Source organism: Candidatus Clostridium helianthi, assembly GCF_045310795.1.
Classification (GTDB): domain Bacteria; phylum Bacillota; class Clostridia; order Clostridiales; family Clostridiaceae; genus Clostridium; species Clostridium helianthi.
In genome coordinates this window covers 1-57,671 of the sequence record NZ_JBJIAB010000024.1, presented here as the reverse complement: position 1 = coordinate 57,671, position 57,671 = coordinate 1, and the positions used below count along the sequence as shown (strand labels likewise).

At 29.3% G+C, this 57,671-nt stretch carries 47 protein-coding genes and 2 other annotated features (1 of these 49 running past the window's edge); of the genes, 41 read left to right on the top strand and 6 right to left on the bottom strand.

Going from position 1 to position 57,671, the window contains the following annotated elements; genetic code table 11:
* The 21 genes from ACJDTP_RS17425 to ACJDTP_RS17325 all read left to right on the top strand — a co-directional run.
* Positions 1 to 199, top strand: the 3' portion of a protein-coding gene (locus tag ACJDTP_RS17425; RefSeq protein ID WP_406761970.1) for an acetyl-CoA hydrolase/transferase family protein. It extends 1,103 nt beyond the left edge of the window; 199 of the gene's 1,302 nt are visible here — the last part of the coding sequence; its start codon lies beyond the left edge, outside the window; the stop codon is at positions 197 to 199.
* 35 nt (positions 200 to 234) lie between these two features.
* Positions 235 to 1,038: an N-acyl homoserine lactonase family protein gene (locus ACJDTP_RS17420; RefSeq protein WP_406761947.1), complete on the top strand. Its 804-nt coding sequence runs from the start codon at positions 235 to 237 to the stop codon at positions 1,036 to 1,038.
* Between the two features lie 517 nt (positions 1,039 to 1,555).
* Positions 1,556 to 2,032, top strand: a complete 477-nt coding sequence (locus ACJDTP_RS17415) for a GNAT family N-acetyltransferase (protein WP_406761946.1) — start codon at positions 1,556 to 1,558, stop codon at positions 2,030 to 2,032.
* A 446-nt stretch (positions 2,033 to 2,478) separates the two neighbouring features.
* Positions 2,479 to 3,279, top strand: coding sequence for a histidinol-phosphatase HisJ (gene hisJ / locus ACJDTP_RS17410; protein WP_406761945.1), 801 nt, complete (start codon positions 2,479 to 2,481; stop codon positions 3,277 to 3,279).
* A gap of 41 nt (positions 3,280 to 3,320) precedes the next feature.
* Positions 3,321 to 3,926 carry a YdcF family protein gene (locus ACJDTP_RS17405; protein WP_406761944.1) on the top strand — a complete coding sequence of 202 codons (606 nt, stop codon included), beginning with the start codon at positions 3,321 to 3,323 and terminating at the stop codon, positions 3,924 to 3,926.
* Positions 3,927 to 4,367: 441 nt separating this feature from the next.
* On the top strand, positions 4,368 to 4,709 hold the full coding sequence (locus tag ACJDTP_RS17400) for an ArsR/SmtB family transcription factor (RefSeq protein ID WP_406761943.1): 342 nt from the start codon (positions 4,368 to 4,370) through the stop codon (positions 4,707 to 4,709).
* 76 nt (positions 4,710 to 4,785) lie between these two features.
* Positions 4,786 to 4,926 (top strand): hypothetical protein, encoded by a 141-nt coding sequence (locus ACJDTP_RS17395; RefSeq protein ID WP_406761942.1) that lies wholly within the window; start codon positions 4,786 to 4,788, stop codon positions 4,924 to 4,926.
* Positions 4,904 to 5,290 carry an arsenite efflux transporter metallochaperone ArsD gene (gene arsD / locus ACJDTP_RS17390; protein WP_078117290.1) on the top strand — a complete coding sequence of 129 codons (387 nt, stop codon included), beginning with the start codon at positions 4,904 to 4,906 and terminating at the stop codon, positions 5,288 to 5,290. The genes ACJDTP_RS17395 and arsD overlap by 23 nt, the downstream gene beginning before the upstream one ends.
* Positions 5,291 to 5,349: 59 nt before the next feature.
* A complete protein-coding gene (gene arsA / locus ACJDTP_RS17385) occupies positions 5,350 to 7,098 on the top strand; it encodes an arsenical pump-driving ATPase (protein WP_406761941.1) in 1,749 nt (582 codons plus the stop codon).
* 26 nt (positions 7,099 to 7,124) lie between these two features.
* The gene (locus ACJDTP_RS17380; RefSeq protein ID WP_168983522.1) at positions 7,125 to 7,538 is read left to right on the top strand and encodes an arsenate reductase ArsC; all 414 of its coding nucleotides are present in this window, start codon (positions 7,125 to 7,127) and stop codon (positions 7,536 to 7,538) included.
* A gap of 28 nt (positions 7,539 to 7,566) precedes the next feature.
* Positions 7,567 to 8,616, top strand: coding sequence for an ACR3 family arsenite efflux transporter (gene arsB / locus ACJDTP_RS17375; protein ID WP_173707585.1), 1,050 nt, complete (start codon positions 7,567 to 7,569; stop codon positions 8,614 to 8,616).
* Between the two features lie 283 nt (positions 8,617 to 8,899).
* Positions 8,900 to 10,363, top strand: coding sequence for a DUF7507 domain-containing protein (locus ACJDTP_RS17370; RefSeq protein WP_077842044.1), 1,464 nt, complete (start codon positions 8,900 to 8,902; stop codon positions 10,361 to 10,363).
* Between the two features lie 347 nt (positions 10,364 to 10,710).
* Positions 10,711 to 10,971: a DUF1883 domain-containing protein gene (locus tag ACJDTP_RS17365; protein WP_077841192.1), complete on the top strand. Its 261-nt coding sequence runs from the start codon at positions 10,711 to 10,713 to the stop codon at positions 10,969 to 10,971.
* Between the two features lie 520 nt (positions 10,972 to 11,491).
* Positions 11,492 to 13,000, top strand: coding sequence for an IMP dehydrogenase (locus ACJDTP_RS17360; protein WP_077842241.1), 1,509 nt, complete (start codon positions 11,492 to 11,494; stop codon positions 12,998 to 13,000).
* Between the two features lie 657 nt (positions 13,001 to 13,657).
* Positions 13,658 to 15,544: an endonuclease MutS2 gene (locus ACJDTP_RS17355; RefSeq protein WP_406761940.1), complete on the top strand. Its 1,887-nt coding sequence runs from the start codon at positions 13,658 to 13,660 to the stop codon at positions 15,542 to 15,544.
* Positions 15,545 to 16,355: 811 nt separating this feature from the next.
* The gene (locus tag ACJDTP_RS17350; protein ID WP_271814771.1) at positions 16,356 to 17,609 is read left to right on the top strand and encodes an HD domain-containing phosphohydrolase; all 1,254 of its coding nucleotides are present in this window, start codon (positions 16,356 to 16,358) and stop codon (positions 17,607 to 17,609) included.
* A 634-nt stretch (positions 17,610 to 18,243) separates the two neighbouring features.
* The gene (locus tag ACJDTP_RS17345; protein WP_077306447.1) at positions 18,244 to 18,948 is read left to right on the top strand and encodes a response regulator transcription factor; all 705 of its coding nucleotides are present in this window, start codon (positions 18,244 to 18,246) and stop codon (positions 18,946 to 18,948) included.
* Positions 18,923 to 21,079, top strand: coding sequence for a sensor histidine kinase (locus ACJDTP_RS17340; protein WP_406761939.1), 2,157 nt, complete (start codon positions 18,923 to 18,925; stop codon positions 21,077 to 21,079). The genes ACJDTP_RS17345 and ACJDTP_RS17340 overlap by 26 nt, the downstream gene beginning before the upstream one ends.
* Before the next feature lie 102 nt (positions 21,080 to 21,181).
* Positions 21,182 to 21,361: a hypothetical protein gene (locus ACJDTP_RS17335; protein WP_012058345.1), complete on the top strand. Its 180-nt coding sequence runs from the start codon at positions 21,182 to 21,184 to the stop codon at positions 21,359 to 21,361.
* A 180-nt stretch (positions 21,362 to 21,541) separates the two neighbouring features.
* Entirely contained in the window at positions 21,542 to 21,883 is a 342-nt protein-coding gene (locus tag ACJDTP_RS17330) for a hypothetical protein (RefSeq protein WP_039771948.1), read from the top strand.
* Positions 21,884 to 22,007: 124 nt separating this feature from the next.
* Positions 22,008 to 23,063, top strand: coding sequence for an alpha/beta fold hydrolase (locus tag ACJDTP_RS17325; protein WP_406761969.1), 1,056 nt, complete (start codon positions 22,008 to 22,010; stop codon positions 23,061 to 23,063).
* 63 nt (positions 23,064 to 23,126) lie between these two features.
* On the opposite strand, the gene ACJDTP_RS17320 is transcribed toward ACJDTP_RS17325, so the two are convergent.
* Positions 23,127 to 24,536, bottom strand: a complete 1,410-nt coding sequence (locus ACJDTP_RS17320) for a peptide MFS transporter (RefSeq protein WP_406761938.1) — start codon at positions 24,534 to 24,536, stop codon at positions 23,127 to 23,129.
* A gap of 371 nt (positions 24,537 to 24,907) precedes the next feature.
* Here ACJDTP_RS17320 and ACJDTP_RS17315 point away from each other — a divergent pair, with 371 nt between their 5' ends.
* The 9 genes from ACJDTP_RS17315 to ACJDTP_RS17275 all read left to right on the top strand — a co-directional run bounded on the left by ACJDTP_RS17315 (position 24,908) and on the right by ACJDTP_RS17275 (position 36,678).
* Positions 24,908 to 25,810: a M15 family metallopeptidase gene (locus ACJDTP_RS17315; RefSeq protein WP_341479759.1), complete on the top strand. Its 903-nt coding sequence runs from the start codon at positions 24,908 to 24,910 to the stop codon at positions 25,808 to 25,810.
* A gap of 33 nt (positions 25,811 to 25,843) precedes the next feature.
* Complete coding sequence (locus ACJDTP_RS17310; RefSeq protein WP_406761937.1) at positions 25,844 to 26,956, top strand: amidase domain-containing protein; 1,113 nt, start codon at positions 25,844 to 25,846, stop codon at positions 26,954 to 26,956.
* A 424-nt stretch (positions 26,957 to 27,380) separates the two neighbouring features.
* Positions 27,381 to 27,935: a GNAT family N-acetyltransferase gene (locus ACJDTP_RS17305; RefSeq protein ID WP_173710619.1), complete on the top strand. Its 555-nt coding sequence runs from the start codon at positions 27,381 to 27,383 to the stop codon at positions 27,933 to 27,935.
* A gap of 201 nt (positions 27,936 to 28,136) precedes the next feature.
* Positions 28,137 to 28,392, top strand: a binding site (T-box leader).
* Positions 28,393 to 28,704: 312 nt separating this feature from the next.
* Positions 28,705 to 29,994: an aspartate--tRNA(Asn) ligase gene (gene aspS / locus ACJDTP_RS17300; protein ID WP_171771290.1), complete on the top strand. Its 1,290-nt coding sequence runs from the start codon at positions 28,705 to 28,707 to the stop codon at positions 29,992 to 29,994.
* Positions 29,995 to 30,360: 366 nt separating this feature from the next.
* Positions 30,361 to 30,645: an Asp-tRNA(Asn)/Glu-tRNA(Gln) amidotransferase subunit GatC gene (gatC, locus tag ACJDTP_RS17295; protein WP_271813160.1), complete on the top strand. Its 285-nt coding sequence runs from the start codon at positions 30,361 to 30,363 to the stop codon at positions 30,643 to 30,645.
* Between the two features lie 15 nt (positions 30,646 to 30,660).
* Positions 30,661 to 32,100, top strand: coding sequence for an Asp-tRNA(Asn)/Glu-tRNA(Gln) amidotransferase subunit GatA (gatA, locus tag ACJDTP_RS17290; RefSeq protein WP_406761936.1), 1,440 nt, complete (start codon positions 30,661 to 30,663; stop codon positions 32,098 to 32,100).
* Between the two features lie 13 nt (positions 32,101 to 32,113).
* Entirely contained in the window at positions 32,114 to 33,553 is a 1,440-nt protein-coding gene (gene gatB / locus ACJDTP_RS17285) for an Asp-tRNA(Asn)/Glu-tRNA(Gln) amidotransferase subunit GatB (protein WP_077842232.1), read from the top strand.
* Positions 33,554 to 33,746: 193 nt separating this feature from the next.
* Complete coding sequence (locus ACJDTP_RS17280) at positions 33,747 to 35,618, top strand: hypothetical protein (RefSeq protein ID WP_406761935.1); 1,872 nt, start codon at positions 33,747 to 33,749, stop codon at positions 35,616 to 35,618.
* A 394-nt stretch (positions 35,619 to 36,012) separates the two neighbouring features.
* The gene (locus tag ACJDTP_RS17275) at positions 36,013 to 36,678 is read left to right on the top strand and encodes a PspC-like choline-binding domain-containing protein (protein ID WP_271813153.1); all 666 of its coding nucleotides are present in this window, start codon (positions 36,013 to 36,015) and stop codon (positions 36,676 to 36,678) included.
* An 880-nt stretch (positions 36,679 to 37,558) separates the two neighbouring features.
* Here ACJDTP_RS17275 and ACJDTP_RS17270 read toward each other — a convergent pair.
* On the bottom strand, positions 37,559 to 37,651 hold the full coding sequence (locus ACJDTP_RS17270) for a Spo0E family sporulation regulatory protein-aspartic acid phosphatase (RefSeq protein ID WP_236898796.1): 93 nt from the start codon (positions 37,649 to 37,651) through the stop codon (positions 37,559 to 37,561).
* 665 nt (positions 37,652 to 38,316) lie between these two features.
* On the opposite strand from ACJDTP_RS17270, the gene ACJDTP_RS17265 reads away from it, so the two are divergent.
* Both ACJDTP_RS17265 and ACJDTP_RS17260 read left to right on the top strand, forming a co-directional pair.
* On the top strand, positions 38,317 to 38,952 hold the full coding sequence (locus ACJDTP_RS17265) for an ankyrin repeat domain-containing protein (protein ID WP_173710615.1): 636 nt from the start codon (positions 38,317 to 38,319) through the stop codon (positions 38,950 to 38,952).
* 146 nt (positions 38,953 to 39,098) lie between these two features.
* Positions 39,099 to 39,254 carry a hypothetical protein gene (locus ACJDTP_RS17260; RefSeq protein ID WP_167595034.1) on the top strand — a complete coding sequence of 52 codons (156 nt, stop codon included), beginning with the start codon at positions 39,099 to 39,101 and terminating at the stop codon, positions 39,252 to 39,254.
* A 106-nt stretch (positions 39,255 to 39,360) separates the two neighbouring features.
* Here the strand turns inward: ACJDTP_RS17260 and ahpF are convergent, their stop codons facing one another.
* The 3 genes from ahpF to ACJDTP_RS17245 form a co-directional block, all read right to left on the bottom strand.
* The gene (gene ahpF, locus ACJDTP_RS17255; protein WP_406761934.1) at positions 39,361 to 40,890 is read right to left on the bottom strand and encodes an alkyl hydroperoxide reductase subunit F; all 1,530 of its coding nucleotides are present in this window, start codon (positions 40,888 to 40,890) and stop codon (positions 39,361 to 39,363) included.
* 11 nt (positions 40,891 to 40,901) lie between these two features.
* Complete coding sequence (ahpC, locus tag ACJDTP_RS17250; protein WP_017212628.1) at positions 40,902 to 41,465, bottom strand: alkyl hydroperoxide reductase subunit C; 564 nt, start codon at positions 41,463 to 41,465, stop codon at positions 40,902 to 40,904.
* 291 nt (positions 41,466 to 41,756) lie between these two features.
* Positions 41,757 to 42,623: a LysR family transcriptional regulator gene (locus ACJDTP_RS17245; protein WP_406761933.1), complete on the bottom strand. Its 867-nt coding sequence runs from the start codon at positions 42,621 to 42,623 to the stop codon at positions 41,757 to 41,759.
* 140 nt (positions 42,624 to 42,763) lie between these two features.
* Between ACJDTP_RS17245 and ACJDTP_RS17240 the strand changes: the two genes are divergently transcribed.
* From ACJDTP_RS17240 to ACJDTP_RS17205, 8 genes are all read left to right on the top strand, one after another.
* Entirely contained in the window at positions 42,764 to 44,497 is a 1,734-nt protein-coding gene (locus ACJDTP_RS17240) for an ABC transporter ATP-binding protein (RefSeq protein ID WP_406761932.1), read from the top strand.
* On the top strand, positions 44,498 to 46,237 hold the full coding sequence (locus tag ACJDTP_RS17235; RefSeq protein WP_171771298.1) for an ABC transporter ATP-binding protein: 1,740 nt from the start codon (positions 44,498 to 44,500) through the stop codon (positions 46,235 to 46,237).
* Positions 46,238 to 46,380: 143 nt separating this feature from the next.
* Positions 46,381 to 47,301, top strand: coding sequence for a polysaccharide deacetylase family protein (locus ACJDTP_RS17230; protein WP_406761931.1), 921 nt, complete (start codon positions 46,381 to 46,383; stop codon positions 47,299 to 47,301).
* Between the two features lie 443 nt (positions 47,302 to 47,744).
* Positions 47,745 to 49,814, top strand: coding sequence for a sigma 54-interacting transcriptional regulator (locus tag ACJDTP_RS17225; protein ID WP_406761930.1), 2,070 nt, complete (start codon positions 47,745 to 47,747; stop codon positions 49,812 to 49,814).
* 504 nt (positions 49,815 to 50,318) lie between these two features.
* Complete coding sequence (dhaK, locus tag ACJDTP_RS17220) at positions 50,319 to 51,317, top strand: dihydroxyacetone kinase subunit DhaK (protein WP_041897559.1); 999 nt, start codon at positions 50,319 to 50,321, stop codon at positions 51,315 to 51,317.
* A 156-nt stretch (positions 51,318 to 51,473) separates the two neighbouring features.
* Entirely contained in the window at positions 51,474 to 52,103 is a 630-nt protein-coding gene (gene dhaL, locus ACJDTP_RS17215; RefSeq protein WP_406761929.1) for a dihydroxyacetone kinase subunit DhaL, read from the top strand.
* A 49-nt stretch (positions 52,104 to 52,152) separates the two neighbouring features.
* Positions 52,153 to 52,542, top strand: a complete 390-nt coding sequence (gene dhaM, locus ACJDTP_RS17210) for a dihydroxyacetone kinase phosphoryl donor subunit DhaM (RefSeq protein ID WP_077842217.1) — start codon at positions 52,153 to 52,155, stop codon at positions 52,540 to 52,542.
* A 591-nt stretch (positions 52,543 to 53,133) separates the two neighbouring features.
* A complete protein-coding gene (locus ACJDTP_RS17205) occupies positions 53,134 to 53,838 on the top strand; it encodes a ferredoxin reductase domain-containing protein (protein WP_406761928.1) in 705 nt (234 codons plus the stop codon).
* A 60-nt stretch (positions 53,839 to 53,898) separates the two neighbouring features.
* Here the strand turns inward: ACJDTP_RS17205 and ACJDTP_RS17200 are convergent, their stop codons facing one another.
* The gene (locus tag ACJDTP_RS17200; protein WP_406761927.1) at positions 53,899 to 55,275 is read right to left on the bottom strand and encodes a TrpB-like pyridoxal phosphate-dependent enzyme; all 1,377 of its coding nucleotides are present in this window, start codon (positions 55,273 to 55,275) and stop codon (positions 53,899 to 53,901) included.
* A 225-nt stretch (positions 55,276 to 55,500) separates the two neighbouring features.
* Positions 55,501 to 55,762, bottom strand: a binding site (T-box leader).
* Positions 55,763 to 56,245: 483 nt separating this feature from the next.
* On the opposite strand from ACJDTP_RS17200, the gene ACJDTP_RS17195 reads away from it, so the two are divergent.
* Positions 56,246 to 56,485 carry a DUF3997 domain-containing protein gene (locus tag ACJDTP_RS17195; protein ID WP_406761926.1) on the top strand — a complete coding sequence of 80 codons (240 nt, stop codon included), beginning with the start codon at positions 56,246 to 56,248 and terminating at the stop codon, positions 56,483 to 56,485.
* The last annotated feature ends 1,186 nt before the right edge of the window (positions 56,486 to 57,671 follow it).

Sequence of the window (57,671 nt, the reverse complement as noted above, 5' to 3'; positions counted from 1 at the left end):
AGTTCCAATTTTAGATGAAGGTGCAACTGTTACTACTTCAAGAAATGATATTCATTATGTAGTAACTGAGTTTGGGATAGCTGAATTAAAAGGCAAAACTTTAAAAGAAAGGGCTAGGGCATTAATAAATGTCGCGCATCCTAATTTTAGAGATACACTTATTGAAGAGTGGGAAAAGAGATTTAAAGTGAAATTTTAAATTAAAATAAATGAAAATATGGGAGGAAGTAACTTATGAAAGTGTATGTTTTAGACACGGGATATTTAGAAACTGATAAAAATAATGTAGTGGGTGGAGCTACTATGGGAACATATAGCCAACCGCATGTTCAAAATGAATGGATTAAGCTACCTGTAATGTCTATTTTAATAGATCATCCAGATGGAAAAATATTATATGATGTAGGAAGCAATCCAGAGGCCATGAATGGTTATTGGCCAAAAAACCTTCAAGAAGTTTATCTATTATATCAAACAAAAGAACAAAGACTAGAAAATCAATTGGCTTTATGTGGGACAAAGCCAGAAGAAATAAAGAAAGTAATAATTTCTCATATGCATTTAGATCATGCAGGAAATTTAGATATGTTTAAACATGCAGATGTATATGTACCAAAGGCAGATTTTATGCAAGCTCAAACTCAAGTAAGGTTAAATGAAAATCCGTTAACACATGGAGGCTATATTAAAGCTGATATGGATGTTTCAGTAAAGCAATATCATTTAGTTGAAGAGGATTTTGAATTTGCAAATGGCATAGAAATAGTAAATTTACCAGGTCATACACCAGGATTACTTGGAATAGTAGTTCATTTAGAAAATGAAGGTACATTAATCTTCCCACAAGATTGTGTATATAGTTCAGAAATCTATGGTCCACCAGCTAAGGCATCAGGATTACTTTATGACAGTCTTTCTTTCTTTAAATCAATTGAAAAAGTAAGAGCTTTAGAGAAAAAATATGATGCAAAAGTATTTTTTGCTCATGATGAGGAGTTCTTTAAAACAATAAAACTTGCTCCTGAGTTTTATGAATAAAAAGTAGTAAATAGATAACCACAGTGAAAGTTATAGTAATGTGGTGACTAACCGAAATCAGAAACATTGTTGTTTCACAGGACTATGAAAAGTTCGCTGGAAGGGTCTAAATGGCTGGTTGTTCCATAGAACTATAAAAATTTTGCTGAAAGGCAGTTAATGTAGGGTTGTATCCATATGTGCATGCTCCTAATTTTATTAGGACAAGTAAACCTGGAACAACCCTACATTAATTATTTTCATCAGCTTATTTTCTAATGACTGCCCCATATTATAACATTGAGGTTACAAGCATATATGGAATTTCTTTGTTTTTATATGCATTTAAGTATAGTAAATGTTTGATAGAATTTTGTATTTGATTTACTCTATTTTTTAGACAAAACAATAAAAATACTATGTAACATAATATTTAAATGCTAAAATATAAGTAAAGTATAAAATATAAAAATAAAATACATTATCAGATATTGATTTAGTATTTTTTTAAATGTGTCTGGATATATGGAGGAAAGAAATGAGTAATATTAATAATGATACTAATTTAGGAATGATAAGAAAAGCGAAATTAGAAGATTTAGAAACTATAGTAAAATTTAATTACAATCTAGCAAAAGAAACAGAGGATAAAGAACTTAATTTAGAAATTCTAAGCAATGGTGTTAAAGCGATGATAGAAGATTCATCAAAAGGGCAATACTATGTTTATGAAGTGAATGATAGAGTAGTTGGACAAATTATGTTTACATATGAATGGAGTGATTGGAGAAATGGTATGTTTCTCTGGGTACAAAGTGTATATGTAGATTCTGAGTATAGAAAAAAAGGCATTTACAAGAAGTTGTATCATAATGTTAAGAATATATGTGATAATAATGATGGAATAGCTGGCATAAGATTGTATGTAGAAAAAGAAAATATAAATGCCAAAGCAACATATGAGTCACTTGGGATGAGCGAATGTAATTATAATATGTATGAATATGAAAAATAATTAGGAGTGATAAGATTACTGCCTAGGTTCTAAGTTAACGGAAAGCTGCAATTTTCATTAAAGACAGCTTCTATAAGTTTTGTTTATATATCGATGAACATATTAACAAAGTTGCAAAACTTTAAGTTCATATCTTCACTAGAAATCATAAATATATTTGTGGAGAAAACATTTGAAAATGAGCTGTTAAAGGTTCTTAGCTGTAGGTTGTTCCAATTTAGCTTGTCAAACTGAAAGTTGGAGCATGCTAAAGTGGATGCAACCAGCTGCTTAGAACCTTCAGCGATATTTTCATAGCTTTTCGGAATCAAAATATTTATGATTTCGGCAAGTTACCACATAAATATAGTTTTAAAGTTTGATATATATATATAAATCATATTTTACAATAGAAGGGAAGTGAGAATTAAAGGAGAGCGTATTAAATCCTCTCTTTTAATAATATTATGAATAATAAAAAGATAGTAAGAGATGGACATATGCACTCGCCATATTGTCCTCATGGAACTAAAGACAGCTTTGAAATGTATGTTGATAAAGCATTAATAGAGGGATTAGAGGAAATAACATTTACTGAACACATGCCATTTCCGTGTTATTTTATAGATGACAAAGAATTTCAAGATGAATGTGCTCCAAATGAAGAAGCAATACAGAAGTATTTTAAGGATGTTGAGGAAATAAAATTAAAATATAAAGATAAAATTAAAATAAATATAGGACTAGAAGTTGATTTTGTTGATGGATATGAAGAGGAAACTAAAAAACTTCTTAATTCCTATGGTTCAAAATTAGAAGATGGGCTACTTTCTGTACATTTTATAAAAATGGGTGATGAATATGTTGCTATTGATGGAAAAGAAGGCTTTGAAAGAGCTTTAGAGTTTTATGGTACCACTGAAAAAGTTTATGATAAGTATTATGAGACTTTGCTTAAGGCAATAAAATCTGACTTAGGTAAGTATAAGCCTCATCGTATAGGACATCCAAATTTAATTAGGATTTTTAATAAATTATACCCATTAGAATATAAAAACAAAGAACTTTTAGAAGAAATAGTAAGAGAAATTAAATCAATGGATTATGAAGTGGATGTAAATACAGCAGGCCTTAGAAAGCCATATTGCGGTGAAATCTATGTGTCAGATATATTTAAACAGTTGATAGATGAATACGGGGTTAAAAAAGTATATGGATCAGATTCTCACACAGCAAGTGATGTTGGAAGAGATTTTGATAAAGAATAAATTTCAGATATCAGCAGTAAAACTATATTTAGGAGTGAGATATGTCATTAGAAGGTATTAATTTTATTAAAGAAATTACATCTTTTATTTTTGTTGATGATAAACCAGAAAAGTGTGATATTATTTTTGTACCTGGCAGCTCATGGTCGGAGCCAGCAGAAAAAGCTTCAAAACTTTGGTTAGAGGGATATGCACCATATATACTTCCATCGGGAAAATATAGCATGTCAAAAGGATACTTCCCAGGACCAATAACTAAGGCTGAAATATATAATGGAGCATATAACACTGAATGGGAGTTTATGAGAGATATAGCCATATCAAATGGAGTTAATAGTAGTTCAATATTAAAAGAAGATAGTGCAACTTGGACAAAGGAAAATGCCTTTAAGTCAAAGGAAGTTACTGATAACTATAATTTAGATATAAAAAAGGCTATAATATGTTGCAAATCGTTTCATGCAAAGCGATGTCTCATGTTTTATAGTTATGCATATCCAAAGACAAAATTCTTTGTATGTCCAATAGATGTAGACGGAATAACTAAGGAAAATTGGTTCAAAACTGAGAATGGAATTGATAAGGTTATGGGAGAGTTATCGCGTTGTGGAGGACAGCTTAAGAAAGCAGTTCCTACCTGGTCCTAAATGTTATAATAATTCTAAAAATATTACAAGAATTTTAGCCTTGATTGTGAATTGTGAAATGTGCATTGTGAATTGCAACATATATATACTCTGAAAATTAAACTTAGCAGAATCAACATTAAACTATAATGTAATAAGAAATAAATGATTTTATAAAAAATGAATAGCATTGATTATAACGTATATATTATAGATCCCATAGGTAGCTTTATAGCGACTTATGGGATTATCTATTTTTGAAAGTTTTAATATTTTATAAATATAGTGAAAAAATATATGCTATTTTGTAACAATAATTTTATTACTGAATAAAGTGGCTATATAGATTGTTATATATTTAGTGTTAATAGAAAGTTGAAATATATTGTTTGAATTGACAATATATAGATGAAGTTTTATATTATATATAGATAGATGTCTATATAGAAGGAGTGGAACAGAATGAATTACGATGAGAATTCAAAGATTTTCAAAGCATTATCGGATTCAAGTAGGTTGAAAATAATTGATATATTATCATGTGGTGAAAGATGTGCTTGTGATATTCTTGAGTATTTTGATTTTACGCAGCCAACCTTGTCTCATCATATGAAAGTTTTAAATGAATGTGGTCTTGTAGAAGTAAGAAAGGAAGGGCTTTGGAATTATTATCGCCTGAATCTAAACAATTGCAATAAACTTACCTTATTTATGATGAACCTTGTGACAGAAACAAAAGATTGCATTTGTAAAGATAAAGTGAAACTTAATTCAGGCAAGGGTTGCTCCCTGACTGAATTTTAGTTGAACCTATGCCCTCAAGGGGCACCTCGTCCAGGAGCTTAGTGCCAATTACACAGCCTATAAAGAGGAGGTGTTAGTGGCAATTAGTTATCGGATAAAAGTAAATGTACTTGTAAATAAGAATGTAAAAACTAAGTATGTCTGTAAATCAAATTTAAGTATAAAAAATTATGATTGTAAAGGAGTTAATAAAAATGAAAAAAATGATTATTTTTGATCCAGCTATGTGTTGCTCAACAGGTGTTTGCGGGCCATCTGTAGATAAAGAATTATTAAGAGTTGCAACTGCACTTAATACTTTAAAAAACAAAGGTATAGTAGTGGAAAGACACAATTTAACAAGTAATCCTCAAATATTTGTAGATAATAAAGTGATAAATGAAATTTTAAACACTAAAGGTGTTAATGCTTTACCTGTAACTATGGTAGATGGAGTAGTTGTTAAGGAAGGAAGTTATCCTACTAATGAAGAATTTTGCACCTTATTAGAAATACCAGCAGATACTTTAAAGCTTAATATAAAGAAAGCTAGCATAAAAAAGCCTGCTAAAAGCTGTGGATGTAAAGGTGGATGCTGCTAATAAGATTTTAGGCACACTAAAACAAATTGGTACACTTAAGTAGAAGGGAAGAGTAAATTATGTTGAAACTGTTTGATATTGAAAAGCTGAACTTAACTAAGTATCTATTTTTTACTGGAAAAGGTGGAGTAGGAAAGACTTCAACAGCTTGTGCTGTGGCTGTGAATTTAGCGGATCAAGGAAAGAAGATTATGCTTGTAAGCACTGATCCAGCATCAAATCTTCAAGATGTATTTAATACAGAGCTAAATAATAAAGGCGTTCAAATAAAGGAAGTTCCAAACTTAACTGTTGCAAATTTTGAACCAGAAGCTGCAGCAGCTGAATATAGAGAAAGTGTAATAGCCCCATATAGAGGAAAGTTACCACAAGCAGTTATAGATAATATGGAAGAACAATTATCAGGTTCATGTACCGTTGAAATTGCTGCATTTAACGAATTTTCAGGAATGATAACTGATGAAAAAGTATTTAATGAATATGATCATATTATTTTCGATACTGCACCAACAGGTCATACTTTAAGAATGTTACAATTGCCTTCTGCATGGAGTAATTATATTGATGAAAGCACTCATGGAGCGTCATGTTTAGGTCAGCTTGCAGGACTTGAAGAAAAGAAAGAAATGTACAAAAGTGCAGTAGATACTTTGGCTGATGGAGAGAAAACAACGCTTATACTCGTATCTCGTCCTGAAACCTCTCCGTTAAAAGAGGCAGAAAGAGCTTCTAGTGAACTTCAAGAAATCGGTGTAAATAATCAAATATTAATTATAAATGGTGTGCTTCAAAATCATGATGATGAACTATCAAGTGCTATTTATGAAAAGCAGCAAAAAGCTTTGATCAATATGCCAGCTAAATTTAATAATATAGAGACTTTTGAAATTCCTCTAAGACCGTATAATATAACAGGTCTTGAGAATGTAAGGGCTTTCCTTAAAAAAGATTATATTAAAATAAGTGAGGAATCTTTAAATCCAGTGGCTATGCCAAAATTAAAAGATGTCATTGAGGATCTATATAATAGCAGCAAAAAAGTTATCTTTACAATGGGTAAAGGTGGAGTTGGCAAGACAACCATAGCAGCAGCTGTAGCACTAGGGCTTGCTAAAAAAGGTAAGAAGGTTCACTTAACAACTACTGATCCGGCCGCTCACTTAAAATTTGTATTAGATGAAGGCTATGGAATATCTTTAAGTAATATTGATGAAAAAGAAGAACTAGAAAAGTACAGACAAGAGGTACTAGGTAAGGCAAAAGAAAACAATATGACTGATGAGGATATCGAATATATTGAAGAAGATTTAAGATCACCTTGCACTCAAGAAATAGCAGTATTTAGAGCTTTTGCTGAAATTGTTGAAAGGTCAGAAAATGAAGTCGTAGTAATAGATACAGCTCCAACAGGTCATACTTTGCTTCTTTTAGACTCAACAGAAAGTTATAATAAAGAAATTTCTAGATCAGAAGGGGATATACCAGAATCAGTTATAAAGTTGTTGCCTAGATTAAGAAACGAAAAAGAGACTGAAGTTGTTATAGTAGCTTTAGCTGAAACAACTCCTGTTTATGAAGCCATGAGACTTCAAAAGGATTTAGATAGAGCAGAGATTCACAGCAAATGGTGGGTAATAAATTCAAGTCTTTATGCAACTAATACTACTAATGAAATATTAAAGGTTAAAGCAAGTAATGAAATTCAATGGATAAACAAAGTTGATGAAATTTCTAATGGAAACTTTGCAGTGATAGAGTGGAAAGCAGAAGACGTAAGAGGAAATAACCTAATTAACTTAATCCAATAAAATTACTTTAAGGAGAGATAAAAAAGATGAAAACAAAAGTTGCATTTATATGTGTGCACAATTCATGCAGATCACAAATGGCGGAGGCCCTAGGAAAATTTTATAGAAGTGATGTTTTTGAAAGTTATTCTGCAGGAACAGAAACTAAACCTCAAATAAACCAAGATGCAGTAAGGATCATAAAGGATTTATACAATATTGATATGAATGAAACTCAAAAATCAAAGCTTTTATCAGACATACCAGAAGTTGATATAGTAATAAAAATGGGATGCAACGTTGTATGTCCAATTCTACCTGGAAAGCATATAGAAGACTGGGGATTAGATGATCCGAGTGGAAAAAGTGATGAAGAATTTATAAAAACAGCTAAAACAATAGAAGAAAAGGTAAAAGAACTAGCTAGAAGAATTGAAAATAAGGAAATCAAATTAGACTAGTAAATTAAAAATAGGGGGATTTTTAAAATTGAGTAATAAATCATCGAGATTATCATTCTTAGATAGATATTTGACTCTTTGGATATTTGTTGCAATGGCACTAGGGATACTGCTAGGATGGGGAATGCCATCATTATCACAGGGACTCGCAAGTTTATCTGTTGGAACAACATCAATACCAATAGCTATAGGCCTTATTGTTATGATGTATCCACCACTTGCTAAAGTAAATTATAAGGAACTAGGAAAAGTATTTAAAAATCCAAAAGTTCTAGGATTATCGTTAGTACAAAACTGGTTTATTGGGCCAGTATTAATGTTTATACTTGCTTTTGTATTTTTAAAATCTGATTCAGAATTAATGACTGGACTTATCCTTATTGGACTTGCTAGATGCATAGCAATGGTAATTCTTTGGAACAGCTTAGCAGATGGAGATAGTGAGTATGCTGCAGCATTAGTAGCATTTAATTCAATATTTCAAGTAGTATTTTATTCTGTATTTGCATACTTTTTTATAACTGTACTTCCACCTATATTCGGCCTTACAGGATATGAAGTTCATATTTCCATGGGAGAAGTGGCAACGTCTGTTGCGATTTATCTTGGTATTCCTTTCTTACTAGGAATGTTTACTAGACTTATACTAGAACCTATGAATGGAACAGAATGGTATGTAAAAAAGTTTGTTCCTAAAATTAGTCCATTAGCTTTAATAGCCTTATTATTTACAATTGTAGTTATGTTCATGTTTAAAGGAAAATATATTGTAGAATTACCTTTAGATGTTATTAAAGTAGCGATACCACTTGTAATATATTTCATAGTAATGTTTTCTGTATCATTTTACATTAGTTATAAGTCAGGCATAGATTATCATAAGACTACTACTTTATCTTTTACAGCTGCAAGTAATAACTTTGAACTTGCAATAGCAGTTGCAGTAGCAGTATTTGGAATTGAATCAAAGGTTGCTTTTGCAGCAGTAATAGGACCACTAATTGAAGTGCCAGTAATGATAGGACTAGTAAATGTAGCATTGTATTGGGGAAGAAAATACTTCTCATACTCTAAATAGAAACTTTTAATCATATACCACCTACATTAGAATATTTTTCGATAATTAGAAATTACTTTAATATATATTAAATGAATACATTTCATTTGAATAATTTCTGGAAAAATAAAGATCTCTTAAAATGAGGTCTTTATTTTTTTAGTATTTATATTTATTTCTACAATTTGTCTACGAGTCTTTATGCAAAAAAGGAATACAATGCATAAATAATGTAACATAAATTACTCATTATTCATAAAATATGTTAAAGGCAACAAACTTATGATAAGGAGGAATTGATATTATGTCAGTTCAATCAGGACAAATAGAGATTACTAAGACTGCTTCACCAAGTTTATCTAAAGTAGGAGATACTGTTGCATATACAATAAAAATATGCAATATAGGAAGCACGTCATTACAGCTTGTTAATGTTAATGATCCCTTACTAGGAGGAGATATTACAAGTAATTTTAAGCCGATTCTTGCACCTGGGGAATGTGATACAGTTACAATAAATTATGTAGTTGCTGACCTTGGAGTAGATCCGCTTATAAATACAGTAACAGCTAATTATGTTACAGCTTTAAGTGTTAGCGAAAGTGTCGCTGTTAATTTATTTCAGCCTTCTGTTAGAATAGTTAAGAGTGGACCAGCTTATAGTAAAGTAGGAGATACTATAACTTACACCTATGTAATTACTAATACAAGTTCAGCTGATTCGCCTAATCTTATTTTAAATAGTGTTGTAGATGTTATTAATAATATTCCAACAGATCTTACTCAAACAGCAATAAATGCTGGAGCATCTAATTTAGCGCCAGGGGCATCTGTTACTTTCCAAAGCACTCATTTAGTGACTGCTAGCGATCCTAATCCGCTAATAAACACTGTAGTTGCCACTTATAATCCATCTGGATATTCAAATATAATTTCTGACTATGATAATCATTTGGTAGCATTAGTAAATCCAAGCTTCACAGTAGAAAAAATTTGTATATCAGGAGCAGCTGTATCAGGTGGAACAGCAACATTTAGAGTTAATGTCACTAATACTGGTGATGTACCATTAAATATATCAGCCTTAGATCAAGGTAAAGTATATACAAGTAATGGACTAGCACCAGGATCAACTTTCACATTTACTGTTCCTGTTACTGTTCCTGTAGGTCAGTGTGGCGGTAGTGTAACAAATGATGTTTTTGTTGTAGTAACACTTCCAGAAATATATGGACTTTCAAACACTTATACAGGAAGTGCAAGTGCAACTTGCCCAATTGTTACACTAGGTAGAACTAGAGGATTCTGGGGAAATAATAATGGTCGTGCGATTCTTGATCCAAATGGTGATGGAATAATTAACAATCCTGTAACAATCGGTAGTGGTCCTCGATCACTTTTTATCAATACAATTGCTTTGTCTGATATTATATTAGCAGGAAATTACTGTAGTCTTCCAGGAAGTCCATGTCAAAATAATTTGAGTGATAGTTTAAAACCAAATACACTTGGAGTTCTCATGGCTCAAACATTAGCTTTGACTTATAATATTAATTATATCCAATGCTATAGTGGCCAATTGGTAAGTACTCTTGGTTGTGGTAATTTACTAATGCCAGTTGGACTACCTTCTAACTCAACAGTAAATGATGTATTGAATGCAGCAAATATTTTAATTGGAAATACTACTGCTTCTGGTACAGTCACTCAAGATCAAGCAAGTGCAATGATTAATTTAATTAATTGTCTAAATAGAGAAACTTTCTAATTATAATCTCTTGTATTTGGGAGTTATTAAATTTATTCTTTGCAAATTGTAAAATGAAATTAAACTAATAAAAAATCCATAGTGACCATTCCATTCCGTGTTATGATTTAATAGCTAAACCAAAGTATACGAGGAGGATAATCACTATGGACCATGCAAATAATAACACAGAACTATGTAAGAGTAAAAAAACTCATGATTATTTATTTGTATTATCATAGTATAAGATAAAGAAATGGTTAAAACGTTTCTGTTTGATCAAACAGATTTTTTATAATAGAATAATTAGAAGTATAGGCTTTGACAATCAGCACTTAACATAACTTAGAAGGAGTTTTGAAAGCATTATGAAATATTCTTATGAAGAAGGTAACTTTAGAAAAGGAGATATATTGAGGATTACTATTGACAGAAAGGTAAATATTTATTTATTAGATAGTGATAATTTTATTAGATATAGAAATAATAATAGTTTTAAATACTATGGCGGTCCAGTTGATAGCTCGCCTTATAACATTACAGTTCCGAGTTCTGGTCACTGGTATATTGTTATAGATTTAGGCGGAGGGGCAGGAATTCTAAACTATTCCATAAAAGTATTTAGATAAAATACATATGCACTAATCCACCGAAAGTAGAAACATTGTTATTTCACAGGACTATGAAAATTTCGCTGAAAGTTCTAAATTGTAGGTTGCACTACTAATGCTTGCTCCCAATTTCATTGTGACAAGCGTTAGTTGAACAACCTACAATTAAGAGCTTTTAACAGCTCATTTTCAATGCCTGCTGCATAAAAATGTTTCTACTTTCTAGTGTGGTATTTATTGCAAAGCATGAATCAAATTCTTAAGTTGTTTATCTATGCATTAATAGGCATGATTTAGCTTTAGCGTACGTTTAGATATTGCCCAAATAATACTTCATCATAATTCTAAAATATTAAAAGAATTTTAAGGGGAATTGCGAATTGTGAAATGCGCATTGTGAATTGCAACATATATAAATTTATATTAAATTTTTGTGGTATTTTAAAATAAGTAAATGGATTTTGTTTTACATTGACAATAATAGGATAAATATATTATTATATACAAAATATCTAAAATGTAAAAGGAGTAAGATAAAATGGCATATTATTTTAATGAACCATCCCATACTTTTGGAGAATATTTATTAGTACCAGGTTACTCTTCTGTAGACTGCATACCACAAAATGTAAGTTTGAAAACACCTCTTGTTAAGTTTAAAAAAGGTGAAGAATCACCACTAAGCATTAATATACCTTTAGTTTCGGCTATAATGCAGTCAGTGTCAGATGATAAAATGGCAGTAGCTTTAGCAAAAGAAGGCGGAGTTTCATTCGTATATGGATCTCAGTCAATTGAAAATGAAGCTGCTATGGTTGCAAGAGTTAAGAACTATAAGTCAGGCTTTGTTACTAGTGATTCTAACATCAAACCTGATACTACTTTAGAAGAAGTTGTAGAAATAAAAGAGAGAACAGGACATTCTACTATGGCAGTTACTGAAGATGGGACTCCAAATGGAAAACTTCTTGGAATTGTAACAAGTAGAGACTATAGAATAACTAGAATGGATTTAAGTACAAAGGTTTCAGAATTTATGACACCTTTTAGTGAACTTATATATGCTGATGCTAATATAAGTTTGAAAGAAGCAAACAACATTATTTGGGATAATAAATTAAATATGCTGCCATTAGTTGATAAAGATCAAAAGTTAAAATACATGGTATTCCGTAAAGATTATTCAGCTAATAAGGAGAATTCAAATGAGCTTATTGATTCTCAAAAAAGATACATAGTTGGGGCAGGTATTAATACTAGAGATTATGCTGAAAGAGTACCAGCATTAATAGAGGCTGGAGCAGATGTATTATGTATTGATTCATCTGAGGGATTTTCAGAATGGCAAAGAATAACAATTGATTATATACATAAGAATTTTGGAGAAAATATAAAAGTCGGAGCTGGAAATGTTGTTGATAGAGACGGGTTCATGTTTTTAGCAGAAGCAGGAGCAGACTTTGTTAAAGTTGGAATCGGCGGTGGATCTATCTGCATAACTCGTGAGCAAAAGGGTATAGGCAGAGGGCAGGCAACGTCTCTTATTGATGTAGTTAAAGCTAGAGACGAATATTTTGAAAAGACAGGAGTTTATATTCCTGTATGTTCTGATGGCGGTATTGTTCATGACTATCATATTACCTTGGCATTGGCTATGGGTGCAGATTTTATTATGTTAGGAAGATATTTCTCTAGATTTGATGAAAGTCCAACTAATAAAGTAAATATAAATGGAAACTACATGAAAGAGTATTGGGGCGAAGGCTCTAATAGGGCAAGAAATTGGCAAAGATATGACCTTGGTGGAGATAAGAAATTATCTTTTGAGGAAGGTGTTGATTCATATGTTCCATACGCTGGAAGTTTAAAAGATAATGTAAGTATAACACTTAACAAAGTTCGTTCTACAATGTGTAACTGTGGTGCTCTTACTATTCCAGAACTTCAAAAGAATGCAAAAATAACATTAGTTTCTGCAACAAGTATTGTAGAAGGAAGTTCTCATGATGTAATGTTAAAAGATAATCACTATAATGCTCAACAGTAAAGAGAATATACTATGAGGTAATTTCAAACTTACAAGATGCAGTCCAACTGTTTCGCAAGGAATTATAGAGAGTTTGCAAATTAAAATATGAAATTACTAGTAGTTAATATCAAATTTTTAAATAATAAAAATTAAAATTGACATTCTTTAATCCATGTCATATTATATAGTATATAGATTTCATTGGAAGGAAGTATTTTTGTGAGTGTTTAGTATCTTAATTATAGTAATTTAATATTAATTCAAAAATGAAGTGTTTTATACTTTTATTTGTTGTTGAATTAATTATAACTATTAAAAGATACGAGCCACGAATTTGCTTTCAAAAGATAGGTATATTTCTATCTTTATTTAATGTTGAATTTTTAGCTGTGGAGGTATCCACAGCTTTTTTTGTTTTATGCTTTGGCATTCAGAAAACTAACTGCTAAGCGGGATGTCCTGACTTATTTAAGAATTTAAATTATATGTATTGCAAAATTACTATCCATAATAATTCTAAAAATCTTGGAAGAATTTTAGCGGTAATTGTGAATTGCAACATATATGTTCGATGAATGGTATACATTGCATTAAATATTAGTTTGCTGAGTAGCTCAATTTTGAAATCTATAACCTTATTCGTGGCTTGAATATATAAGAAAAGGAAATAAAAGAATGAATAATGCCACATTAGAAAAATTAAATTATAAAGAATTAAAAGACATAGTAAAATTATATTGTGTAAGTAACTTGGGAAAAAAGTTGATTGATAAATTAGTTCCAAGTAATAATATAAAACAAGTAAGAAGAATGATTAAAGAAACTTCTGAAGGGAGAAGGCTAATAGATGCATCTTACCATATGCCTCTTGAAGGAGTTTTTGATATATCTCCATTAATTGAAAAAATAGAAAAAGGTGGAGTGTTGGAACCATCAGAAGTGATTACAGTAGGAGATTTTCTCAGAGGATGCAGAAAAGTAAAAGCGTTCGTTAAAGATAAAGAAGGATATGCAGAAACCTTAAGTGCATATGGAGAAAATATTACAGATTTAAAATATATTGAGGATGAAATAAATATGGCTATTAGAGGAACCATTGTTGATTCTAATGCTACAAAAGAACTTAAAAAAATTCGTAGAAGCATTGAGCTCTGTGAAGAAAAAATAAAAGAAAAGATAGAGAAATTTATTAAGAATCCAAGCAATAAAGAGTATATGCAAGAATTTTTTGTTAGTATAAGGAATGGAAGATATACGTTTCCTATTAAAGCTGCTTATAAAAATCATATACAAGGTACTATAGTTGAAGCTTCTTCAAAAGGCACTACAGTGTTTATGGAACCAGCTTCAGTCTCAAAATATACAACTGAATTAATAGCTTTAAAGGCTGAAGAGAGTGTTGAAGAATACAAAATATTATCTACCTTAAGTGAAATGATTTTTCAAAAGCATCAAGAAATAAAAATAAATATCGAAGTTATTTCAGAGTATGACATGATACTTGCAAAAGCAAAATATAGCAAGGAAATAAGCGGAATTGAGCCAAAACTCAATGATTATGGTTATATAAAAATAGTAAAGGGAAGATATCCATTAATTAAAGAGTGCGTTCCACTGGATTTTGAAATAGGAAATAAATATAGAAGCTTAATAATAACTGGTCCAAATGCAGGTGGAAAGACAGTTGTATTAAAAAGTGTTGGATTACTTACTTTAGCAGCATTAAGTGGATTTCATATAAGTGCACATGAAAATACTGAAATTGCAGTATTTGATGATATTTTTGTTGATATTGGTGATAATCAGAGTATAGAAAATGCTTTAAGTACATTTTCATCTCATGTAAAAAATTTAGCAGAGATTTTAAAAGAAAGCAGTAGAAATTCATTATTACTTTTTGATGAAATTGGAAGTGGCACAGAACCAAATGAAGGAGCCGCACTTGCTATTGCAATTTTAGAAGAATTTTATCATAAGGGATGTATTACAGTAGCAAGTACTCATTATGGGGAAATCAAAAATTTTTCGCAAAATCATCCGGACTTCGAAAATGCAGCTATGGAGTTTAAAAGAGATACTTTGGAGCCATTATATAAACTTCATATAGGAAAAAGTGGAGACAGCAATGCCTTATATATATCAAGAAAAATGGGTATTAGTGATAATATAATTGAAAAAAGTAGAAAATATATTCAAACAAAGGACTATAATTATAGTTTAGTAAAAGAAAGTAAAATTCCTAAAAGAGAAATAGAAAAATCTGAAACTCATGAGTATATTTATAAAGTTGGAGATAAAGTATTAATGTTAGATAAAGGTTCAAGTGGAATTGTCTATAAAGAAATTGATAGATTAAATAATATAACTGTTTTATTTAATAATGAATTTATAGAAGTAAACTATAAAAGAATTAAACTCGAAATTAGCGCAGAAGAATTATATCCTAAAGATTATGATATGAGTCAATTATTTTCAAGCTATAAAGAAAGAAAACTTAATAGAGATATTGAAAGAGGATCTAAAAAAGGACTCAAAAAGTTTAGAAAACAGGAAGGTATATAGATAAACAATATATAACCTAGGCTTATGCAATAATCCACCGAAAGTAGAAACATTGTTATTTCACAGGACTATGAAAATTTCGCTGAAAGTGCTAAATTGCAGGTTGCACAACTAATGCTTGCTCCCAATTTCATTGTGACAAGCGTTAGTTGAACAACCTACAATTAAGAGCTTTTAACAGCTCGTTTTCAATGCCTGTTGCATAAAAATGTTTCTACTTTCTAGTATGGCAGTATATTTTGATTAAAAGTTCAACATATACATTAAACAAAATTATACATGTATAATGATTTATTACAATGCATAAGTTTACTTTTGGATTTGTTTATCTATAAAAAACGGAAGAATATAAGAATATAAGAATTTAGGAATAAAGGAATTTAAGAATTTAAATTCTTAAGAAGGAAAGAAATTAAAAAGTTAAAAGTGAAAATATCGTTACAGAAAAAAATATAAAAAGTTAACAATTTATAATGTTTTCAATGCTTTGAATAATTATATGTAGTGTAAAAGTAATTCTTAATCATAATTCTAAAAATATTGAAAGAATTTTAGCTGTAATTGTGAATTGTGAAACTTGCATTGTGAATTGCAGCATATATATTAAAAAAGGTTATCTTATGAAGGTGTATAAACCAATAAGATAACTTCTTTTTATAAAAAACACAATGGTGTATTAATTCTTTCTAATTCAGGAAACATGTATCAAGTAAGCCTTTTTATTGGTAAATAATAATGCTATAATATGAACAGATTATTACGCATGTCATAGTGATAATTTTACTGTTACTGAATGAATTGGAGGAAACACATGAAGGAAAATTTGGAAGTTACATTAAAGCAAATGATTCATATCATTCATAGAGCTATTAATTCTGTGGATAAAAGGCTTTTGAATCATGGAGAAAAAGTTGCATATATAATGTTAAATTTATTAAAAGCAAAAGGAAATTATAATAATGAAGATATGCTTAAAATTTGCGTCATATCAATTTTTCATGATATCGGTGCATATAAGGTTGCGGAAAGAGATAAGCTTGTTGATATTGACGTAAAAACTCCATTTGATCATGCTATCTATGGTTCATTATTTATAAAATATTTTTCTCCGTTACCTAATTTATATAATATAGTTCTAAGCCATCATTTTACGTGTAAGTATTTTAAGGACAAGCACATGGATATTCTATCTAAAGAAGGAATGATATTAAGTTTTGCCGATTATATTGATAGGGTATATTTATCAAAAAAAGAATTAACGAAAGATTTTATTAGAAATCATGCAGAAGAATATTCAAATGAGTATATAGAATTATTGCTGGAAGCAGATAGAAAATTTAATTTTATTGAAAAATTAATAGATAAAACTTATGTTGATGAGTTGTATGATTTTTTTGGTACTAGAATACTTACAAGAGATGAAGTTGTATCATATAGTAAAATGTTAGCTTATTCAATTGATTTTAGAAGTGAAGCAACAGTTAAACATACTATATTAGTAGAAGCTGTAAGTTATCAAATTGCAAAGTTGTGTGGGGTAGATGAGAAAACTTTATCAAAAATTAAAGTGGCAGCTGCACTTCATGATATAGGAAAGATTGCTATTCCAGTAGAAATTTTAGAAAAGCCCGGTAAACTTACAGACGAAGAGTTTGAAATTATGAAAAGCCATGCTATTATAGGATATGAGATTTTAAGTGATCTAAATATAGATGATATAAGAGATATAGGAACATTTCACCATGAGAAGTTAGATGGTGCGGGTTATCCGTTTGGACTAAAAGGAAATCAATTAACTAAAGAAATGAGAATAGTAGCAATAGGGGATATTACTAGTGCCTTGTTAGGTGTAAGAAGCTATAAGGAGGAATTTAGTAAAGATAGAATAATAAAAATTCTAAATAACATGGCTAAGGATAATAAAATTGATTTACATATTACTAATTTGCTTATAGATAATTATGATTTTATAATTGATGAGGCAAAAAAACAAGCTAGTGATTTAATGGCAAAGTATTTGAATATAACGACTGAATATAAACAATTATTAAAGAAATTTTCGTAAAAATGAGTAAATATCATATGATCCCAAGCAATTAATTATATGTGCTATATAACTAATTGCTTGGGATTTTTAGTTGAAAAGTTATTTTTCATAGAATTTCTAAATTTCTTTAGAAATTCTTTCGATTTAATTGTAAACTATCTTTATTTTTCAATTGTATATTTTACTTGTAGCTAATCAGTATATAAAAAATAATGCGTTGTATTTGAGGTTATAACTTTTGTTTTAATTTAACGTTTGGATTACTAGGAGCTTAAATGCAAATCTGTTATTGCAGAATATATCATCTAAGAATAGGAGGGGTTTATGGGAGAATCTTTAATTCTATAATTTACAATCTTGAATTTTATAAAAATAAGATTAGTAGGAAAGTATATTTATGAGTTTGGAAATGCTTCACATATGATATATAATAAATTTTATGTGAATTTTATTCCAAGTTAAATAAGAATAGGAATTTTAATATGTATTATAAGATTAATTAAATATATATTGCAAAGATAATTCTTCATGACCATTCTGAAAATATTGCAAGAATTTTAGCTGCAATTATGAAATGTGCATTGTGAATTGCAACATATATATGAATTAATTTCTATTTGTAAATTATAGTAAGTGAGGGTGTTAAAGAGTAATGAATTTTTATAATGTTTTAGTAGTTGAAGATGAAAAAGAAATATGTGATGGAATAGAGATATACTTGAAAAACCAAGGCTACAATGTTTATAGAGCAAGCAATGGAATAGAAGGATTGGAGATAATAGAAAATCAAACTTTGCATTTAGCAATAGTTGACATAATGATGCCGAAGATGGATGGAATAACAATGGTGATGAAACTCCGTGAGAATTATGATTTTCCTGTAATAATGCTCACTGCAAAATCGGAGGAAATGGATAAAATTCTAGGACTTAATATTGGAGCGGATGATTATGTAACTAAGCCATTTAATCCAATGGAGTTGATAGCTAGAGTCAATTCGCAGCTTAGAAGATATTCAAAATATTTAAGTGTTGTAAGTGGAGCTGAACAAAAAAGTAATGTATTTTCAATTGGTGGTCTAGAGTTAAACACTGATACAAAAGAAGTGATTCTTGATGGAGAATTAATAAAAGTTACACCAATAGAATTTAAAATATTACAATTGTTAATGAAAAATCCAGGAAGAGTTTTTTCAGCAGAAGAAATATATGAAAAAGTGTGGAATGAGGAAGCCATAAATACTGATACAGTAATGGTTCACGTCAGGAATATAAGAGAAAAAATAGAGATTGATACAAAAAATCCAAAATATTTAAAGGTGGTATGGGGAGTTGGATACAAAATTGAAAAGCAGTAAAAAATCATATGTTACAAATCTAGTAACATTTATTATATTTTTAATAATGTCAGTAGGAATATTTAATATTTATCCAAACATGAGGGGATGGGCAAAAGCGGAGCCTAAATCTCCATTTGAAGAAGATGATTTCTTAAGAACTATTTATAAAAATGATTATGTTTTATATAAAGATCTTGTAGGACAGACAAATCATGAGGAATTATCAGGTGATAAAATTTATATATCATCCTATGATACACATAATGATACTGAGGATAATATTATTCGAAATTTTAACTATGAACTCAGTGAGTGGAAGAATAACTTGAGCAATAACTATAAAAATCTTGATTATTTAGTGTATAGTGATGATGCAAATATTACAAATACAAATAATAATTTAGAGGAATTAATATCTGATAGTGAAGTCAATAATTTAAAGGATAAGTATTCGTGGTACATGACCGTAAAATATGATAATACTGGATTAATGTCAATAAGTAATGTTTACGGAGCTGATGTAAATATCGTAAAGAATGCATTTTCAGGCCTAAATATAAGAGAAATTTGGGGTTATCCTCTTATTACTCAAGATAATGTCAAATTTAATTCTATTAAGAATGTAACTTTCATTTATGGAATTCCTAAAGACCTTAAATATACAGATGGTTTAAGCAGAATGATAGATGAATCACAAAATCAAATTAATATTGCAGCTGTGGTAACTATCATCTTAGGAATAGTAAGTGTTATATTAATACTTAGTTTACTAATTCCTTATAAAAAAGGGAAAGAAGTATTTGGAATTAAATATTTCTCGAAAATTCCTTTTGAGATTAATTGCTTTATTTTTGGGATAGGTGGAATTGTCATTGGAACTGTATTAGTGCATACAGTTATAGAAACATTAAGAAATAGATTAGCTGTAGATTTAATTGGCTCAAGAATGGATAAAAATCTTGAAGGTTTTACAGTGATTTCAGTAAATATAATTATGTGGATGGCAGCTATTTATATTATATTTGCAGGTGTAATGTTATTAAAAAGCATAATAAATTTTGGAGTAATTAAATACTTAAAAGAAAACTTATTAATAATTAAGATTTCTAGGCAGATTAAAAAGCTATTCAGTAATGTATTTAATTATATAGGGCATATAGATTTAAATGATAAATCCAATAAGTTCATTATAAAAGTTATTGGCGTAAATTTGATAATAATGTTAATCTGCTGTATTTTCTGGTTTTTGGGAATAGTAATAGCGTTAATTTATAATATAATATTATTTTATTCAATTAGAAAACAATATGGAGATATAAGGAATAAGTTTAGTATACTTTTAAATGAAGCAGATAGAATTGCTGGTGGTGATCTAGAAGTAGAAATAGAGGATGATTTAGGATTATTCAATCCACTAAAAGATAGAATTGAAAAAATAAAAGATGGTTTGAAAAAAGCGGTAAATGAAGAGGTTAAAAGTCAGAGAATGAAGACGGAACTTATTTCAAATGTTTCTCATGATTTAAAAACACCCCTTACTTCAATAATAACTTATACTGATTTATTAAAAAAAGATAATTTAACTGAAGAAGAAAGAAAATCGTATATTGATACAATTGATAAAAAATCACAAAGATTGAAATTCCTAATTGAAGACTTGTTTGAAGTAAGTAAGGCTACTAGTGGAGATATTAAGCTAAACTTAGTGAATGTAGATATTGTGGAATTAATGAGACAAACGCAAATTGAATTGGATGATAAAATAAAGGATTCAAAGTTAATATTAAAAAATAGTTACCCTGCAAGTAAAGTGATATTAAATCTTGATAGCCAAAAAACCTTTAGAATTTTTGAAAATCTAATAATAAATGTAGTCAAATATGCTATGAAGGGATCAAGAGTATATGTAGACATAATAGATCATGAGAAAAATGTAGAGATTACAATAAAAAATATGTCAGCAGAAGAGTTGAATTTTGATCCATTTGATATTGTAGATAGATTCCAAAGAGGAGATAAATCAAGGAATACAGAAGGATCTGGTCTTGGTCTTGCAATTGCAAAGAGTTTTGTGGAAGTCCAAGGTGGAACTTTTAATATTGAAGTTGACGGTGATTTATTTAAAGTAATTATTATATTTAAGAAATAGATTTATAATAAAGTTCTTGATTAACTTACTCATCATTAAATAGTACTTTTATATATTTATGTTATAATATTATAAATAGTTTTAGTTAATGGAGGAGATATCATGTTTACTAAAGAGGAACTATTAGTAATTGAAGATGCTTTAAAAATTGCAGATGCTGAATATATCAAGTTAATTGATGAAAACAAGAATAACAAAAATAGAATGGTAGCATTTAATAGAAAGCAAAAGAAGTTATGGTTAGTTCAAAATAAATTAAAAAAGCTTATAGAAGAAAGCTAAAAATAGGAGTAGATTCATTATTTATATTTTATAAAGATGGATCTACTTTTTTATAAATAAACATTGCACAATAATACTACATATAATAAGTTTGCCAAAAAAAAGCCTGCATATTATAATATGTAGGTATGCAATTGTTGTAAAATACTTAATTAGAAGTTATAAAGAGGAGAAAAATATATGAATAAATTATTTCAAATTAAAGATTTAGAGTTTTATGAAGAGGATTTTGTTGATGATATAAAAGACTATGAAGACATAATTGGTATTATTGATGAATTAAGTGAAAATTTAAGTTATGAGATTATAGAGATTGCAGGTTCCAATGGATGTTGTGATAAGACAAAGAAAAATTATCTAGTTGAGATAATTGGATATATTGATGAAAATGATGAGTTTATTACTAAAGAGGAGAGAGACGCCTTAGGAGTTATGGATCTAAATAAGAGATTCGATTTATTTGTTATAACAGTACATAAGTGTACAGCATGTAATAAGTGGGTAATTTCTATATTAGAATAATTATAGGATAATTAGCTGTTGATACAGCTTTTTCTTTTATAAAATGAATTAATGTATAAGAAGGGATGTAAAACAATTGGGGAAGCATAGTAATAGAAATACTCAAAGATTTAAAATTTGTTTAATGCTAATTTCACTTATAGTACAGCTATTTGTCAATATAAATACTTTTAATATTAAAGTTAATGCTGCTGAAATAAATAGTAAATTAGATGAAATATATATATCTGAATCTAATTACAATGAAGATATGAAAAGTAAAGTCGAACCATATATAAAAAGTAAACTGGAATCTGGTTATATAGATGGAGATAAGGACGTTAAATTGTACTATGAGAAATACAATATAGAAAATGCAAAGGCTAATATAGTAATATCTCATGGATATACTGAGAGTTTAGAGAAGTATCATGAATTAATATATTATTTTTTAAAGGAAGGGTATAATGTTTTCGGAATTGAACATAGAGGTCATGGCAGATCAGGTACACTTGGAATAGCTGATAAAACCCAAGTGAATGTAGAGAAATTTGATCAGTATGTAACTGATTTTAAAAGATTTATGGATGAAGTTGTTATGCCAAATAATCAAGGTGAAAAGCTATTATTGTTTGCTCATTCAATGGGGGGGACTATTGGAGCAAAATTCATAGAGGATTACCCAGATTATTTTGATGCTGCGGTATTAAGTGCTCCTATGCTTGAAGTTAACACTGGAAATATACCAAAATTTCTAGCTGATATTATAGTAGAATTTGAAGTTGCTATTGGTAATGGTGGAAATTACGTTTTAGGTAAGAAACCATATACGCCAGAGTATAAGGAAAATGAGATTGGGACAAGTTCTTTGAATCGTTATAAATATAGTCATGATATAGTGGCTAATAACAAAGAACTTCAAAGAGGTGGTGCTAGCTATAATTGGACAAAAGAAGCCTTTGATACAACGAAGGAAATTATAAAACCAGAAAATGCATCAAAAGTAGAAATTCCAATATTATTATTTCAAGCTGATAATGATACTTATGTAAAAGCAGAAGGACAAAATAAATTCGCAAGTAGCGCAAAGAATTGCGAAATAGAAAAGATAGAAAACTCTAGACATGAAATATATTTAGAAAAAGATGAAATTCAAAAACCATATTTAGATGAATTATTAAATTTCTACGATAAAGTATAATTTTTAAAATAAAATATAGAAGCTTGTCTTTGCGTATAAAGACAAGCTTCTATTCATAATATACTATTCCATCATTGCTGCTAATTTTTTATTAAATAATAAGAATAATATTCCCATTATAATTGAAGTAGCAGCTATTCCAGCAAATATTTGTAAGTGTCCTAAAGTTTCTGTATAACCAGCAAGTCTTCCTGCTATTTGATTAGCAACAAAGCTGCTTAGAAGCCATACACCCATTAGGAAAGATGCAAGTTTAGCTGGCGCTAATTGACTTACCATTGAAAGTCCAACTGGTGATAAGCAAAGTTCACCAACAGTATGGAAGAAATAAGTTCCTACAAGCCATATCATGTTAGCTTTAATAGCAGTATCTTCTATATTTCCTCCTCTTTGCATAACAGCACCAACCATAAGTAAGAAACCAAGTCCTAATAGTATTGAACCTGTTGCCATCTTTTGAGGAATACTTAAGTCACCACTCTTGCTGCAAGCTAATTTGTACCATAGCTTTGATATAGGGATTCCAAGTATTAATATAAACAATGGATTTAATGATTGGAACCAAGATACTGGCACTTCCCATCCACCAACTGACCTATCTATAAAATCTTGTGTGTATATAGTAAGTGAACTTCCAGCTTGTTCAAAGCCTGTCCAGAATATTATAGCAAAAGCTGTTAATATTAAAATAACTGCAGTTCTATGTTTTTCTTTTGTAGTTAATGGTTTAGCCTTTGCCTTATTATCATTGGAATTAGATTTAGCTACACCTACAGGTGTTTTACCAATATCTCCAAGGAATTTGTTTGCTAATCCATTAAAGATTACTTGTCCTAAAATCATTCCAAGTCCTGCAACTAAGAAACCATATCTAAATCCGTAGTGTATAATTTCACCTGCTTGTGTAGTAGCCATTGTTTTTTCTGCTAATGTACCACATATAAGAGGTGCTAAAAATGATCCGGCATTTATTCCCATGTAGAAAATAGTGAAAGCTGAATCTTTTCTTTTATCGCCATCAGCATATAAATGACCAACCATTGTTGAAATATTTGGTTTAAAGAAACCATTCCCGATTATAAGTAAAAATAAACCTATGTACAATGTAGTCATACTTTGGTTTGAGAATAATGTTAACTGTCCAAGAGCTATTATTATTCCTCCAATGGTGATAGCTTTTCTTTGTCCTAAGTATCTATCTGAGATATATCCGCCTGCTAGTGGTGTAAGATATACAAGAGATGTGAAATTTGCATATATAGTCATTGCAGATACCTTATCTACACCAAGTCCACCTCTTATAAATTCTGTAGTTAAATACATTACAAGCAATGCTCTCATACCATAGTAACTAAATCTTTCCCACATTTCTGTAAAAAATAACATATACAGACCTGGAGGATGTTTCATTTTGCTTGATTCGTTTGATGAAACTTCTTTCATCGTTATATCACTGTCTTTTTTAAGTTCCATAATAAACCTCTTTCTTTGATATTTTATTAACATAACAATTTTAGCAACAAATTCGACAACTTGCAAATTTTTGCTTACAAAAATGTTAAATTATAACCTGTAATAGTGGTATTTATATGAAAAATTAAATATTCTATATAAAAAATTTAATAATAGAATCCCTAAAAACAGTTGTTAAATTAGCAATATATTAAAAAATGATAGCTTTTCATAAAAAAATCATATTTTTTGATATTAATAAAAAAATATGATTTTTTTATGTATTTTTAAAATTTGTTTACTAAGTTTTTATAAGAAATTATTGTACATAGTATGTTTATTCTTGGGACAGTATATATTTATACGATTAAAAAGGTGGTGAAATATAATTGATAAGAAAAATTAGTAATTTTATAATATGTTTTTTTATTATTTTTAGCATTCCTATAGATTCAAAGGCATCAGAAGATAGGGATTACAAAACAGAGATGAAGCAGGATATTTTGATTCTTATGTTATCATATCCTCAATATATAGTAGATGTGGAAAAGAAAAGTGATGATGAAGTTTATATAATTATGAAATCAGGTAAGAAAATTATTTATGATGATAAAAAGGAAAAAAATCATGAAGTAAAATTAACAAATCCTGATTTACAAGATATGTTAGAGCAAGACTACCCATTAGAAAAAAATACAGAAATCATGGATAAAAATTTTGATCCTGGTAGAGCTAGACATTATGAATTATTAAGCGAAGTGTATGGAAATTCTAAGGGAGCAATTGAAAAAAACTTAGCTAGTTTAAAGTATGGATATACTAATTATCAATTCAATAAGCAAAATAATGCTAATGCGTCTTTAGAAGCAGCTTTAAAAGAATTAATGCCTTTAGCAAAATCAAGATCAGATATAGGTAGTATACTTTACCCTGCAAGTGGAACATTTAATTACAGAGTTATATCTGGAACTGGAAGGCTAAGCCCACATTCATATGGAATAGCAATTGATCTTAAAAGTGATAAGAGAGATTATTGGAAGTGGAGTTCAGAAAAGGCTGGAAAGGAAAGACTATCAGACTACCCTAAGGAACTAGTGGAAGCATTTGAAAAGAATAATTTCGTGTGGGGAGGAAAATGGGGGCATTTTGATATATTGCATTTTGAATATAGACCAGAAATAATATTAAAAGCTAGATATTTTGCTAATTGGAATAACAATGATGAATGGTTCCAAGGTGTTCCTCTAAACGAAGAAACTAATAAGTATATTGAAATAATTAACAATAAATTGTAACTGAATGACTTAATTTAGAAAGGGGTATTATAGATGCGACTCTCTAAAATCAAAAAAAACAGGTCAAAATTTATGATCACCTTAGTATTCATTGTGTTTCTATCATTGATTACTAGTGATAAAAGTAGCATTGTATTTGCTGATGCTAGTACCGACAATGAGGTAAAAAGTATTGTAGAAAATATATTTGCAATAAAAAATAAAGCTATACTTAGCAAGGATTTGGATTCAATTAAAGCCTTATATGCTACTGATACTAGATATGGTCAATGGGCATATGAGTATGAGGAAAAAAAGGTTAAGTATGTTAATAACTGGGCTGAAAAGCAGGGAATACAATTTGTGGATATCGTTCCTAAAGTAGTAATCAAAAAATCGAAAATTGGAGACAATAAATGTTCTTTTAGTTTAATTTGTAATACAGAATATAAGTACATATATCCGGATCAGCCTGAAGCTATAAATAGTTCAAGAATGGGGACATATCATTCTTTTCAATTAAGCAAGAGAGATAATAATTGGATAATAACAAAGGAATGGTATACAGATCCATTTGCTGATTCACTAAGTTTAGAAAATATTAAAGCAGATGAGATTAAACAATATATATCATCACAGCCTCCTAGAGATATTTCAAATATTAATGAAAAAAGAAAAGGAGCAAAGGAATATGCAGAAAGGTACTGTGGAGCAGCAACTATTGAGGAATATGGCTTTAAGTATAATAATAAATATAGAGATTTTAATCCAGAAGGTGGAGATTGTGCAAATTTTGCGTCACAAATACTACGCGAAGGAGGAAAATTCAAGGAAAATTCTACATGGAACTATGACAAAGGAAGTGCAACAGGTCCTTGGGTAAATGCCGGTAAGTTTACTCACTATATGATTAATAGCGGAAGAGCATCGGTAATTGCTAGAGGAAGTTATGAAAAGGTATATAAGGCTTCTTATAAATTACTTCCTGGAGATTTCATAGCATACGAAAAGAAAGGTGATATAACCCATGTATCGACAGTTACAGGAGTCGATTCTAAAGGATATTCCTTAGTAACGTGTCATAATACAGATAGAAATAATGTTCCATGGGATTTAGGATGGAGTGATAAAAAAATTAAGTTTTGGCTTATTAGAGTTCATTACTAAATAAAATTTGCCTTAAGGGGTAATTAAATGCACTTTAAGGCTTTATTTAAAATTTAAAGAACAAAATGTGGTGAATGTATCTATAATGATTAATGAAATTTACCTCATGACGAAAGTAAAAAGTTTAATAATTACATAATTAATCAGTATTAATTATGTAATTAATACTAGTTAATTCAGCTATCACAACAAGTTTATTGAAATAATCATATTATAATATATATATTGCAAAAATAATTTTCCATTATAATCCTGAAAGCATTGCGAGAATCTTAGCCCTAATTTTGAACTGTGAAATGCGCATTGTGAATTGCAATATAATATAGTTTTATATAATCAAATTATTATAGTATAATACAAATCAGATATTAATCATTAAGGGGGGGACTAGTAAGAAATATAGTTGTATTCTTACTAAAGTAGAATGAAACAAGTAGTATTAAATAAAAAAGATAAAAGTGTTGTACAAGCTCAGTTGAAATTATTGGATATAAGTTATATCGATAAAATTATGAAATTACAAGAGGATGTATATACAAGATTAGAAAACAAAGAATTTTTTGTATGCTCAGATAAAAAAGAATTTGAAACGGCTATAAATGAAAAAGGTATAGTTTTGGGTTGTGTTTCAGTGGATGAAGATGAATTAATTGCTATAGGAGCATATATTGAATATGGATATGACGAACATAATTATGGACATGATATAAAAATTCAAGGGGAAGAACTTCTTAAGGTGGGACAGATTGAATCAACTATGGTTTTGGATGATTATAGAGGAAATAAACTTCAAAAGATAATATGCGAATCTCTTGAAGAAATAAGCAAAACAGCAGGAATGAATTGTATTTGTGCAACAGTTTTTCCAGATAATAAATATAGTCTGAATACATTTAAAAAACTTGGGTATAATGTTATGGAAGATAAATTAAAATATGGTGGATTAAGAAGATTTGTTTTAATGAAAGAATTAAAATGACAAACTTTAAGTATTGTGAAGGAGTAATTTATATCAATATGCATTGTAAGAAAATTATTCATAAAAAAGTATAATTTGAAATTTTATTAACAAACTTTTAAAAAAAGTATTGATTTATAAATTATTTTGCAATATAATGAATTCCATAAAGCAAATGTGCTTGTAATTAATAAAGAAATTATTTTTGAGAAATTAAAATTTATATATGCAATGATGAAGAAAAGTAAATTCAAATAGATGATTTTTAGAGAGTGGATGATGGTGAGATATCCGCATGAATCTTGAATCGAAGAACACTTCGGAGCTATTAACCGAAATTTTAGATTAAAAGAGTAGGCTTAATCGGGTCCATACCGTTAAAAGTGGAGAGTATAAAATAATGATGTTTTGTACTTCATTGAGGTGAGTTTTTTATAAACTAACTAGGGTGGTACCGCGAGTCAATCTCGTCCCTATGCATTATGCATAGGGACGAGATTTTTTTATTCTTTAGGAATTTATATTTCAGTAAAATCTGTAGATAACTTAAAAAAGGTTGATTGAATAGTATTTGTATTTAAAAAAGAATAAAAAAAAAATCTTATTCGCCTGCCAAATTTTTCTCACATGCGTTCGAAAAGGCAGATGCGTGAAAAAAATCTCCGGCTCCATAGTCGCCTACGATTTTTTTGTTATAAATTTTAATTAAAATAAAAATATTTATTTTTACAAAATATCTATAAAAATCTTATGTAAAAATAATCAATATATGGGAAAAGGAGCAATAATCATGAAAAGAATATTTATTAAAGATTTAGCAGTTAACGGGGAAGAAACAGTATTACTTAAGGGATGGGTTCATAAAATTCGTGATCTTTCACATGTTTCATTTATCTTACTTAGAGATAAATCTGGGATAATTCAATTAGTATGTACTAAGGAACAAATTAAAGGTTTAAGACTTGAAAATGCAGTAGAAGTAACTGGAATAGTTCGTGAAAATGAAAAGGCTCCAAAAGGTATGGAAATTGAAGTATCAGATATTAAAATAGCAGGAACTGTATATTATGATAAATTACCATTTGAAATTCAAAGCTATAAAGAAAAAGCTGCACTTGAAACTCAATTGGATTATAGAACAATAAGTCTTAGAATTCCTAAGAAAAAAGCAATTTTTAAAGTTCAAAATGAAATTGAAGAAGCATTTAGAATGTTCTTCAAGAATAATGATTTTGAAGAAATTCATACTCCAAAGATAACTCATTCTGGAACAGAAGGTGGATCTGAAATGTTCACTGTTAATTACTTTAACAGAAGAGCTTTCCTTGCACAAAGTCCTCAATTCTGGAAGCAAATGATGGTTGGAGCAGGTTTTGAAAGAGTATTTGAAGTCGGTTATGCATATAGAGCAGAACTTCACAACACTTGGAGACATTTAAATGAGTATGTTAGTTTAGACGTTGAAATGGGCTTTATAAAAGACGAAACTGATCTTATGGAAATGGAAGAAAACTTTATAAGATATTTATATAAGCATTTAAATGAAAAATGCGCTGAAGAATTGAAATTATTTGATGTGGTTCTTCCAGAAGAAATTAATATACCAAGAATTCCACTTGCTAAAGCTCAAGAAATTTTATTAACAGAATTTAATAAAAAATCTCCAGTTGGAAATATTGATAATGAGGGTGAGGCACTATTCCATAAATATGTTAAAGAAAAATATAATAGTGACTATGTATTCCTAACAGAGTATCCAACAGCTAAGAGACCAATGTATGCTATGGAATGTGAAGAAAATAGAGAAATGACAAAGAGTTTCGACTTAATCTTCAAAGGTGTTGAAATTACAACTGGTGGCCAAAGAATACATGATTATGAAATGCTAAAAGCTAAAATGTTAAGATTAGGATTAAAGCTTGAAGATTTTGCTTTCTATTTAGATACATTTAAGTATGGAATGCCACCTCATGGAGGATTTGCAATAGGTCTTGAAAGAATTACAATGCAAATATTAAACCTTGGAAATATAAGAGAAGCATCATTATTCCCAAGAGACATGAAGAGATTAACACCGTAATTAGAGAACACAAAAGTGAGAATCCAAATCTTGTATTTGGTTACTCGAACTTTCTCTGTGAGCATCTATGATTTGATGATAATCGCTTACTCTGTGAGTACTCAGTGAGCGAATGCGAGTCGAACTTACTCAGCGAACATAGTGAGTCGAGTTTCCTTAAGTAGAGAACCCAAATCTTTGATTTGGTGTGAATCACTTACTCAGTGAGCGAATGCTAGTCGAGTTTCCTTTAAAATGAATTATTCAATAGAAACCTAGAAAAGTTTCTATTGAATAAAGCTAATTAGTTTATGCAAAGCTAATGAATTTTAACATAGTGCTTTAAAAACAGCATTACAATGATAAAAATTTGATGAGGTGAAATTAATGAAAGTAAGTATTGATGAAGTAAAATATATAGCAAAGCTTTCTAAATTAAGATTTTCTGATGAAGAAGCTGCTGAATTTGCAAAAGAATTTGAAAATATTTTAGAGCATTTTCAATATTTGAATGAATTAGATTTAGATATTAAAGAAGATATAGATAACAAAGCAGAATTAAAGCCAGTGGTAAGAAAAGATGAAGTTAAGTCATTTGAATGCAAAGATTTATTCAGAAATGTTAAAGATATGCAAGAGACTTATATTAAAGTACCAAAGATTATTGAATAGGGTGGTGACTAGATAATGCAAATGAATATTAAAGAAATGGTAGAAAAAATTAAAAGTGGAGAATTAACTAGTGAAGCACTAGTTCAATCATATATTGAAGAAATTACAAAAAACGAAGGGACTATAAATGCATTTTTAACTCTTACTTGTGACGAAGCATTAGCTAAAGCTAAAGAAATTGATGTTAAAATAAAAGCTGGTGAATCTCTAGGAAGACTTGCAGGTATCCCAATAGCAATAAAAGATAACATTTGTACAGAAGGAGTAAACACTACTTGTGCATCAAAAATGCTTGAAGATTTTATTCCCCCATATGATGCAACTGTAATAAAAAAATTATTAGCTGAAGATGCAATAATTATTGGTAAAACAAATATGGATGAATTTGCAATGGGATCTTCAAATGAGAACTCAGCATTTAAAAAGACTTTAAATCCAAGGGATATAACTAGAGTTCCAGGAGGATCATCAGGTGGATCAGCAGCAGCTGTTGCAGCAAAATTCGCACCAGTGTCGTTAGGGTCTGATACAGGTGGATCTATAAGACAGCCAGCAGCATTTTGTGGTGTTGTAGGATTAAAACCTACATATGGATTAGTTTCTAGATTTGGTCTTATTGCTTTTGGTTCATCATTAGATCAAATTGGACCATTTTCTAATTCAGTAGAAGACAGTGCTTATATTTTAAATATAATTTCTGGAACTGATGAATATGATTCTACAAGTATAAGAGATTTAAAAGAAATAGATTATACTGCTGGTCTTCAAGATGGAATTAAGGGAATGAAAATCGGTGTCCCAGAAGAATTCTTTGGTGAAGGCTTAGATGAAGAAATTAAGGAATCAGTAAAAAATAGTTTAGATAAATTAAAAGAATTAGGAGCAGAAGTTGAAACATTTTCTCTTCCTATAATTAAGGAAGGATTAGCAGCTTATTATATAATGTCATCTGCTGAAGCAAGTACTAATTTAGATAGATATGATGGAATAAGATATGGTTATAAAACTCCAAATTACACAAATCTAGATGAATTAGTGGAAAACAGTAGAACTGAAGGTTTTGGAGCGGAAGTAAAGAGAAGAATAATGCTTGGAACATATGCACTTGCTTCTGGATATTATGATGCTTATTATAAAAAAGCAGATGCTTTTAGAAGAAAATTAAGATATGATCTTAAAAAGACTTTTGAAAAATATGACTTGATAGTAGGACCAGTTTCACCTGTATTACCTTTTAAAATTGGTGAAAAAAAGGCTGATCCATTAGCAATGTACTTAGCTGATATTTACACTATTAATGTTAATTTAGCTGGAAATCCAGCAATATCAATTCCAGCAGGAAAGAGCAAAGAAGGCTTACCAATTGGAATTCAATTAATGGGTGATATGTTATGCGAAGAAAAAATATTCAAAGCTGCATATAGCTTAGAACAAGCTTTAGCTATTGAATTATAGGAGGGGAATTACGATGAATTTTGAAACAGTAATAGGACTTGAAATACATGCAGAATTAAAATCGAAGACAAAAATCTTCTGCTCTTGTTCAACTAAATTTGGAGCAGAACCTAATGCAAACACATGTCCAATATGCACAGGGGTTCCTGGAACACTTCCAGTTCTTAATGAAGAAGTTGTAAATTTAGCAATAAAAGCAGGAACTGCACTAGGATGTACAATAAATAAATATAATAAAATGGATAGAAAAAATTATTTTTATCCTGATCTTCCAAAGAATTATCAAACTTCACAATTCGACTTGCCAATATGTTCAGGTGGGCTTGTAGAATTTGAACATGAAGGAAAGCAAGTAAAAGTTAGATTAAATAGAATTCATATAGAAGAAGATGCTGGAAAGCTAGTTCACGTAGAAGGAGAACCAATTTCTTTAGTAGACTATAACAGAGTTGGTGTTCCTCTAGCAGAAATAGTTACAGAACCAGATATGAGAAGTGTTAGTGAAGCTGTAGCGTTCATGAAAAAGCTTAAATCAATCTTAGAGTATGGTGAAATTTCTGATTGCCGTATGGAACAAGGGTCATTAAGATGCGATGCTAATATTTCATTAAGACCAGTTGGGCAAAAGGAATATGGAACTAAGGTAGAGCTTAAAAATATCAACTCATTTAGAGAACTTCAAAAAGCTTTAGAAAAAGAAGAAAGAAGACAAAGAGAACTTTACACTTATGGAGAAGGCCATAAGGTAGTTCAAGAAACTAGAAGATGGGATGCTGCAAAAGGTAAAACAATCCCTATGAGATCTAAAGAAGAAGCAGATGACTATAGATATGTGGTAGAACCAGATTTACCACCAATTATAATCTATGATGAACAAATTGAAACAATAACTAAATCGTTACCTGAAATGCCAGATGAAAAGAAAGAAAGATTTTTAACTGCATATGAACTTACAGAAAAAGAAGTTGATATTTTAATAGGTGATAAAGGACTTGCTACTTTCTTTGAAAATGTTGTATCTTTAGGTGCTACACCTAAAATAGCTTCAAACTGGATATTGGGTGATATTTTAAGAATATTAAATGATAAAAAAATAGAATCTGAAGACATGACTTTAGAAGCTGAAAACTTTGCGAAACTTCTTAAGGTAGTCGAAGAAGGTAAAATAAGCAATAATGTAGGAAGAGAAGTTCTCGATGAAATCTTTGATGAAAACAAAGATCCAATGAAGATGATTGAAGAAAAAGGACTTATGCAAATCAGTTCATCTGATGAACTTGAAAAAATAGTTGATGAAGTAATTGCGAATAATCCTCAATCAGTAGAAGACTTTAAAGCAGGAAAGACACAAAGTGCTGGATTCTTAATGGGTCAAGTAATGAAATTGTCAAAAGGAAAAGCAAATCCTAAGGTAGCTAAGGAATTAGTAGATAAGAAACTTAGCGAAATTTAAGAAATGGATTGAAAAGGAGAGCATGCATTTTATATGCAGAAGCTCTCCTTTTTATTTTAGCTGATTTATGAATTAAATAATTGTTAATTTTGCTTTGTTTTAGTGGAATAAATATTTACAAAAAATAATATTATATATTAACTTATATGTTAAATGCTTAAGCTCCATTATATTTTAATAAAGGGAGGAAATTATGGGGAATATCATAAACAAATTTGAAAATGAAACTAAGACAAGGGTAAACGTGATAGATCTTGATAATTTAGGAAAATCTCAATTACAAAAAGTGATTATTAAAGATGGAATTTTCGAAGAAACAGATTTTTTAAAAAATGATAACTATATTAGTTTTCCGACAGAAATGCTTTGTTCATCTACAAAAAGCAATTTTATTAATGTTCATTTATGCTTAAAAAATGAGCTTAGCCTAGTTGAAAAACTGAAAGATGAGATTATAAAATCACTATATGAGGCTTATCTGATTCTTAATAATAATAATGGTATAGAGAACGATAATTTTAGTGAAGAACGTTTTAAGGAAGTCTTTTACGATTCTTTAAACAGTCAAATTAATAATATTTCCTTAATCAAATTTTATGAAGTGAATAGTATACAAAATGTATTTAAAGATATCAATTTTAATGAATTACTTACTGAATTAATGAGAATAAATTCTTCTGATGACTTTGATAATTTTGAAGAGAAAGATGAGCATATATGGAAGAGTTATTTTGGAGATTTCAAAGATGAGTTTCATAAACATTATAGCAAATGGTTGAAAATGATTTCAAAATACTATGAGCATAATGAAGAGGGGCATGAATATGCAAATGAAGCTCAAGATTATATTAATAAGTTTTTAAATAGAGATTTCCGAAATTTGTGTAATGTCATTTACGGAACAAATATTTCTTGTGATCTTATGGTTGAAAGGGTATATATTAAGGTGCCTGCTAGCAAAGCTAAATACCTAGGAATAGTATTTATTGATTGCCCTAAAGGTGAAAATATAGCAAAGACAATAGAAGATCGTATTAGTGAGGATTATAAAGAGTTATTTCTGATTGTATCTAAATGTAGCAATAATCTAGAACAGCTTTTGGCATTAAAAGAAAACATAAATACTGTCACTTTAAGTAAAAGGGTATTTTATGTCTTAAATGAGTTTAAATCATATAGAAACTATTTATTTGAAAACGACCTATTAGGCTCTAATTCTAAAGAAGATTTAATCGATGCATTAAAATATTCCGCAGCTAAAAAATTAGGAGTCGCAGGAGATAAAGTTATTGTAACAGAAGAATTTAACGATATTAATAAAAGAACATTAGATAAACTAAACACACGGAATGACTTTTTGCAGTTATTAAGAATGATTAGAAAAGAAAGCGAACGATTAGGTAAAACTATAAAGATTAAAGCATCAAATAAGGAAGGATTAATTAGTATTTCATTAAACCAGGAAAGAATGATTGTACAAGCTCTTATGGGAATGCTTTATGAAAGATATAATGGATATCTAGTTGAGCAGTGGAAGAGAATCATTGCTGATGAAAATGAAAAAAGCGATAGGAAGCGTAAAAATTATACTTACAGTGAGATTCATACAATAATAAGAAATCGCAAAGATAATTATAAAGAATATAAAGTTACTAAATGTTTAACTACAAGGAAAGATAATAAACCAATTGACTTTAGTATGAGAAGTGGCGATTATAATGATAGTAAACGAATATTAAAAATGATGGTTGATTATGGCTATCAAACAGTAGGGTTCAACCCTAATGAAAATAAAATTTTAGTAAATGTTAATGGAGAAATATCTAATGAAGATAAAGAAAAATTAATAAAGTCTATTAAAGGAAGGCTTCAAGAAAGCGCTATAAACTATTTTGAAAAAGCTTTCTTAATGGATATATCAAGAAAAAAATTTAACACAAATAATTTATGCAAAGCTCTAGAAATTGAAACTAATATAACAATTGATGATTTCTATAGTGCGTTTAAAGAGATGTTCAAAAAAATTAGTGATAATATAGTTAGATATGAAGTTTGTCTTCGATAACGGATAAAAATGTAGGTAAATGTTAGGTGGCATATATTGCAAAGATAAATCTTCATTATAGTCTAAAAATATTACAAGAATTTTAGCTGTAATTGTGAAATGTGCATTGTGAATTGCAGTATATATATTAAATTGATTTGATAAATTTTACTTTTGCTAAGCGATTAGATTATAAATTATATATAAAAACTTCAGTATTAATAGATCATCTAAAGCTGAAGTTTTTTACTTATGCTTAAAAATGTAATTAATCTATTTAGATTATATTTTAACTATATTGCACAATTAAAAATCATATTAAGTTGGCAAATGAATACAGCAATGCATATTATTAGTTTGACAAAATATGTAAATCATATATAATTATGATATAAAGGTTTAAGGGGATGATAACGTGATAAAAAACTGTTGGAAAAAAGCCATAGCTTTATCAATGATCGCCACATCAATAATGCTATTAAACCCAGTAGGGGCTAAAGCGTCATGGAAGCAAGATAATATTGGATGGTGGTATAGTGAAGGAAATCTATGGGCTACTGGTTGGAGAAAAGTTGATGGAAATTGGTATTATTTCTATCAAAATGGATATATGGCTAAAGATACGCAAATAAATGGTTATAGAATATATTCAAATGGAGTCGCAGCAAGCAATCCTAGCGAAAAATATGAAGATTCAAATTCTTATAAATGGAAAATTGAAAATGGAGAAAACAAGGATATATCTAATAATTACTATTATATAGAGAATGATAAAGTTATTGGTAAAATGATAAATAAAAATAACTATTTGTATTATACAGAAAATGGACAGAATTTTACTGGATGGAAGCAATTGGGTAGTGCAAAAGGTTTTAACTGGTATTACATGGAGAACGGAAAACGCTGTTTAGGATGGAAAAGCATTAATGGAAATTGGTTTTATTTTTCCGATTTTGATGGTGACTCTGATACTGATGTTGAAAATTTAAGAGGAAAAATGGTTAATACATCTATTTTGGATGCAGGCAAGAGTTACCAATTTGATGATTATGGAGCTTTACAAAGTACAGTTACAAGATAAAAATATTTTAACTAATGCAGGAATCTAGTATAAATTTTAACTGTGTCAATAATATGAGATTATAAAATATAATTTGAGATTTGGTAAACTATACTGTTTATATAGGATTATCAGAATTGGCAATTATATAGTAAAAATGTCGTTATTAAAGATAATAACATTTTATGTATTGCTGATATTGAGTATTTCTAAGTGCTTAAATAATATTGTACAATACAAAAAAAGAATGACTTAGTTAGGGAAATAAGTCATTCTTTTATTATTATTTAAGGGGATAAATAATAATGCTTTAACTACTTTACAAGTTTAATTGTATATTATTAATGTTACATGTTTGTGTCAAATTTATTAACTTAATATAAACAAAATAAAAATTTAAATTTTAGCACTGATATACAAAAAAATAGATCGTTTACTATAAGAAAAGAAGAACTAAAAAATAAACTTTAATAATCATTAAAAATATTTATATAGGAATAAAGTTGTCTTGATAGATTTTTGTTTCGTTAGTTTTCTGAATTTATTCAAAAAATAATTATAAAAAAGAACGACTTATCAAGGGAATAAGCCGCTCTAAAATTAGAGAGTATTGAACTAAATTCCTACAACTAAAGTATAAAATGTATGGAGTTTTTTATCAAAATAAATCGTATTACAATCAATGACATGAAAATACTATATATTCTATGTTAAGTTTTAAAACGACATGAAAAAATAAATTTACACAGGAATATTGTAGAAAAAGATAAAAATACATATAAAAAAGCAACATGAAAATAAGTGAAGATATTGTTGAAAGATAGTACAATAAGGTTGGGTATAAAATTAATGATTATGAGAGGGATGAGTAATCATCAAAAAAGGGCTAAGATCCTCATTCTTAGGCCTTTTTTTGATATTTAACAATGTGCTTGTCCAGATTTTGAGAGATGCGGATAACTATTTTATTTCTAGGAGAAAGAATACAAAGCATCTTATTTAGGAGACATTTTCTTAAACGTATATTATATCTTAACTTAAATAATTCAAATCTATTCATGATAGTACCTCTTTTTACTAATTTATACACATAAAATAAATTATAATCTACATAAAATAAATTTTCAAAAAAAATCATACTACAAATAATGTCAAAATATTGTATAAATATACATGCTATTTTATTCAGATAAAATGAATATATTAATCTAGTCAAATAATATATAAAGAGATATTAAATTGCTAGAAAATATGAATTTGTATAAACAATATGTATATTATTTAAAATAGTTAGAAACCAAAAAATTTAGTTTATTAGCTTTATATATTAAATTAAATATGAGTTTTAATGCAACTAGAGCTAGTTTTGGCGATGTAAAGATTATTGCCTAAAACTTATGAAGGATATTTCTATGACCTTGATATATATATTGCAAAAATAATTCTTCATCATAATTCTAAAAATATTGCAAGAATTTTATCCGTAATTGTGAATTGAAACATATATATAGATAATTTAAAGAATATTAGCATTGAAAAATTGATGAAACAGATGTTAAAATGTATAGATGAATTAAAAAGAAAGTATTTACTTATGAGGAAATTATTCGAATTGAAAATGACTAAAAGATATATAGTAATTTATTGGAGGTAATTATCATGAACATTCATGAAATTTTGTTTGGTTCAAGACCAAAATCTATTTTGAAAATAATAAAAGAAGGGGATTTGGAGGAACTTAAAAATTTTATAACAAATGGCGGAAATATTAATGAAAAATATAATGATACTAGCCTGCTTCATTTTGCTATAGATAATTGTGAGAAAAATTACTTTGAAATAATACAATTTCTGGTAAACAATGGTGCTGATATAAATAGTAATCAAAGTTATTTGAAAGAACTACCATTACATAGAATCTGTGCGAGAGTAAGTCCTAAGATGGACGTCATTAGATTACTGTTAGAGAAAGGATCTAAAGTAAATGCTGAAAATATATCCGGAAAAACTCCTATCTTTTATTGTAACTTTAATTATTCGGTAGAGCTTTTAAATCTTCTTATTAAATATGGTGCAGATATTAAACATAGAGATAAGTATAGCAATACTATTTTGCATGATGACTATTTAACTTGTCGTGATACTGATAAGTTTCAAGAATACTTAAACGAAATAGTTTCTCTTGGACTAGATATAAATTCAAAGAATAATTTAGGGCACACACCACTATATCTGTGTAAAAATAAATCTATTGAAAATATATTGATGGAACATGGAGCAAAGAGAAGTGTATAATTAAGTGCTTATATACTATAGAGTAGCTAAATTTAATGATATGAGTCTAGAATCTTTTTTATGATAACATTGCTACCGAGTATAATTTATAATTGTGGTTAACATATTATTGCAAAACAAAATTATAATTAAGGAGGTAGATTCAAATGTCATTAAATAATAGCGGAGTACATAAAAATTCACTATCTAGAAAAAGAACCGACTCAAATATGGTAAAGTCGGATGTTGGTGCAGAAATTGGTTTTCCTAACAACAAAGATAAAGGTAGAGGAAAGACAGATGGAATAGTTGGAAAGAATTAAAATTTAAAATAACTTTAATTCTTAGCTTAGAATAACAATTTAGAATATAAGAAAAGATAAAGAATCCCTTTGCAGTAATAGTTTTTATAGCAAAGGGATTCTTTTATTAGTTTCTTATTAGATAGTCAAATGCACCTAAGGCCGCTGTTGCTCCAGATCCCATGGAAATAATTATTTGCTTGTATGGGGTATTAGTGCAATCTCCAGCTGCAAATACTCCTGGTACATTAGTAGCACCATGGTTATCAATTATAATTTCACCTGATTTATTGCGCTGGATAGTTTCTCCTAGCCAATCAGTGTTTGGTACAAGTCCGATTTGGACAAATACACCATCTAATTCAACATGCTTAATTTCTCCTGTGTCACGTTCAATATAGGTAATTCCATTTACCTTATCAGTACCAGTAATTTCTTTAGTCTGAACATTTTTTAAGACGGTTATATTATTCAAACTGTAAAGACGATCTTGCAAAACTGAATCTGCTTTAAGTTCTGTCATAAATTCAAAAACAGTTACGTGACTAGCAACTCCGGCAAGGTCAATGGCAGCTTCGATGCCTGAATTACCTCCACCGATGACTGCAACATGTTTCCCTTTAAATAAAGGTCCATCACAATGAGGACAATATGTCACACCTTTATTCTTAAATTCTCCTTCTCCAGGAACACCGACATTCCTCCAGCGGGCACCTGTCGAAATTATTACAGTTTTGCTCTTTAAACGTGCACCATTTTCTAGTTCAATCTCAATAAGGTCTTTTTTTTCTATAGTCTTAGCACGTTGTAAGTTTACTATATCAACGTTATAGTCTTTGACATGCTCTTCAAGACTTGCTGCAAGCTTAGGGCCTTCTGTATATTTAATACTTATAAAGTTTTCAATACCTATGGTATCTAATACTTGACCACCAAAACGTTCAACGATAATTCCTGTACGAATGCCTTTACGTGCGGCATAAATAGCAGCACTTGCACCTGCTGGGCCGCCGCCAACAACAAGCACATCGTATGGATCTTTATCTGCAAAATCTTCTGAAACTGGGGCTTCTCCGATTTTTGCAAGAATTTCTTCGATAGTCATGCGGCCACTTGCAAAGAATTCTCCATTTAAATAAATTGATGGTACTGCAAGTATATTTTTACTTTCTATCTCTTCTTTAAAAACGGCACCATCAATCATTGTATGAGTGACATTTGGATTAAGGATGCTAATTAAATTTAGAGATTGAACAACTTCTGGGCAGTTATGACAGCTTAAACTAATATAGGTTTCAAAATGGTATTCTCCTTTAATGTTCCTAATTGAATCAATTGTCTTCTGATCAATTTTTGGGGCTCTTCCGCTAACTTGTAGAAGAGCTAATACTAATGAATTAAACTCATGTCCTAAAGGTATTCCAGCAAAAGCTACACCAGTTTCTTCATCAGTACGATTTATGCTAAAGCTGGGAGTTCTTAATAACTTTGATTTTTCAGCTTTTATTTTTGGAGACATAGAAACTAGTTCATCTACGAGAGAAACCATAGTATTGGATATATCATCGGAATCAGCACTGACTTTTATAAGTACAGTGTCTTCCATAAGCTCAAGATATTGAGCTAATTGTTGTTTTATATCTTTATCTAGTATCATAGGCGTACCTCTTAGATCTTTCCTACAAGATCAAGGCTTGGTTTAAGTGTTGATGCGCCTTCTTTCCATTTTGCTGGGCAAACTTCGCCAGGATTATTTCTAACATATTGAGCAGCTTTAATTTTATTTACTATTACAGCTGCATCACGACCGATATTGCCAGCATTAATTTCAATTGCTTGAATAACACCATCTGGATCTATGATAAAAGTACCACGATCTGCAAGACCATCAGACTCAATCAATACATCAAAGTTACGAGATAATGTATGTGAAGGATCACCAATCATAGTATAAGTTATTTTTTTGATGGCTTCTGAACTATCGTGCCATGCTTTATGTGTGTAGTGTGTATCTGTTGAAACTGAATATACTTCAGCGCCAAGCCCCTTTAAAGTTTCATAATTATCTTGTAAATCTTCTAATTCAGTAGGGCATACGAATGTGAAATCTGCTGGATAAAAACAAACCACACTCCATTTACCTTTGAAATTTTCTTCAGTGATATCTATAAATTCACCGTTTTTGTAAGCTGATGCTTTAAATTGTTTTACTTCTGTTCCTATTAATGACATAATATATTACCTCCTAAAATTCATTTTTATATTTAAACTATATTTATATTTTATTAAATATTATTATTTAATAATGATAATGATTATCACTTAAGATAATTATAAATCTAAATTATAATTTGTCAATACCATTATGTAAAAATTCTTTTAGGATGAATTGAACTATTTTCTTTTTGAAAATCAGCATTAAAAAAATAATGTGAGGACTTTTGCTGTAATAGTTAACTATTACAGCAAATCACAAAATACATATGTTTTAAACTTTTTAGTGATTAAGCTTGAGACTAAGCTTTACGTATTTTGAAATAAATCTAAAAAATTATTTCCGGATGATGAAAGATACCCTGTTTTCGACCATATTATAGCTATCTGAGTTGTTAATATGTCGCTATCAATTTCTTTATAAATTATATTTGAAGAACCTATTAGTTTTATTGCAGATTTTGGTACTATGGCAATTCCAAGTCCAGAATTCGCCCAAAGCAGGGAAGTCCGTGCATCATCATTTTTGCAAAATACAGTTGGCTGAAAATTAAAATCTTGGCACACTTTAAATATGAGACTTTCAAACCTCCTATAGAATATCAATGGTTTGTTATTTAATTCAGTAATGTTTATGATTTCACTATCAGTCCAGTTTAAGTCTTTTCTCATAGCTGCAACCATAGGCTCTTTTGGTAAAAAAATTGAGTTTATTCCTGAATTGTTAAATGGAGTTCTTACAATAGCAATTTCAATTATACCTTTATCCAATAATTCTAATAATTCATAGGTATTCCCTTCGTGAATTTCAAAATTTATGAAAGGATATTTTTCGTGGAATATATTTAATCTGCTATCTAAAAGTGACGCTCCAGATGAAGATACGGTACCTATGGATAAAGTACCGTGATTTCCTTGTTTAAAATCTTTTAATTCATTTTCAGTAGATTTTGTTAAAGATAATATCTGCTTAGCGCGTTTATAAAGTATAACGCCAGCATCAGTAAGTTTTATATTTCGACTTCCGCGCTCAACCAGTTTAACGCCGAGTTCATCTTCTAAGTTTTTCAACTGATAGCTTAAAGGGGGCTGGGCCATATGAAGTCTTTTGGCAGCATTTGTTATTTGACCTTCTTCTGCAATTGCATAGAAATATTTTAATTGTTTAATATCCATTTATTATCCACCTTCTGATATACAAAAAATATATGGCATCGATACATATTATGTATTTTTTATATAGATATGTTTTTGTTATAATGATAAAGGAAATTTTGAGAATGTTCAATAAGACATTACAGATAGGGGGATAAATCTTGAACTATTTATTAAAATTCGTAAAACCGTATAAAAGGCAAGTTACATTAGGTCCTATATTTAAGTTGCTTGAGGCTGTCTTTGAAATATCAATACCAACAATAATGATATTTATAACAGATAAAGGAATAGGAACAAAAAACATAAACTATATATTTGAAATAGGATTAATAATGCTTTCTATGGCAATTTTAGGTGTGTTATCATCTTTTACATGCCAGTATTTTGCATCTATTGCTTCACAAGGGTTTGGGACGGCTCTTAGAAATGAGATGTTTAAAAAGATAGGAACTTTTTCATATAATGAGATTGATGATTTTGGGACGCCATCTCTTATTAATCGTGTTACAAATGATGTAAATCAGCTTCAACTTGGTCTTGCAATGCTTATAAGACTTGCTATAAGGGTACCGTTTCTTTGCATTGGTGGAATTATAATGGCTATGTATCTTGATGTTAAATTGTCGCTTATAATGTATTTATCGATTCCATTCTTTGCTTTTGCAATATATCTTATTATGAATAAATCTCTTCCTCTATATAAGGTGGTTCAAAGAAAACTTGATAAGTTGTCGCTTATTTTAAGAGAAAATTTATCTGGAGTAAGAGTGATAAGAGCATTTTCAAGAGTAGAAGGTGAAAAGATAAGATTTAAAGAATCGAATGAGGAACTTGCAAGCACTGCAATTAAGGTAGGAAAAATATCTGCGCTTATGAATCCAGTTACAAGTGTAATAATGAATTTTGCACTTATGGCAGTAATTTGGTTTGGTGGAATAAGAGTAAATGTAGGTGGAATGACAACAGGACAGGTTATAGCTTATATAAATTATATAAATATGGTATTATCGGCGCTCATAGTACTTGCTAGCCTTATAGTTACTTTTACTAAAGCAGCAGCTAGTGCAGCTCGTGTAAATGAGGTACTTAGAGCAGAACCAAGTATTAAGTACAGTGGAAATTCTGAGTTTAGTAAAAATATTAATAAAGATATTCCAATAATTAAATTTGATAATGTATCTTTTTCTTATAAAGGATCTAAGGAAGATGCAATAAGTAATATTTCTTTTGAAATAAAAAGAGGACAAATGGTTGGGATAATAGGTGGTACAGGTTCAGGAAAAACTACTTTAGTTAATTTAATACCTAGATTATATGATACAAGCAAAGGAAATGTTTTGCTAAACGGAATTAATGTTAAAGATTATTATAAAAAAGAAATTGATAACAATATAGGGCTAGTTCCTCAAAAAGCCGTTTTATTTTCTGGCACTGTATCAGAAAATATAAGATGGGGCGCTCAAAATGCAAGCATGAGTGAAGTTAAGAAGGCAGCTGAAATTGGAATGGCAGCAGATTTTATAGAAAAAATGCCTGAAAAATATGACACATATATATCCCAAGGCGGAGTTAATTTCTCTGGTGGTCAAAAACAAAGACTTACTATAGCAAGAGCATTAATAAAGAAACCTGAAATATTAATAATGGATGACAGTTTAAGTGCTCTTGATTATGCTACAGATGCTGCACTTAGAAAAGCTCTTAAAGAAAATTCTAGTGATACAACTGTAATTATGGTAACTCAAAGAATAAGCACTGTAAAGGATGCTGATTTAATAATTGTATTAGATGACGGAAAACTCGCGGGAGTTGGAAACCATGAACAATTGCTTAAAGAGTCCGAAGTTTATAGAGAAATATGTAGCTCTCAAATTACAAAGGAGGCTATGTAAATGAAAAAAAGTACATTTTCTAGATTAATTGGTTATGTTTCAAAATATAAAGGATATATGTTTGCATCTCTGATCTTTGCGCTAATAAGTAATATTCTTATAGCATTTATGCCGTTAATAGTAGGAAGGTCCATTGATAACATAGTTGCTAAAGGTGAAGTTGATTTTGATGGATTAATTAAGACAATTATAATACTTGGAGTAATATATATAGTAAGTTCACTATTTACGTGGCTGTTTACTATAGTAGCTAATATTGTAGCATATAATACAGTAAAAGATCTTAGAAATGAAGCCCTAAATAAGATAAGCTCTCTGCCTTTAAAATACTTTGACAAAAATCCTCATGGAGATATTATAAGCAGACTTACAAATGATATGGATAATGTTTCAGATGGATTATTTCAAGGGATAACACAATTTTATCCAGGAATCATAACTATAATAAGTTCACTTGTTTTAATGGTAAGTTTAAGTTTTAAATTAACTTTAGTTATAGTTTTAATGACACCTTTTTGTTTCCTTATTGCTTCTTTCATTACAAAGAGGTCAAATAAAATGTTTAAAGAGCAGCAAAAGACTTTAGGTGAATTAAATGGTTATATAGAAGAAATCGTGGGAAGCCAAAAAGTAGTAAGACTTTTTGGATATGAAGAAAGAGCTCAGGAGAACTTTTCAGGAATTAATTCAAGGCTTTACAAGTGTGGACAGCTTGCGCAGTTTTATTCATCACTTACAAATCCAGCTACAAGATTTGTAAATAATATTACATATATTTTAGTTGGCCTTGTTGGAGGGATACTTTCGGTTTTAAGCGGGTTAAGTGTTGGTGTGATTTCAAGTTTCTTAACCTATTCAACTCAGTTTTCACAACCAATAAACAACATTACTAGTGTAGCCACTCAGATTCAAGCAGCTATTGCATCTTGTGAAAGAATATTTTCTATTATAGATGAAGAGCCAGAAAAAGCAGATTCTAAAGAAGTTGAAAATATAGAGAGCTGTGATGGAACTGTTGAGTTTGATAATGTATCATTTTCTTATAATAAGAAAGTTCCACTTATAGAAAATTTCAGCGTTAATATAAAAAAAGGAAGTACAATAGCTATTGTCGGACCAACTGGTGCTGGCAAGACCACTATAGTTAACTTGCTTATGAGGTTCTATGATTTAGACAAAGGTAGGATTACTATAGATGGCAAGAGCATAGATGATCTTACAAGAAATAATCTCAGAAGCCAATTTGGTATGGTGCTTCAAGATACATGGCTATTTGAAGGAACTATAAGGCAAAATATTGCTTATGGTAAACCAAATGCTACGTTAGAAGAAGTTGAAAATGCAGCTAAAGCTGCCTTTATTCATAGTTTTATAAAAAGACTTCCTGATGGTTACGATACGATTATAACTGAATCTGGGGGAAATCTTTCTGAAGGTCAAAAGCAGCTTTTGACTATAGCCAGAGTAATGTTAATTGATCCGCCAATGCTTATATTAGATGAAGCAACAAGTAATGTAGATACAAGAACTGAGCTAAAAATACAAAATGCATTTCTTTCAATGATGAAAGGGCGTACAAGCTTTGTTATAGCTCATAGACTTTCTACTATCCGAGATGCAGATATAATCCTTGTTATGAAGAATGGTAAAATTGTTGAAAGAGGGAATCATGAGGAACTTGTAAATAAAGGTGGAATTTATACAGAACTTTATAATAGTCAGTTTAAGCATCAGCTGTAAAAAGATGTTTGTATATTTAAAAAAATTTATATGTTAGTATAAATTGTATAAGTAATATCATATTTAATAATATAGCTTTTTTATCATGAGTCTCTTAAAGTTATAGAGGATCATAAATTTTTAAATGCATAAGAGGTAGAAAAATGAAACGTAATAATAGTAATAGTACTAAAAATATTAAGGGAGCGAGAATTACTATATTAGTTATTGCAGTTGCATTACTTGTAATTATAGGAAGCATAGTAGCAGCACAGAAATTTTCAACAGGCAGTAAAACGGTGCAAGCTGCTAGTAGCACGGGAGAAAGTAGTAATGATGATAAAGAAAATAGCGATTCAGTTAATAAGGAAAGTAATGGCAGTGTAGAAGATGTTGCATATTTAGAAAAGTATATTGAGCAGCAAGAGAAGAACCAAAAGCCTGATGGAGCTGATGGTAAAAAAGTTGCTTACTTAACTTTCGATGATGGCCCATCAACAACAGTAACCCCTCAAATTTTAGATATCCTTAAATCTGAAGATGTACATGCAACATTTTTCCTTATAGGAAAGTATGTAGATAAAGATGATGCAAGCAAAAACTTAGTAAAGAGGGAAGTAGCAGAAGGTAATGCAATAGGCATACATTCATATTCACATGACTATGGTTACTTATTTCCAAAGGGTAAAATAAACTTGGAGAATTGTATGTCTGATTTTGATAAAACAGATAAAGCCTTAAAAAACGTTTTGGGCGAAGATTTTTCGACACGATCAATCAGGTTTCCAGGAGGACAAGAAACGTGGAGCAAAAAGGATCCTCAAGGAGCAGAAAAAGTGGACAAAGCTCTACATGAGAAGGATTGGCATCAAATTGATTGGAATGCATTATCAGGAGATGCAGAAGGTACTCATAAAAAGAATGCAGATGAACTAACCCAGGAAGCTATAAAAAGTATTGGTAATAGAGAAAAGGCACTGATTTTAATGCATGATACTTATGGAAAAGAAGAAACAGCGAAGGCTTTACCAAGAATAATAGAATATTTAAAACAGCAAGGCTATGAATTTAAAATAATAGAATAATTAATTATTATCCCCATCTTATTTATAAAATAAGATGGGGACTTTTTGTTTTCTAGGACTTTATGTTCAGATTAAACATGTGGACATTGTGCCACTTGAGAGTATAAGTTATGAAAAAACACTAATTGAGAAAGTTAAGGTTCGTTAAGCTAATCGAAATTTAAAAATATAAATATGATTTTTATTACTTATATTGTTAATTTTAAGTTATAGTATAGTTTAAAGTGCATTATTTAAAGTGTATTGTATAAATAGCCATTAAAATAAGAAATTGGATTGATAAAATTTAGCTTTCATTTATACCTACATTAGTATAATATGTAAATTGATAAAATGAAATTTATGCGAGTGTTCTAAAGAGTGTAAATTAGTGATTATTGAAAATTTAAAATTGTATTTTAAGATAATATATGTTAAAGAACTAAGATTAGGAGTGAAGAATTTTGATACTTAGCAAAGAAGTAGTTATAAGACATAGTAAAGGATTGCATGCGAGAGTCTTGGCTATGGTTGTTCATAAGGTAAGCGAACTTGAGAAGAGATATGATTTAAAGTTTTTTATAATTTATAAAGATAAAAAGAAAATTTTAGCCACAAGTCTTATGCCCCTGGTTTTATTGAAGGTAAAGCAGAATGAGAAGATTATAGTAGAAGTTCATGGAGAAGATCCCAAAGAACCGCTAGATGAATTATGCGATTTTCTACAAAGTGATTTTGATTTAGAAGATAAAAGTACTATTAATCAAGTTGATAACATAATAAATAATAATACTATAACGTTGGAGCATGTATTTAGTAATATACCTAATGGAATTATTGCTACAGATGAGAAAGATATAATTTCAATATTCAATGAGGAAGCAGAAAGATTATTAGGGATATCTTCTGGTGATGCTATTGGTAAAAAAGTATATGAAATAATAGAATTCACAAATCTTCATGAAATAAATAGAACTGGCAAATCAGAGTTAATGGTAAAAGAAATAATAAATAATAGAATATTACTTATAAATAGAACTCCAATAATAATAGACAAAAAACCTAAAGGTGCATTAGCAGTATTTAATGATATTTCAAAATTAGAAAAAGTTAAAGATGAACTAAAAACAGTGAAAGATTTGAAAGAGAGGCTACAACTTATATTAGAAACAGTACAAGATGGTATATGTGTTATAAATTCAGATGGATATATAACATACGTAAATAAGGCATATCTTAGAATTTTGAACGAAAAAGAAGAGGATATATTAAATAAAAATATTACGGATGTATCCCCAGATGGTGCAAGAATTAAAGTACTTAAAACAGGAGAAAGTATCATAGGGGCTATAAGTTATAAGGAAAATGGTGTAATAATAGTTTCAAATGTAAACCCTATAGTAATTGACGGAGAGATTACAGGTGTTGTGTCCATAGTTAAAAATGTAACAGAAGTTCAAAAGCTTTCAGAAAAATTAACTCAGGTTTCTGCAAAAGCTGATTATTTGGAAGAAGAGCTTATGAGAACTAAAAAACCTGATTCAGCTTTTTCAAAGTACATAGGTCATAGTGGTAAGATATTAGATGCACTAGCTACAACATTAAAAGCAGCGAAAACAGATACTACAGTATTAATAAGAGGAGAAAGTGGTACAGGAAAAGAATTAATTGCAGAAGGAATACATTTTTCAAGTAAGAATTCCAAAGGGCCTTTTATTAGAGTAAATTGTGCAGCAATACCACAAAACTTATTAGAAAGCGAACTTTTTGGATATGAAAAAGGAGCTTTTACAGGAGCTATAAAAAGAAAATTAGGTAAATTTGAATTGGCTCAAAATGGTACTATACTTTTAGATGAAATAGGAGAAATGGATAAGAGCATGCAGGCTAAAGTTTTAAGAGTAATTCAAGAAAAAGAATTTCAAAGAATCGGTGGAGAAGAAACTATAAAAATAAATGTTAGAATAATTGCTGCGACTCACAGAAATTTAGAAGAAATGGTAAAGTCAATGGAATTTAGAGAAGATTTATATTATAGGCTAAATGTAATTCCAATATTTTTACCACCTTTAAGAGAAAGAAAGCAAGATATAGCGCCTTTATTAGAGCATTTTATAGATAAAATAGGTAAAAGGATAAATAAAAGAATAACTATAGTAACAAATGATGCAATGGAATCTCTATTAGAATACAAATGGCCAGGGAATATAAGGGAGTTAGAAAATCTGGTAGAGAGAATAATGGCTTTAAATGAAACAGAAGTAATAGAATTAAGTGATCTTCCGTCTTATATGAGAAAGGATATAAATACAGTTAACAATGCAATCAAAATTAAAAATAATAATGAAATAGACATGCTTATTGAAGCAGATGAAATATTACCACTAAAGGAATATGAAAAAATTATAATAGAAAAAGCACTTAAGAAATATGGAAGTTATAATGCTGCAGGGAAGGCGCTAGGACTTACTCATAAAACAGTAGCTGCAAAGGCAAGACAATATGGAATAGAGAAAAAGGTAACTTGGGAATAAAAAATAGCAAGTTGGTAAAAAGTATCATGATAAAAAAGAACAACTTGATATTTTTTACCAAGAGGTATACTATTTATATTACAATTTCCTGTAAATGTTTACTTGCACTTTAGGCTAGAAGGCTTGAAAATACACACTTTTAAGTATATTTAATTAGTAATTGAAATTTTGGCATGAGTATTGCTCTATATAAAAGTACAAATATAAATAAAAACAAATCAAGATTATCTACATATATTCTAAAAAGTTTAATTCATGAAAGTTTATCTTAGACTATTAATCAGATAATGGAAGTTAGATAATTTTATAATCAATGAATTATATTATTTAGAACTTACATATATATTGCAAAAATAATTCTTCATCATAATTCTAAAAATATTAAAAGAATTTTAACCGTAATTGTGAATTGTGAAATGTGCATTGTGATCTGCAACATATATATAAATTAGATATAAATAATTTTAATCATAAATAATATTTAAATATGGGAGGAATAATTTTATGAAAAAAATAATTAATGATGCAAATTTAGTACTTGAGGATATGTTGAAAGGAATGGTAGCTGCACATCCAGAATATATAAAAAAATTAGAAAATGCAGATGTTTTAGTAAGAGTAGATTCACCAATAGATGGAAAGGTTGCTTTAGTAAGTGGCGGAGGAAGTGGACATGAGCCAGCTCATGGAGGATATGTAGGAAAAGGAATGCTTGATGCAGCAGTAGCAGGAGCAGTGTTTACATCACCTACACCAGATCAAGTATATGAAGCAATAAAAGCTGTAGATTCAGGTAAAGGGGTTTTACTTGTAATTAAGAATTATACTGGGGATGTTATGAATTTTGAAATGGCAAAAGATATGGCTGAAATGGAAGGCATTAATGTAAAAACTGTTGTAGTAAATGATGATGTTGCAGTTGAAAATAGCACTTATACAGCAGGAAGAAGAGGAATCGCAGGAACAGTATTTATACACAAAATAGCAGGTGCTAAAGCTGAAACAGGAGCTAGTCTTGAAGAAGTTACAAGAGTTGCAGAGAAAGTAATATCAAATGTTAGAAGTATGGGAATGGCTATTTCATCTTGTATTGTGCCAGCTGCTGGTAAACCAAATTTCACATTAGGAGAAAATGAAATGGAAATTGGTATGGGAATTCATGGGGAACCAGGAACTCATAGAGAGGAAATAAAAACAGCTGATGAAATTACAGAACATTTAATGAGCAAAATTCTAGAAGATATCAAATTGAGTAGTGGAGAAGAAGTAGCAGTCATGGTAAATGGATTATCATCAACACCACTTATGGAGTTATATATAGTAAATAAAAAGGTAAATGAAATATTGGAGGAAAAAGGGGTTAAAATTCATAAAACATTTGTAGGCGAATTTATGACATCTCTCGAAATGGCTGGATTTTCAATAACAGTGCTAAAACTTGATAGTGAATTAAAAGAATTATTAGATGCACCAGCTAACACACCAGCATTTAAAGTAATATAAAGCAAAGTTTTTTAGGTAGAGTTTTTGAGATTAGATGAATTTAGTAGAGCGTATCTAAGAGTGTGACGGATTCTACTACCAAAGAATTATAATTTAGATGAAGCTTTATTTAATATATAAGCATCATCTAAATTAGCCTATATAGGAGGAATAAAGATGAGTATTCAAGGAAAGAAAGTAATTGAAATATTAGAGAAAATAAGTGAAAAGATAGATGAAAATAAAGCATATTTATCGGAGCTAGACGCTGCAATTGGAGATGGAGACCATGGACTTAATATGAACAAAGGGTTTAAGGCTGTAATAGAAAAGATAAAAGATGATGATGGAAATGATATTGGAGGTATACTAAAGAAGTCAGGAATGGCATTAGTATCTAATGTTGGCGGAGCTTCAGGCCCATTATATGGAACAGCTTTTATGAAGGCAGCTGTAAGTGTTAATGGAAAATCGGAAATTGATATTAATGATTTCGCAAAGATGCTAGATGAGGCTCTTGAAGGTATAAAAATGAGAGGTAAAGGTCAAGCTGATGATAAAACTATGATAGATGCTATAGAGCCAGCATTAAAGTCAATAAAAGAAGGCATAGATAGCGGGCTCGACGTCAAGGAAATTTTAAAAGCAGCAAAAGAAGCTGCATATAAAGGTGTAGAGCATACAAAAGAAATTATAGCTAAAAAAGGAAGGGCAAGTTATCTTGGAGAAAGAAGTTTAGGTCACCAAGATGCTGGGGCTACATCTTCTGCAATAATATTAGAAACAATATATGAAGCTTTAAATTAGTAGTTCTTATTTTGATTTACGTCAAAATAGTCGTTGAAGGAGAATATATATGGTAGGAATAGTAATAATATCACATAGTAAAAATATAGCAGATGGAGTAAAGGAATTAGCAAGTCAAATGGCACCTAATGTAGATATAGGTGTGGCTGGAGGAACGTCAGATGGAAGAGTTGGCACTGATATGGAGAAAATATCAGCTGCAATAGAAGGTGTTTACTCTGAAGATGGAGTAATTATTATTTTTGACTTAGGTAGTGCTTTTATGAATGCAGAAATGGCAATAGAATTTCTAGATGAAAAGATGAAGGGAAAAATAAAGATAGTAGATTGCCCAATAGTTGAAGGAGCAGTAACAGCGGCAGTTGAAAGTAGTATAGGTAAAAATATTGAAGAAATTGAAGAAGCATTAAAACCCATGAATCTAGGAAAAATGCCTTGAAGTAATAAAATATAGATAAACAATATATGGTTTAGATTTATGTTATAGGCTACAGAAATTATAAATATTTCTATTAGAGATATGAACTTAAATATGTTTATCTAATAAATCAAATCTTTAAAATGCTTAGCCATAGTTATTCAAAAAAGAATATTTTAATAATATCTATACAGCTTAAGAAGATAGTTTCTATAATATAAATAGAAATTTATCTTCTTAATTTTTTACAAAGTATATATATTTCAATTTACAATGCACATTTCACAATTCACAATTGCGGATAAAATTCTTGAAATTTTTTTAGAGTTATGATGAAAGATTATTCTTGTAATATATATCATTTTTCGTGATGAGACATTAGTGACATCATCATTAATAACTACAATAAAGCATATTATAAATGAAAGCTAAAAGTTATTATAGATAACACAACCAGAAATGAGTAATCATTTATGAGAAAGTACTATAAATAATTATCTATTCTAAAATGTAAAAAATGTATTTCATGTATAATTGAAATTTATAAATATTGACTTGAAAAATTTTAGTTGATACTATTAAATTGAGAATTGTTATTAAAGGAGAGGGATTATGGAAAAATATACACTAAAAATTATTGATATAATCGATGAAACAGATAATACAAAAACATATTTTTTTGAAAAACCAGAAAATTTAACATGGGAACCTGGATCGCATACTCATATTGGGCATATTGGGTTTGATATTGGTGATCAGCCTAGGAAAGAATGGGTAAGACACATGTCTATCATAACTTTGCCGGAGGAAAATAAAATTGCAATAACAACCAGAGTACCAGGAAGCAAATCTGAATTTAAGAATAAGTTAGCTGAATTAAAAACTGGTGATGAAGTTGTATTTTTTAAGATAGGTTCAAGAATGGGGTTAAGACGTATAAATAGACCTATAATCTTAATATCAATGGGAGTTGGAATAGCTACTATGAGACCTCTAATTTTATCATTTATTAATGATAAAACTAATATCCCATACCTGCTAAATATAAATATAGACTCATCAGATAAATTTGTATTTAAAAATCAATTAGATAAATTAGCAGATGAAAATTATAAGAATTATTGGATAAATTCTAGAACATCATTCTATGAAATGCTCAGCAAATTAATGAAATCAGAGAATGCTATTTATTATGTAGTTGGAAGTGACGCATTTATAAAGGATATTATTCAAAGATTAAGAGTAAATAGCATCAAAATTGAGGAGATTATTATAGATAGAAAAGATGAGAGAAAACAAAAATTTTTAGAAGGTTAAAGATGATTAAAAGGGTTCCTTCTCTCATTTTTATTGAGAGAAGGAATAATATTTGCTTTATTACTGGATTCCAGGAATTTTAGGAAGACATGAGAATCCTTTTTCTAAGTCCTTATCGGTTGGAATGTAATCTTGCATTGAACCATTTAAATAGGATTCATAAGCGGTCATGTCAAAATATCCTGTACCTGTTAATCCAAAGAGGATTGTTTTAGCTTCTCCTGTTTCTTTACATTTTAAAGCTTCATCGATTGCACCTCTGATAGCATGAGAGGATTCAGGGGCTGGAAGAATAGTTTCATGTTTTGCAAAGAAAACAGCAGCCTCAAATACTTTAGTTTGTTCTACAGATATAGCTTCCATGTATTCATCATGATAAAGTTTTGAAAGAATAGGAGACATACCGTGATACCTAAGACCTCCGGCGTGATTGGCTGATGGAATAAAGCTGCTTCCAAGTGTATACATCCTTGCAAGAGGAGTAATCTTACCAGTATCACAGAAGTCATATGCATAGCGTCCTCTTGTTAATGAAGGACAAGAAGCAGGCTCCACAGCAATAATTCTAGGATTAGCTTTTTCAGTTAACTTATCTTGCATAAATGGAGCAATTAGCCCACCAAGGTTAGAACCACCTCCAGCGCAGCCAATTACGATGTCTGGATACTCATCGATCATCTCCATAGCAATTTTTGATTCTAAACCTATTATTGACTGATGAAGTAGTACTTGATTTAGCACAGATCCTAACACATATTTACAGCCATCGGTAGTAACAGCTTTTTCTACAGCTTCAGAGATTGCACATCCAAGACTCCCTGTACTATTAGGATCTATTTCTAAAATTGATCTTCCAGCGTTAGTTGTATTACTTGGGCTTGGAATAATATTTCCATCAAAAGTTCTAATTATTGATTTACGGAAAGGTTTTTGTTCATAAGAACATTTAACCATGTAAACTGTAAGTGGAAGATTATAATAAGAACAAGCCTCTGCTAGAGCAGTACCCCATTGACCAGCACCAGTTTCTGTGGTGAGGCTTGTCAATCCTTGTTTTTTTGCATAATATGCTTGAGCAATTGCTGAATTAAGCTTATGGCTTCCAGAAGTGTTGTTTCCTTCAAATTTATAATATATTTTAGCAGGAGTTCCTAGAGCCTTCTCTAAATTGTATGCTCTAATTAATGGTGATGGACGGAACATCTTATAAAATTCTTGTAATTCTTCAGGAATATCGATGTAGCGAGTTGAATTATCTAGTTCTTGTTTTGCAAGTTCTGTGCAGAATACAGGATATAAATCTTCAACTTTTACAGGTTGAAAGTTTTGTGGGTTTAGCATTGGATCTGGAAGTTCCTTCATATCTGCACGAAGATTATACCATTGTTTTGGTATTTGATCCTCGGTAAGATAAATTCGATGTGGTATTTTTTTCATAATTAATAGCCCCTTTCAGTTATAAAGTAAAAATTCTTAAATATAATTTTGTATTTTAGCTAAATAGGTTGAAATATAAGCATATTAGATTTTTTTATGTATTTAGAATTATAGAAATTAACGAAATAACCAAAACATATTAAGTTTTTACGTAATAAACTTATAATTCTAATCACAAAAATTAATCAATATACATAACAAAAAAAGACCTTTGTCCAGTATTTCTACTAGGACAAAAGTCGATAACTTCTGCGGTACCACCTAAATTGGCTAAAATAAGCCCACTCATTAAATGTACATAATAATACACTTTCCTATAATAACGAATGGAAAATCCGTTGGGCATTACTAAGCTTAACATGAATATAAGCTGTTCCTCCCACCCTTATAAGTCCATTCGACATAGTCTGTATTGCTGTAATCTCACCCTCTACAACTCTCTTTAAATCATTTAACTAGGTCTACTACTCTTAATCAATGGTTTGTAAAAATATTCAATTATTTCCATGGAATAATTATATGCACTAAAATAAAAAATGTCAATTATTTTTATTTGCTATATTATCGCTTAATTCATAATACTTTCATTGAGATTATATTTTTAAAAACAATAATGTATTCATTATACTTTATAAGAATAGTAAAATATATTATAGTAAGGAATTATTTTATCAATTCTCCATTTTGATATTTTTTATGCCTATAAATTTACTATAGTATTACATAATATTAACTGAATTACAATTAACTCTAAGCAAGGAAATAATAAATAATAAATAATGAATTGGAGTGAATCTATTGAAAAGATGTTCTTTAATTATTTTCATTATTATTTTTATACCAGTCATTTTTTGGGGGGGGTTATTTAGGCCCTGGATCAGCTGATTATAGTTATAAATTATCTAGCAAATATATAATTTATCATCCAAGTTCAGATTGTACCGAATTAGATAAAAAGGAAAATAGAAATATGACTGTAATTGTAGACAGTAGGGTTAGTGGCATAGCATGGGATGAAAATTTTATACTAGCCGAACAAACAAAGAATAATTCTAAAAATTATTGGATTATAGATGTAAAGCAAGATAAAGTATATGGGCAACTTAAGTATGAAGATTTTGATAAACATCGGTATTTTCTGAAAATTGATAGTAAATTAAGGCTTGAAAATCCTGATAAATATAAAAATTTAGATCCAAGTAATAAATAACAAATTGTTTTTCTTATGCAGAAATATTCCATAATTATAGATTTGATGATTGGCATAATCATTAATCTTGTTTATACTATATCTTATGAAATAATTTGATAGTATTTTACACATTGACACAAGCGCATTACAAAATAACAAAAATAAATGTAGAAAAATGAAATAGATATAAAGTTTTGTGTAGCTTACAATGTTAATTCGTAAAAATAAAGAGATATTAAAAATTAGGAGATTTGTAAGAATGTATTTACATTAAATTCCAATTGTGATATAATTATGTTTGTGTTGTGATAGATAAAATAAAAATTCTGTGAGTTATTTTTAAACTCACTTGGATGATTTTTTATATAAATTATTCATGAATTTATTCGAATTATAATTATTATTTAAAGAATAAAAAAGGACGTTCAATTATAATAACTTACCATCTCGCGTAATTGGTACTTACGTTTTTAAAGCAATATAATTATACTAGTCCTAAAAATATAAATAATGTTTCAACTATATATTTGTTCTATCGTTATTTGAAGAGTTTTAAAATTATAGAGATTAGATTGAGTAGCTCACTAAGAAAAAGAAATATATTTTTCATTAAATCCTTATCGAAACGCCTTTTTGCATGTGCACGTTTCATATGCTACGCCTCCATAATATATCGATTTGAGATGGCATAATAATTATAACATTAATTGGTAAAAAATACAAATTAGCATTCATGATATGTTAAGCAGTAGTAGGAGAATTTCTACTACTATTTTTAGTTTTAAGGGAAAAAATATATAATATGATAACTAATATGATGTTTCATTGTTAAATCAAACTATGTATCTATAAGATATGTTAAATATTACTAAATATTACTGTGCTTAATTATGATAGGCATTTTTAGATGTTATTCTAATTAAATTTATTATATATTGAAATTATGTTGCTATATTCAAGTCTCAATTGAATATTTACCTAATAGAGTTTTGAATGAAAATTTATTATCTGGGTATATACATTAAAATAAGTTATAGTAATTTTTAGATAATTGACAATTAATTAACGATCATGATATTATATGCATATACATATAATATCTGTTTTAATAAATTTATTTTTATTAACACTACTTTACAATAAAATTAACTGACTCCGTCATGCGAAGCAATAAAATCTATTACATCTTTAGCAGTTGATATAT

Coding starts and splice junctions, on each gene's coding strand:
- ACJDTP_RS17260 (WP_167595034.1), top strand. CDS start 39,099: ATGTCATTAAATAATAGCGGAGTACATAAAAATTCACTATCTAGAAAA.
- gatC (WP_271813160.1), top strand. CDS start 30,361: ATGAAAGTAAGTATTGATGAAGTAAAATATATAGCAAAGCTTTCTAAA.
- ACJDTP_RS17305 (WP_173710619.1), top strand. CDS start 27,381: ATGAAACAAGTAGTATTAAATAAAAAAGATAAAAGTGTTGTACAAGCT.
- ACJDTP_RS17380 (WP_168983522.1), top strand. CDS start 7,125: ATGAAAACAAAAGTTGCATTTATATGTGTGCACAATTCATGCAGATCA.
- ACJDTP_RS17345 (WP_077306447.1), top strand. CDS start 18,244: ATGAATTTTTATAATGTTTTAGTAGTTGAAGATGAAAAAGAAATATGT.
- dhaK (WP_041897559.1), top strand. CDS start 50,319: ATGAAAAAAATAATTAATGATGCAAATTTAGTACTTGAGGATATGTTG.
- ACJDTP_RS17230 (WP_406761931.1), top strand. CDS start 46,381: ATGAAACGTAATAATAGTAATAGTACTAAAAATATTAAGGGAGCGAGA.
- ACJDTP_RS17280 (WP_406761935.1), top strand. CDS start 33,747: ATGGGGAATATCATAAACAAATTTGAAAATGAAACTAAGACAAGGGTA.
- hisJ (WP_406761945.1), top strand. CDS start 2,479: ATGAATAATAAAAAGATAGTAAGAGATGGACATATGCACTCGCCATAT.
- ACJDTP_RS17235 (WP_171771298.1), top strand. CDS start 44,498: ATGAAAAAAAGTACATTTTCTAGATTAATTGGTTATGTTTCAAAATAT.
- gatA (WP_406761936.1), top strand. CDS start 30,661: ATGCAAATGAATATTAAAGAAATGGTAGAAAAAATTAAAAGTGGAGAA.
- arsA (WP_406761941.1), top strand. CDS start 5,350: ATGTTGAAACTGTTTGATATTGAAAAGCTGAACTTAACTAAGTATCTA.
- ACJDTP_RS17200 (WP_406761927.1), bottom strand. CDS start 55,275: ATGAAAAAAATACCACATCGAATTTATCTTACCGAGGATCAAATACCA.
- ACJDTP_RS17370 (WP_077842044.1), top strand. CDS start 8,900: ATGTCAGTTCAATCAGGACAAATAGAGATTACTAAGACTGCTTCACCA.
- ahpF (WP_406761934.1), bottom strand. CDS start 40,890: ATGATACTAGATAAAGATATAAAACAACAATTAGCTCAATATCTTGAG.
- ACJDTP_RS17205 (WP_406761928.1), top strand. CDS start 53,134: ATGGAAAAATATACACTAAAAATTATTGATATAATCGATGAAACAGAT.
- ahpC (WP_017212628.1), bottom strand. CDS start 41,465: ATGTCATTAATAGGAACAGAAGTAAAACAATTTAAAGCATCAGCTTAC.
- ACJDTP_RS17245 (WP_406761933.1), bottom strand. CDS start 42,623: ATGGATATTAAACAATTAAAATATTTCTATGCAATTGCAGAAGAAGGT.
- ACJDTP_RS17355 (WP_406761940.1), top strand. CDS start 13,658: ATGAATAATGCCACATTAGAAAAATTAAATTATAAAGAATTAAAAGAC.
- ACJDTP_RS17265 (WP_173710615.1), top strand. CDS start 38,317: ATGAACATTCATGAAATTTTGTTTGGTTCAAGACCAAAATCTATTTTG.
- ACJDTP_RS17350 (WP_271814771.1), top strand. CDS start 16,356: ATGAAGGAAAATTTGGAAGTTACATTAAAGCAAATGATTCATATCATT.
- gatB (WP_077842232.1), top strand. CDS start 32,114: ATGAATTTTGAAACAGTAATAGGACTTGAAATACATGCAGAATTAAAA.
- ACJDTP_RS17365 (WP_077841192.1), top strand. CDS start 10,711: ATGAAATATTCTTATGAAGAAGGTAACTTTAGAAAAGGAGATATATTG.
- dhaL (WP_406761929.1), top strand. CDS start 51,474: ATGAGTATTCAAGGAAAGAAAGTAATTGAAATATTAGAGAAAATAAGT.
- ACJDTP_RS17195 (WP_406761926.1), top strand. CDS start 56,246: ATGACTGTAATTGTAGACAGTAGGGTTAGTGGCATAGCATGGGATGAA.
- ACJDTP_RS17405 (WP_406761944.1), top strand. CDS start 3,321: ATGTCATTAGAAGGTATTAATTTTATTAAAGAAATTACATCTTTTATT.
- ACJDTP_RS17400 (WP_406761943.1), top strand. CDS start 4,368: ATGAATTACGATGAGAATTCAAAGATTTTCAAAGCATTATCGGATTCA.
- arsD (WP_078117290.1), top strand. CDS start 4,904: ATGAAAAAAATGATTATTTTTGATCCAGCTATGTGTTGCTCAACAGGT.
- dhaM (WP_077842217.1), top strand. CDS start 52,153: ATGGTAGGAATAGTAATAATATCACATAGTAAAAATATAGCAGATGGA.
- ACJDTP_RS17270 (WP_236898796.1), bottom strand. CDS start 37,651: ATGCTTTGTATTCTTTCTCCTAGAAATAAAATAGTTATCCGCATCTCT.
- aspS (WP_171771290.1), top strand. CDS start 28,705: ATGAAAAGAATATTTATTAAAGATTTAGCAGTTAACGGGGAAGAAACA.
- ACJDTP_RS17320 (WP_406761938.1), bottom strand. CDS start 24,536: ATGGAACTTAAAAAAGACAGTGATATAACGATGAAAGAAGTTTCATCA.
- ACJDTP_RS17310 (WP_406761937.1), top strand. CDS start 25,844: ATGCGACTCTCTAAAATCAAAAAAAACAGGTCAAAATTTATGATCACC.
- ACJDTP_RS17330 (WP_039771948.1), top strand. CDS start 21,542: ATGAATAAATTATTTCAAATTAAAGATTTAGAGTTTTATGAAGAGGAT.
- ACJDTP_RS17420 (WP_406761947.1), top strand. CDS start 235: ATGAAAGTGTATGTTTTAGACACGGGATATTTAGAAACTGATAAAAAT.
- ACJDTP_RS17335 (WP_012058345.1), top strand. CDS start 21,182: ATGTTTACTAAAGAGGAACTATTAGTAATTGAAGATGCTTTAAAAATT.
- ACJDTP_RS17325 (WP_406761969.1), top strand. CDS start 22,008: ATGCTAATTTCACTTATAGTACAGCTATTTGTCAATATAAATACTTTT.
- ACJDTP_RS17360 (WP_077842241.1), top strand. CDS start 11,492: ATGGCATATTATTTTAATGAACCATCCCATACTTTTGGAGAATATTTA.
- ACJDTP_RS17415 (WP_406761946.1), top strand. CDS start 1,556: ATGAGTAATATTAATAATGATACTAATTTAGGAATGATAAGAAAAGCG.